The sequence below is a fragment of the Halostagnicola sp. A56 genome, assembly GCF_000691505.1.
In the GTDB taxonomy this organism is placed as follows: Archaea; Halobacteriota; Halobacteria; order Halobacteriales; family Natrialbaceae; genus Halostagnicola.
In genome coordinates, this window is the sequence record NZ_JMIP02000019.1 from 1 (window position 1) to 55,468 (window position 55,468).

The 55,468-nt window shown below is 62.0% G+C and carries 57 protein-coding genes, 1 tRNA gene and 3 pseudogenes (1 of these 61 cut by a window edge); 31 read left to right on the forward strand and 30 right to left on the reverse strand.

Annotated elements, in window-relative coordinates:
- Positions 1-121: pseudogene (locus tag EL22_RS17190) on the forward strand (shikimate kinase); the annotation flags it as partial.
- Positions 122-705: 584 nt separating this feature from the next.
- A complete protein-coding gene (locus EL22_RS18030) occupies positions 706-864 on the forward strand; it encodes a hypothetical protein (protein WP_197075886.1) in 159 nt (52 codons plus the stop codon).
- 44 nt (positions 865-908) lie between these two features.
- On the opposite strand, the gene EL22_RS09940 is transcribed toward EL22_RS18030, so the two are convergent.
- Positions 909-1,400: a hypothetical protein gene (locus tag EL22_RS09940; protein WP_050051359.1), complete on the reverse strand. Its 492-nt coding sequence runs from the start codon at positions 1,398-1,400 to the stop codon at positions 909-911.
- 151 nt (positions 1,401-1,551) lie between these two features.
- Here EL22_RS09940 and EL22_RS09945 point away from each other — a divergent pair, with 151 nt between their 5' ends.
- The 3 genes from EL22_RS09945 to EL22_RS09955 all read left to right on the forward strand — a co-directional run bounded on the left by EL22_RS09945 (position 1,552) and on the right by EL22_RS09955 (position 2,994).
- Positions 1,552-1,758: a cold-shock protein gene (locus tag EL22_RS09945; protein WP_008418277.1), complete on the forward strand. Its 207-nt coding sequence runs from the start codon at positions 1,552-1,554 to the stop codon at positions 1,756-1,758.
- A gap of 258 nt (positions 1,759-2,016) precedes the next feature.
- Entirely contained in the window at positions 2,017-2,544 is a 528-nt protein-coding gene (locus EL22_RS09950) for a sugar-specific transcriptional regulator TrmB (RefSeq protein WP_050051360.1), read from the forward strand.
- Positions 2,545-2,994 carry a hypothetical protein gene (locus tag EL22_RS09955; RefSeq protein WP_050051361.1) on the forward strand — a complete coding sequence of 150 codons (450 nt, stop codon included), beginning with the start codon at positions 2,545-2,547 and terminating at the stop codon, positions 2,992-2,994.
- Positions 2,995-3,149: 155 nt separating this feature from the next.
- Here the strand turns inward: EL22_RS09955 and psmB are convergent, their stop codons facing one another.
- Both psmB and EL22_RS18035 read right to left on the reverse strand, forming a co-directional pair.
- Positions 3,150-3,881, reverse strand: a complete 732-nt coding sequence (psmB, locus tag EL22_RS09960; protein WP_050051362.1) for an archaeal proteasome endopeptidase complex subunit beta — start codon at positions 3,879-3,881, stop codon at positions 3,150-3,152.
- 394 nt (positions 3,882-4,275) lie between these two features.
- The gene (locus tag EL22_RS18035; RefSeq protein WP_175507178.1) at positions 4,276-4,446 is read right to left on the reverse strand and encodes a hypothetical protein; all 171 of its coding nucleotides are present in this window, start codon (positions 4,444-4,446) and stop codon (positions 4,276-4,278) included.
- A 285-nt stretch (positions 4,447-4,731) separates the two neighbouring features.
- Between EL22_RS18035 and EL22_RS09965 the strand changes: the two genes are divergently transcribed.
- The 3 genes from EL22_RS09965 to tenA all read left to right on the forward strand — a co-directional run bounded on the left by EL22_RS09965 (position 4,732) and on the right by tenA (position 6,456).
- Positions 4,732-5,091, forward strand: coding sequence for a DUF555 domain-containing protein (locus EL22_RS09965; protein ID WP_050051363.1), 360 nt, complete (start codon positions 4,732-4,734; stop codon positions 5,089-5,091).
- Positions 5,092-5,150: 59 nt separating this feature from the next.
- Positions 5,151-5,690: a CBS domain-containing protein gene (locus EL22_RS09970; RefSeq protein WP_050051364.1), complete on the forward strand. Its 540-nt coding sequence runs from the start codon at positions 5,151-5,153 to the stop codon at positions 5,688-5,690.
- 106 nt (positions 5,691-5,796) lie between these two features.
- On the forward strand, positions 5,797-6,456 hold the full coding sequence (gene tenA / locus EL22_RS09975; RefSeq protein ID WP_050051365.1) for a thiaminase II: 660 nt from the start codon (positions 5,797-5,799) through the stop codon (positions 6,454-6,456).
- Between the two features lie 49 nt (positions 6,457-6,505).
- Here tenA and EL22_RS09980 read toward each other — a convergent pair whose 3' ends face one another.
- Genes EL22_RS09980 through EL22_RS10000 form a run of 5 tightly spaced genes read right to left on the reverse strand, consistent with a single transcriptional unit; the run spans position 6,506 to position 11,251 of the window.
- Complete coding sequence (locus EL22_RS09980) at positions 6,506-7,204, reverse strand: ABC transporter ATP-binding protein (protein WP_050051366.1); 699 nt, start codon at positions 7,202-7,204, stop codon at positions 6,506-6,508.
- Positions 7,204-7,983, reverse strand: a complete 780-nt coding sequence (locus EL22_RS09985; protein ID WP_050051367.1) for an ABC transporter ATP-binding protein — start codon at positions 7,981-7,983, stop codon at positions 7,204-7,206. Before EL22_RS09985 ends, EL22_RS09980 begins: the two co-directional genes overlap by 1 nt.
- Entirely contained in the window at positions 7,983-9,101 is a 1,119-nt protein-coding gene (locus EL22_RS09990) for an urea ABC transporter permease (protein WP_050051368.1), read from the reverse strand. Before EL22_RS09990 ends, EL22_RS09985 begins: the two co-directional genes overlap by 1 nt.
- On the reverse strand, positions 9,098-9,982 hold the full coding sequence (gene urtB, locus EL22_RS09995) for an urea ABC transporter, permease protein UrtB (protein ID WP_050051369.1): 885 nt from the start codon (positions 9,980-9,982) through the stop codon (positions 9,098-9,100). The genes EL22_RS09990 and urtB overlap by 4 nt, the downstream gene beginning before the upstream one ends.
- Positions 9,983-11,251: an urea ABC transporter substrate-binding protein gene (locus EL22_RS10000; RefSeq protein WP_050051370.1), complete on the reverse strand. Its 1,269-nt coding sequence runs from the start codon at positions 11,249-11,251 to the stop codon at positions 9,983-9,985.
- A 766-nt stretch (positions 11,252-12,017) separates the two neighbouring features.
- Here EL22_RS10000 and EL22_RS10005 point away from each other — a divergent pair.
- Complete coding sequence (locus EL22_RS10005; RefSeq protein ID WP_050051371.1) at positions 12,018-13,409, forward strand: signal recognition particle protein Srp54; 1,392 nt, start codon at positions 12,018-12,020, stop codon at positions 13,407-13,409.
- 23 nt (positions 13,410-13,432) lie between these two features.
- Entirely contained in the window at positions 13,433-14,473 is a 1,041-nt protein-coding gene (locus EL22_RS10010; protein ID WP_050051372.1) for a hypothetical protein, read from the forward strand.
- A gap of 30 nt (positions 14,474-14,503) precedes the next feature.
- On the opposite strand, the gene EL22_RS10015 is transcribed toward EL22_RS10010, so the two are convergent.
- Entirely contained in the window at positions 14,504-14,929 is a 426-nt protein-coding gene (locus EL22_RS10015) for an RNA-binding domain-containing protein (RefSeq protein WP_050051373.1), read from the reverse strand.
- A complete protein-coding gene (locus EL22_RS10020; protein WP_050051374.1) occupies positions 14,926-15,492 on the reverse strand; it encodes an AAA family ATPase in 567 nt (188 codons plus the stop codon). Before EL22_RS10020 ends, EL22_RS10015 begins: the two co-directional genes overlap by 4 nt.
- Positions 15,493-15,725: 233 nt before the next feature.
- Here EL22_RS10020 and EL22_RS10025 point away from each other — a divergent pair.
- The 3 genes from EL22_RS10025 to pdxS all read left to right on the forward strand — a co-directional run bounded on the left by EL22_RS10025 (position 15,726) and on the right by pdxS (position 18,684).
- Positions 15,726-15,800: transfer RNA gene (locus tag EL22_RS10025), tRNA-Arg, on the forward strand.
- 792 nt (positions 15,801-16,592) lie between these two features.
- Entirely contained in the window at positions 16,593-17,534 is a 942-nt protein-coding gene (locus EL22_RS10035; protein WP_156184098.1) for a hypothetical protein, read from the forward strand.
- 241 nt (positions 17,535-17,775) lie between these two features.
- The gene (pdxS, locus tag EL22_RS10040) at positions 17,776-18,684 is read left to right on the forward strand and encodes a pyridoxal 5'-phosphate synthase lyase subunit PdxS (protein ID WP_050051377.1); all 909 of its coding nucleotides are present in this window, start codon (positions 17,776-17,778) and stop codon (positions 18,682-18,684) included.
- Positions 18,685-19,191: 507 nt separating this feature from the next.
- On the opposite strand, the gene EL22_RS10045 is transcribed toward pdxS, so the two are convergent.
- The 4 genes from EL22_RS10045 to EL22_RS10060 form a co-directional block, all read right to left on the reverse strand.
- A complete protein-coding gene (locus EL22_RS10045) occupies positions 19,192-20,073 on the reverse strand; it encodes a homoserine kinase (RefSeq protein ID WP_050051378.1) in 882 nt (293 codons plus the stop codon).
- 153 nt (positions 20,074-20,226) lie between these two features.
- Positions 20,227-21,513, reverse strand: coding sequence for an MFS transporter (locus EL22_RS10050; protein ID WP_050051379.1), 1,287 nt, complete (start codon positions 21,511-21,513; stop codon positions 20,227-20,229).
- A gap of 168 nt (positions 21,514-21,681) precedes the next feature.
- Positions 21,682-22,929: a polysaccharide deacetylase family protein gene (locus tag EL22_RS10055; RefSeq protein ID WP_050051380.1), complete on the reverse strand. Its 1,248-nt coding sequence runs from the start codon at positions 22,927-22,929 to the stop codon at positions 21,682-21,684.
- Positions 22,930-23,203: 274 nt separating this feature from the next.
- Positions 23,204-23,899 carry a DUF6149 family protein gene (locus tag EL22_RS10060; protein ID WP_231587924.1) on the reverse strand — a complete coding sequence of 232 codons (696 nt, stop codon included), beginning with the start codon at positions 23,897-23,899 and terminating at the stop codon, positions 23,204-23,206.
- Between the two features lie 120 nt (positions 23,900-24,019).
- Between EL22_RS10060 and EL22_RS10065 the strand changes: the two genes are divergently transcribed.
- The 4 genes from EL22_RS10065 (at position 24,020) to EL22_RS10080 (ending at position 27,239) form a co-directional block, all read left to right on the forward strand.
- Entirely contained in the window at positions 24,020-25,258 is a 1,239-nt protein-coding gene (locus EL22_RS10065) for an NAD(P)/FAD-dependent oxidoreductase (RefSeq protein WP_050051381.1), read from the forward strand.
- 160 nt (positions 25,259-25,418) lie between these two features.
- Positions 25,419-25,640, forward strand: coding sequence for a hypothetical protein (locus tag EL22_RS10070; protein WP_231587925.1), 222 nt, complete (start codon positions 25,419-25,421; stop codon positions 25,638-25,640).
- 217 nt (positions 25,641-25,857) lie between these two features.
- Entirely contained in the window at positions 25,858-26,706 is an 849-nt protein-coding gene (gene minD / locus EL22_RS10075) for a MinD/ParA family protein (RefSeq protein WP_050051383.1), read from the forward strand.
- A gap of 203 nt (positions 26,707-26,909) precedes the next feature.
- Positions 26,910-27,239: a hypothetical protein gene (locus tag EL22_RS10080; protein WP_050051384.1), complete on the forward strand. Its 330-nt coding sequence runs from the start codon at positions 26,910-26,912 to the stop codon at positions 27,237-27,239.
- Here the strand turns inward: EL22_RS10080 and EL22_RS10085 are convergent.
- Positions 27,218-27,559 (reverse strand): hypothetical protein, encoded by a 342-nt coding sequence (locus EL22_RS10085; protein WP_050051385.1) that lies wholly within the window; start codon positions 27,557-27,559, stop codon positions 27,218-27,220. The genes EL22_RS10080 and EL22_RS10085 overlap by 22 nt on opposite strands.
- 113 nt (positions 27,560-27,672) lie before the next feature.
- On the opposite strand from EL22_RS10085, the pseudogene EL22_RS19300 reads away from it, so the two are divergent.
- The 5 genes and pseudogenes from EL22_RS19300 to EL22_RS10115 all read left to right on the forward strand — a co-directional run bounded on the left by EL22_RS19300 (position 27,673) and on the right by EL22_RS10115 (position 33,889).
- Positions 27,673-28,892: pseudogene (locus EL22_RS19300) on the forward strand (ISH3 family transposase).
- Positions 28,893-29,152: 260 nt separating this feature from the next.
- Positions 29,153-30,085, forward strand: a complete 933-nt coding sequence (locus EL22_RS10100) for a DUF1152 domain-containing protein (protein WP_050051387.1) — start codon at positions 29,153-29,155, stop codon at positions 30,083-30,085.
- Between the two features lie 482 nt (positions 30,086-30,567).
- Positions 30,568-32,124, forward strand: coding sequence for a methyl-accepting chemotaxis protein (locus EL22_RS10105; RefSeq protein ID WP_082146752.1), 1,557 nt, complete (start codon positions 30,568-30,570; stop codon positions 32,122-32,124).
- Between the two features lie 91 nt (positions 32,125-32,215).
- Positions 32,216-33,439 carry a hydroxymethylglutaryl-CoA reductase (NADPH) gene (gene hmgA / locus EL22_RS10110; RefSeq protein ID WP_050051389.1) on the forward strand — a complete coding sequence of 408 codons (1,224 nt, stop codon included), beginning with the start codon at positions 32,216-32,218 and terminating at the stop codon, positions 33,437-33,439.
- 201 nt (positions 33,440-33,640) lie between these two features.
- Positions 33,641-33,889, forward strand: a complete 249-nt coding sequence (locus EL22_RS10115) for a hypothetical protein (protein ID WP_156184099.1) — start codon at positions 33,641-33,643, stop codon at positions 33,887-33,889.
- On the opposite strand, the gene EL22_RS10120 is transcribed toward EL22_RS10115, so the two are convergent.
- The 3 genes from EL22_RS10120 to EL22_RS10125 form a co-directional block, all read right to left on the reverse strand.
- Complete coding sequence (locus EL22_RS10120) at positions 33,886-34,251, reverse strand: hypothetical protein (protein ID WP_050051391.1); 366 nt, start codon at positions 34,249-34,251, stop codon at positions 33,886-33,888. The genes EL22_RS10115 and EL22_RS10120 overlap by 4 nt on opposite strands.
- Positions 34,252-34,421: 170 nt before the next feature.
- Entirely contained in the window at positions 34,422-34,565 is a 144-nt protein-coding gene (locus tag EL22_RS18040; RefSeq protein ID WP_175507144.1) for a hypothetical protein, read from the reverse strand.
- A 59-nt stretch (positions 34,566-34,624) separates the two neighbouring features.
- Positions 34,625-35,149: a DUF5817 domain-containing protein gene (locus tag EL22_RS10125; protein WP_050051392.1), complete on the reverse strand. Its 525-nt coding sequence runs from the start codon at positions 35,147-35,149 to the stop codon at positions 34,625-34,627.
- Between the two features lie 166 nt (positions 35,150-35,315).
- Here EL22_RS10125 and EL22_RS10130 point away from each other — a divergent pair, with 166 nt between their 5' ends.
- Both EL22_RS10130 and EL22_RS10135 read left to right on the forward strand, forming a co-directional pair.
- The gene (locus tag EL22_RS10130; protein ID WP_050051393.1) at positions 35,316-35,654 is read left to right on the forward strand and encodes a cupin domain-containing protein; all 339 of its coding nucleotides are present in this window, start codon (positions 35,316-35,318) and stop codon (positions 35,652-35,654) included.
- 202 nt (positions 35,655-35,856) lie between these two features.
- Entirely contained in the window at positions 35,857-37,215 is a 1,359-nt protein-coding gene (locus EL22_RS10135; protein ID WP_050051394.1) for an NRAMP family divalent metal transporter, read from the forward strand.
- A gap of 20 nt (positions 37,216-37,235) precedes the next feature.
- Here EL22_RS10135 and EL22_RS10140 read toward each other — a convergent pair whose 3' ends face one another.
- The gene (locus tag EL22_RS10140; RefSeq protein WP_050051395.1) at positions 37,236-37,694 is read right to left on the reverse strand and encodes a GNAT family N-acetyltransferase; all 459 of its coding nucleotides are present in this window, start codon (positions 37,692-37,694) and stop codon (positions 37,236-37,238) included.
- A gap of 237 nt (positions 37,695-37,931) precedes the next feature.
- On the reverse strand, positions 37,932-39,194 hold the full coding sequence (gene icd / locus EL22_RS10145) for an isocitrate dehydrogenase (NADP(+)) (RefSeq protein ID WP_050051396.1): 1,263 nt from the start codon (positions 39,192-39,194) through the stop codon (positions 37,932-37,934).
- Positions 39,195-39,540: 346 nt separating this feature from the next.
- Here icd and map point away from each other — a divergent pair, with 346 nt between their 5' ends.
- Complete coding sequence (gene map, locus EL22_RS10150; protein WP_050051397.1) at positions 39,541-40,437, forward strand: type II methionyl aminopeptidase; 897 nt, start codon at positions 39,541-39,543, stop codon at positions 40,435-40,437.
- Between the two features lie 130 nt (positions 40,438-40,567).
- Here map and EL22_RS10155 read toward each other — a convergent pair whose 3' ends face one another.
- On the reverse strand, positions 40,568-40,768 hold the full coding sequence (locus EL22_RS10155; protein WP_050051398.1) for a hypothetical protein: 201 nt from the start codon (positions 40,766-40,768) through the stop codon (positions 40,568-40,570).
- A gap of 284 nt (positions 40,769-41,052) precedes the next feature.
- Between EL22_RS10155 and EL22_RS10160 the strand changes: the two genes are divergently transcribed.
- Positions 41,053-41,592, forward strand: coding sequence for an HIT domain-containing protein (locus tag EL22_RS10160; RefSeq protein WP_050051399.1), 540 nt, complete (start codon positions 41,053-41,055; stop codon positions 41,590-41,592).
- A gap of 10 nt (positions 41,593-41,602) precedes the next feature.
- Here EL22_RS10160 and EL22_RS10165 read toward each other — a convergent pair whose 3' ends face one another.
- From EL22_RS10165 to EL22_RS10175, 3 genes and pseudogenes are all read right to left on the reverse strand, one after another.
- Positions 41,603-41,839 (reverse strand): glutathione S-transferase N-terminal domain-containing protein, encoded by a 237-nt coding sequence (locus EL22_RS10165; protein ID WP_050051400.1) that lies wholly within the window; start codon positions 41,837-41,839, stop codon positions 41,603-41,605.
- Between the two features lie 119 nt (positions 41,840-41,958).
- Positions 41,959-43,211: pseudogene (locus tag EL22_RS10170) on the reverse strand (tRNA (N(6)-L-threonylcarbamoyladenosine(37)-C(2))-methylthiotransferase).
- Between the two features lie 61 nt (positions 43,212-43,272).
- The gene (locus EL22_RS10175; RefSeq protein WP_050051401.1) at positions 43,273-44,316 is read right to left on the reverse strand and encodes an AI-2E family transporter; all 1,044 of its coding nucleotides are present in this window, start codon (positions 44,314-44,316) and stop codon (positions 43,273-43,275) included.
- A 336-nt stretch (positions 44,317-44,652) separates the two neighbouring features.
- On the opposite strand from EL22_RS10175, the gene EL22_RS10180 reads away from it, so the two are divergent.
- Positions 44,653-45,381 (forward strand): DUF547 domain-containing protein, encoded by a 729-nt coding sequence (locus tag EL22_RS10180; protein WP_050051402.1) that lies wholly within the window; start codon positions 44,653-44,655, stop codon positions 45,379-45,381.
- 39 nt (positions 45,382-45,420) lie between these two features.
- Here the strand turns inward: EL22_RS10180 and EL22_RS10185 are convergent, their stop codons facing one another.
- On the reverse strand, positions 45,421-46,482 hold the full coding sequence (locus tag EL22_RS10185) for a TrmB family transcriptional regulator sugar-binding domain-containing protein (RefSeq protein WP_050051403.1): 1,062 nt from the start codon (positions 46,480-46,482) through the stop codon (positions 45,421-45,423).
- A 280-nt stretch (positions 46,483-46,762) separates the two neighbouring features.
- Here EL22_RS10185 and EL22_RS10190 point away from each other — a divergent pair, with 280 nt between their 5' ends.
- The 3 genes from EL22_RS10190 (at position 46,763) to EL22_RS10200 (ending at position 49,968) form a co-directional block, all read left to right on the forward strand.
- Positions 46,763-48,865, forward strand: a complete 2,103-nt coding sequence (locus EL22_RS10190) for a minichromosome maintenance protein MCM (RefSeq protein WP_050051404.1) — start codon at positions 46,763-46,765, stop codon at positions 48,863-48,865.
- Between the two features lie 78 nt (positions 48,866-48,943).
- Positions 48,944-49,303, forward strand: a complete 360-nt coding sequence (locus EL22_RS10195) for a hypothetical protein (protein ID WP_050051405.1) — start codon at positions 48,944-48,946, stop codon at positions 49,301-49,303.
- A complete protein-coding gene (locus tag EL22_RS10200) occupies positions 49,300-49,968 on the forward strand; it encodes an AAA family ATPase (protein WP_050051406.1) in 669 nt (222 codons plus the stop codon). The genes EL22_RS10195 and EL22_RS10200 overlap by 4 nt, the downstream gene beginning before the upstream one ends.
- A gap of 46 nt (positions 49,969-50,014) precedes the next feature.
- On the opposite strand, the gene EL22_RS10205 is transcribed toward EL22_RS10200, so the two are convergent.
- Complete coding sequence (locus EL22_RS10205) at positions 50,015-50,902, reverse strand: transcription initiation factor IIB family protein (RefSeq protein ID WP_050051407.1); 888 nt, start codon at positions 50,900-50,902, stop codon at positions 50,015-50,017.
- A gap of 68 nt (positions 50,903-50,970) precedes the next feature.
- Here EL22_RS10205 and EL22_RS17195 point away from each other — a divergent pair, with 68 nt between their 5' ends.
- Positions 50,971-51,249 carry a hypothetical protein gene (locus EL22_RS17195; RefSeq protein WP_156184100.1) on the forward strand — a complete coding sequence of 93 codons (279 nt, stop codon included), beginning with the start codon at positions 50,971-50,973 and terminating at the stop codon, positions 51,247-51,249.
- A 250-nt stretch (positions 51,250-51,499) separates the two neighbouring features.
- Here the strand turns inward: EL22_RS17195 and thrC are convergent, their stop codons facing one another.
- The 4 genes from thrC to EL22_RS10230 all read right to left on the reverse strand — a co-directional run.
- Positions 51,500-52,759 carry a threonine synthase gene (gene thrC / locus EL22_RS10215; RefSeq protein WP_050051409.1) on the reverse strand — a complete coding sequence of 420 codons (1,260 nt, stop codon included), beginning with the start codon at positions 52,757-52,759 and terminating at the stop codon, positions 51,500-51,502.
- Between the two features lie 69 nt (positions 52,760-52,828).
- A complete protein-coding gene (gene argF, locus EL22_RS10220; protein WP_050051410.1) occupies positions 52,829-53,752 on the reverse strand; it encodes an ornithine carbamoyltransferase in 924 nt (307 codons plus the stop codon).
- Positions 53,749-54,858: a [LysW]-lysine hydrolase gene (locus EL22_RS10225; RefSeq protein WP_050051411.1), complete on the reverse strand. Its 1,110-nt coding sequence runs from the start codon at positions 54,856-54,858 to the stop codon at positions 53,749-53,751. Before EL22_RS10225 ends, argF begins: the two co-directional genes overlap by 4 nt.
- An 8-nt stretch (positions 54,859-54,866) precedes the next feature.
- Positions 54,867-55,468 carry the 3' portion of an aspartate aminotransferase family protein gene (locus EL22_RS10230; protein ID WP_050051412.1) on the reverse strand. It continues 541 nt past the right edge of the window, so the window shows 602 of its 1,143 coding nt (coding positions 542-1,143); the start codon falls outside the window, past its right edge — the gene reads right to left on this strand; its stop codon occupies positions 54,867-54,869.

Here is a 55,468-nt window from a genome sequence, read left to right on the forward strand (position 1 = left end):
ACACGACCGACGAACTACTCGCTCACGAGGCGTCGACTGGCACGCGCTGGTCTACACGCCACCGGAGCAGGCGTTCAGCGCGGACGCGGACATCTCCGATTGCGAACGCATCGCGCCGATATGATCTCGTCTTCGTTTTCCACGAGATAATGGAACGTGAGCGGTTCCGCGGTCGCATTTCCAAACTCGATCCCCACCAGTACGACACCTACAGGATCGGTTTCAGACGTAGAACAACCACCAAGAGCAGTTAGAGAAACACTGCTCAGAGCCAAGAGTCGGCGTCGGCTGAGGGGCGTCATGTGAATGGTTTCATTTATTATAATTAATAAGTTCATCGCTCGAACCGCACGCGACTTTCAAACTCTTCGCACTCGAGCAGATGCGTCGAAATATGGCGGAAGATCCATTCAACGCGAAGTCAAAACCGATGTGGAGAACCGATCAGATCCGTTTCTGCCCGTCGGAATCCCAATAGTATAAGTGACTACCCGACAACAAACAAGATAGAAACCGCGCTTCAATCAGCCGCCAGGGGCATGCGCTGAAATGCCCCGGGTGATAGAGCACCCGAGGCGCGGTTTCTAACCCGATGAGGGTTGAAACCATGTTTGCGTTGATTCTACCGAGATATAAACGTCTCGCACGACAGCCGTACCGCTCTCAACTAGCCGGCACTCCCCGAAAACTGCGCTCGAGGTGCCTATGAGCGATCAGCCGCCGACCGAAGACGAACACGAACCGTCGTTTCTGCCGCGGTGTCCGCGGTGTGACACGCCGGTTACTCGAGTCACGAGCCGCGGGCCGATGGAACACATCTGCTCGCCGTGTGGCTGTGAGGTCGGCTCGCCTGATCTCAGCTAGTCCACTCGAGGGTCCGAACAAAGGGACAAAGGCCCCAACTCCCGCTACTCGTTCTCCTGTTCGTTGTTGAACGCTCGATCCGTTTCGAAGGGATAGTCCTGGAACGCCGTCTGTCGGGTCGTCGTATTCGTCACCCGGTAGTCGACTTCGTACGTGGACTCCTCGGACGCGGACAGTTCCGCGGAGTCGGTAACCCCGCCTCGACACTCGAGTTGGAGGTCGAACCCGTCCGTACTGGCGTTCGAAACCGAGAGCGAGGTGCAGTCGGCTATCACCTGTTCATCGGATTCGAAACTGTGGTCGTGGCTCGCGAGGAGGTCGTTATAGAAGAGTCGCTCCTCGTACGTCGCGGTGTAGTCCGCGACGTTCGAGGAATCGACCGGAGTCGGTTTTTCGGGGCCGACCGGATAGGACTCGATGTGCACCTGCTCCTCCGGCTCGTCTGAGAGGGGATGGAACGATGTGACGACCCCGATTCCAGCGACGAGCACCAGGACGATGACCCCGAGCGAAACGAGCGTCCGGTTCGAAACCATTATCTTAGAGTTAGATTCCTAATACAATATTCGTTTTGCACCATCGAACCGTACTCTCGAGCGGTCACGACACGTTCGAATGAGTGTGAGAGGTCGTGGTACCGTGACCCTCGGAAGGGTTATCCCTCATCCACCCCTCAGTTTGTTTGTAATGGCAAACGGTAAGGTTGATTTCTTCAACGACACTGGCGGCTACGGTTTCATTTCGACTGATGACGGCGACCTCGACGACGACGAAGACGTTTTCTTCCATATGGAGGATGTCGGCGGCGAGGACCTCACGGAAGGGACGGAGGTCGAGTTCGACATCGAGTCCTCGCCCAAGGGGCCTCGTGCAGCGAACGTCGTCCGACAGTAACACCGAGACACACCTGTCGTTCACAGCGACAGACAACGCTCTCGATTTTTCAGAAGGTCACACGTCTGAGCCGACGCTATCTGTATACTCTGTACGTATCGTTCGTCGAGTGATCGCGGAGGAGGTATGCGAACCGTTCTACGACACCCTCCAAAGTCGCTTGTACTCTTTTACCTGTACTTAACAGGCTGATTTCCACGCGCTTACAAATATCTGAAGGATCCGGAGATATATTGAGACTAGCCACCTATAGAGGGTATGACCGAGTTCGATCCGGTCCCCGAGTCCGAATCTGCCCGGCGACGGTGGCAAACGCAAACTGACACGTTTGGTCGCGTCTACGACGTCGTTCTGGGAATTACGTCTCCGACCGCGTACACCGACATCGCGGAACTTGCAAATTGTTCTCCGAACGCCGCGAAAAAGCACCTCGAGCGTTTAGCGGAGATGGGTATCGCTCGAGCCGATAGAGAAAGTCGCCCAGCAACGTACGAACGAAACGAGGGATACCTCGAGTGGCAGGATGCCAGTCGGATCGCAACGGAACTCTCCGTCGAAGAGATCATCGATCGCGTGAAGGCGCTCGAAACACAGCGCGGGGACTACGAAGCGCAGTTCGAGACGACGGATCCGGCAGACGTCTCCGTGGTCGAACGCGGGGATCACGAAACCGTCCACGAACGGATGGCCACAGTCAGCGAGTGGCACGGTGTGATTCGTGATATTCGGCTGTACGAACTCGCCCGCCAACTCTCACAGAACGACGGGCACCTAATTCCAGCGTAGATGAGTGAACCACCGGAGGATTCACCGCCGTACTCGACAGGACCACCGGATCGACAGACGTTACGCTTGCTGGAGCGACACCTCACATCGGATGCACTGGTCTCCGAAACTGTGTTCGACCCGGATTCGTACGAACCCTGGCTACTTCGTGGACGCCTCGAGGCGGAACGTTACCCGGACTCGGTAACAGCGGCCCGACTCGATGTCCGGTGGTTCACGACTGGCGATTTCTCGGTCCACTACGTCGAAGAACACGAGGATGGAGACCGCTGGGAGTGTCGCTGGGACCGGCATCTGAACACGCACAACGCCCGGTTGCACTTCCATAAACCTCCATCTGCCGCTGCAATCGCTGATCTCGAACTCCCCTCGCTTCATCCGCTCGAGGTGTACTCGACTGTTCTCACGGCGATCGCACAACGAATCGAGACACTATGGTCCGTAGAATGATTCCTGCGGGTAAGACACAGACAGGGGAATACTCGAGCGATCTCGCGTCTCGAATAGCGTACCGACAGGTTCGACCAAATACCGCATAGACCGTCCGACAGACGGTACTCTGCACATCAAACCTAACGAAAAGATCCGATTCGATCCGGGACGGCTTAGATGACTTCTTCGAAGTCGTTGTGGCCCTGAATGTCGACGCCGTCCTCGGTGATCTCACAGAGGAAGACACCGTTACCCGAGCCTGTGTCGCGCTCGGCCGCGGACTTGATTCCCTGTGCCGCGATGGTCGTCGCCTCGTCGTTCGAGAGCCCTTCCTCGTAGGTCTGCTCGAGATGACCGTAGGCGAGTTGCATTCCGCTTCCGGTGACGGTGTAGTCGTCCTCCATGACGCCGCCCGCCGGATCGATGCTGTAGACGTGGCTTCCTTCCTCGTCGACACCGCCCAGAATCGGGTGGATCGCGAAGAACGGCCCGCCTCGAGCGAAGTTGCCCGCGAGCGTTGCGAGCGCGTTGATGCTCATGCTCCCGTCGCGGCGGGTCTCGAAGAGGTTGACCTCCGCGCGGAGACTCGAGATGAACGACTGTGCGCCGCCGACGCTGCCGACCATCGTCAGCGCTGCGGTGGGGTGGATCTGTTCGACCTTCTGGACGTTTTTGTTCGAGACGAATCGACCGCCGAGGCTCGCGCGCATGTCCGTCGCGATGACGACGCCGTCGGCCGTCGTGATCCCGATGGTCGTCGTTCCCGTCTTGTTGACGTTGTCGAGGTCGGCGCTCGAGATGTCGTTCTGTGGCATCGCACCGAGTTCCGGGCCGTAGGGGTCCGGCTCGTCCGCCAACTGGTCGACCGTTCGAGAGAAGTCCGAGTCGTGGGTTGGTGTTCGCATTATCGGTATCTAACGACCGGGACGATATAAAACACCGGCGGTCACCGCTCTGGTTTCCGCTTCTCTGTCGGGACTGGATTTGCGATCGAAGCGACTGTAATACGCTGTCTGGCGTCGATTTACGACGCCAGACCGACGAGGGACGCGGACGACGGTGCGAACTCGAGCCGTCAGTGACCTCACCTCGAGTGAGTGTCGAGTCGGATCGGGTGGGCAGAGAGTCACCTCGAGGTGACACGGAGTCACTCGAGCGAGTGAGGAGTTGCTCGAGCGAGTGTGAGTCTTCTGGACAGTCTCGAGAAGGTCGATCGAGACGAACGGAACTTTGTCCGTCGGTTCGACGATGTCGAGAATTCGGTTCAGCGGGGTCCGGGTGTCGTGGGTGCTGTCGAGTTCACTTTTGGGCGTTTTCGTAGGCCTCGCCGACGTTGGCGATGACCCGGTGTACTGGGAGGGAGAGACCGATCTGGTTAGCAACGATTGCAAGCGGCATCGCCGCGATACCGACGACGATACACAGTTGGTACATTGCGAACAGCAGCGCGTTGTGTGCGCGGGATTTCATCAGCGTTCATCGTCGCTCAGTTCGAGGGAGTATATAAATATTCGTGTCTCTCGCCGCGCTCTCACGATCGTCTCGAGAACCGACCTCGACGCCGTACGTCGATTCAAGCTAGCTTTCACGAAGTCCAACTGAAAGCGGACTCGGTGACGAACTACGTCGATGATGACTGGAATCGATCCGGGCGATTCTCATAAGTTATGCCCATAATCCGGCTCTCGTGCGCGCTCGCCAACAAGGTGCGAGACGAACCGCAAGAGAAGAAACCCCCCACCACGTTGGACGTGTATGAGCAACTATCTCGTCGCGATGGAGGCCGCGTGGCTCGTTCGTGACGTCGACCAGATCGACGACGCAATCGGCGTCGCAGTAAGCGAAGCAGGAAAGCGACTCAACCAGGAGAACATGGAGTACGTCGAAGTCGAAGTCGGCGCGACGGGCTGTCCCGCTTGCGGCGAACCCTTCGACTCCGCGTTTATCGCGGCCGACACCGCGCTCGTCGGGCTCGCCCTCGAGATGGACGTCTTCAACGCGGACGGGGAGGAACACGCCTCTCGGATCGCAAAGAGCGAGGTTGGCGGCGCGCTGCGAGACGTTCCCCTCTCAGTCGTCGAAGTCTTCGAGACCGAGGCCGACGAGGACGAGTAACTACCGCCCAAAGTCGACACGACCCAAAGACTTTCTATAACCCGTGGTTATTCAAAACCATGGAGTTACCGACGCCCGCGGACCTCCGACAGCGCCGCACCGATCTCGGGCTGACCCAGAGCGAACTCGCCGAGAAGGCGAGCGTCTCCCAGCCGTTGATCGCCCGAATCGAGGGTGGCGACGTCGATCCGCGACTCTCGACGCTGCGTCGAATAGTGACGGCTCTCGAGGAGGCCGAAAGCGACGTCATCCGGGCCGAGGACCTGATGAACGAAGCGGTCGTCAGCGTCTCGCCCGATGAACCGATCAGCGAGGCCGCCCGCAAGATGGAGTCCGAAGCCTACTCGCAACTCGCTGTGATTCAGGACGGGATTCCGGTCGGCTCGATCAGTCAGAGCGATTTGGTCCACCTCGACTCGGAGTCTCGAGACGAGTCCATCGACAATCACATGAGCGAGAGTTTCCCGACGGTCTCGAAAGACGCCACGCTCGACGAGATCAGTAACCTCCTCGAGCATTACAAGGCGGTCATGATAACCGAAGCCGGGGAAACGATCGGGATCATCACCGAGGCGGACTTGACAGCCAGGCTTTCTTGAGCCGGCTGACAAGCGGCGGCGTCAACGGGCTGTCTTCGGTTCGACGCCGATATAACTCGATTGTAGTAGTCACCTATATTGTGCTGGACGGTCTTCCGTTCGGATAATGGCGTTCAGTGACCAATTACTCGAGGCCGGCGACCACATCTGGGAGGCACAGAAAGACCATCCCTTCGTTCGGGAACTCGCGACGGGCGAACTCGAGGAGGAAGCGTTTCTCACCTGGGTTCGGCAGGATTACCGCTACCTGCTTGATTACGCGCGTGTATTCGCCATCGCCGGGACGAAAGCCCGGGACGAAGAGACCATGACGCACCTGCTCGGAGTCGCACACACCGTCCTCGACTACGAGATGGACCTCCACCGCGAGTTCGCCGCCGATTACGGCATGGACCGGGCGGAACTCGAGTCGGTGCAGAAGTCGCCGACCTGCATCGCGTACACGAACTACCTCGTCCGAACGGCGCACGAGGGATCGCTGGCCGAAATCGCAGCGGCGATCTACCCCTGCGGACAGGGCTATCTCGACATCGCAGAACACATGGCCGAACTCGCCGACGACGACCACCGATACACGCCGTTCATCGAGAAGTACACGAGCGACGACTTCCGCGAGGCGGTCGACTGGATGCGAGAATTCGTCGACCGCTGTGGGCAACGGTACCCCGGCGAACACGAGGCGATGGAGGAGGCGTTCCTGACCTGCGCCCGGCTCGAGCACCAATTTTGGGAGATGGCCTACACTCGAGAGACGTGGGATCTGTAGCGCAGCAACTCGGTTTTCGTCGAACGGACCGGGAGCGTTTTCAGGCCGTTCAGACCGCGAGGTACTCGGTGACGGCGTCTCGAGATGCGAGCCGTTCAGATCCGAGTTCGTCGACGATCGTTCCTTTGTCGATGGCGTAACACCGTTCGGAGAGGTTCTGAACGACGTGGAGGTTCTGCTCGACGAAGAGGATCGTCGTCCCGAGTTCCTCGTTGACCTGTGTGAGGTCTCTCGTGAGATCCTGTACGATCGAGGGTTGGACGCCTTCCGAAGGCTCGTCGAGCAACAGCAGATCGGGATTGCCGATCAGCGCGCGACCGATCGCGAGCATCTGCTGTTGCCCGCCGCTCATCGTGCCCGCCTCCTGATCGGCCCGTTCCTCGAGGATCGGGAAGTAATCGTAGACTGCCTCGTACTGGAGGTCGCTACTCGCCTCGTTTATCGTTTCGCCCATTCGGAGGTTCTCCTCGACCGTCAACTCGGGAAAGACATCCCGTCCCTGCGGAATGTACCCGATCCCGCGGCGAGCACGAACGTCCGCGGATTCGTCCGTCACGTCCTCACCGTCGAAGGTGATCGTTCCGTCGTCGGCCTCGAGCAGTCCCATGACGGCTTTGACCAGTGTCGTCTTGCCGACGCCGTTCTTGCCCATGATGCCGACGATTTCGCCGTCGTCGACGGTGACATCGACGTCTCGAAGGATCGGCGTCCGTCCGTACGATGCGCGTAGGTTAATGAGTTCGAGCATTAGTGATCATCCCCGAGGTAAATTCGCTTGACTTCCGGGTCGGCCCTGATCTCCTCGATCGAACCCTCGCGAAAAATCGAGCCCTGATCGAGGACGGTCACTCGATCCGCGATCGATTCGACGAAGTCGATGTCGTGTTCGATGACGATCAGCGCGACGCCGTCGTCCGCTACGATTTCCTCGAGCAACTCGGCGATATCGGCCGTTTCCTCGACCGAGAGGCCGGCGACCGGTTCGTCGAGGAGCATGAGATTCGGTTCCATGGCCATCGCCATCCCGATCTCCAATCGCTGTTGTTGGCCGTGTGAGAGATCCGACGCGGTCGTCTCTCGCTCGCTGAGCAGATCGAACCGCTCCAAGATTTCACGCGTCCGCGACCCGTACTCGTCGCCGTCGACGACCTGCTGGAGCGGAATGCGAAGATTCTGAGCCACGGTAAACTCGTCGTAGATGCTGGGAACCTGGAACTTCATCGTGATCCCCCGATCGACGCGCTCGTGGGGCGACGTTCCCGTGATCTCGCGGCCGTCGTAGTAGATCGACCCCGAAGAGGCCTCGAGCTGGCCCGTAAGCAGGTTGAGAAACGTGCTCTTTCCGGCCCCGTTGGGCCCGATGAGACAGCGCAGTTCGCCCTCCTCGAGCGCGAAGTCGACCTCGTCGGTCGCAGTGAGCCCGCCGAAGTGCTTCGTGAGGCCTCTCGTCTGGAGAACGCGCGAGGAACCCTCGCCGGTTTCGTCGACCGCGGGTGTCGTTTTGACGGTCGGATCGCTGACGCCCATCAGTCGCTCACCTCCTCGGCGTTCGCGCCACCATCGCTCCCCGGCGACTCCGCCGACGTCGATCTGGATCGGCGGCTGACGACCAGATCGTGAAGGCCCGGTGCGATCCCTTCGGGGATCACGAGCACGACGAACACGAGCAGCGAGCCGATCACCACCAGCGCCCACTCGCTCCCGGAGATGGCGAGTCGGTAGTCGAGAAACTGGATCGCGAGGGCCGCACCCACGGTTCCGAGCAGTGACGTGCGCCCGCCGACGCTCGCCCAGACCACGGGGAGCGCGGCCGCGGTGATCCCGAAGACGCTCGGGTCGATGTAGTTGTTCTGGGTCGTGAACAACACGCCGCTCAACCCGGCGATAGCGCCGCCGATCGTGAAGACGGCGAACTTGATGAACGTCGTGTCGTAGCCGAACATCTCGGTCCGCGTTTCGTCTTCGCGGGTCGCGACGATCGCGTATCCGAATCGGCTGTTGAGCAACACTCGAAGGCCGAGGTAGGTCGCCACGACCGCGCCCAGGGTCACGTAGTAGTGAGCGGCGATGCCGAACTCGTAGCCGATCAATCCGACCCCGATTCCGAGGTCCGGCACGCCGTTCATCCCGTTGAATCCGCCGAGGCGAGCGTCGCCGACCGCCCACTCGCCGCCCGCGGTCTGGCCCATGAAGGTATGCAAGACGAGCGCGACGACGAGCGTGAGAATCGTGACGTAAACGTCGCGGACGCCGCCGTAGAACATGAAGTACCCCAGCATCGCGGCGAAGAGCGTCGAAACGACGAGCGCGGTGACTAGTCCGAGCGTCAGACCGCCCATCGTCGAGACGTTGATCGCGACGATTCCGAAGGCGTAGCCACCGATACCGAAGAACGCGACCTGGCCGAAACTCAGGATTCCACAGTACCCCCAGATGAACGCCAGACTCATGGCGAGCAACGCGTACGCGAGAAAGACCGACCCGATCTCCGCGGCGTAGTAGCCAAAGAGGACCGGCAACGCGGCGAGAAGCGCTACGGCAACCGCCAGTCCGGCCCAGAACGCGGGCGAGTTCCCCATCACGTTCGGGCCACCGAGGAGGCCAGTGACTCTGGCTTGAAGTTCGTCGCTCGTGCCGTGGCTCATCGGTTCTCACCCCACCGTTGGCGAACCGTCTCGAGAAAGCCGGTGATCCCGTCGGGCATTAGGCGAATCGTGACGATCGCGGCGAGCAACATCGCGACCAGTCCGATGAACGTGCTCTCGGTGACGTTCGTGAACACCGCGTTGACCGACCCGAGGAAGCCGCTGGCCAGCAACGTCCCGACGATGACCGACGACCCGCCGACGACGACGGCGACGAACGCCTCGACGAGGAATCCGGTCCCGTACTGGGGCGTGATCGTCATCACCGGCGCGTAGAGGGCTCCGGTAAAGCCCGCGAGCGCGGAGCCGATCGCGAACGTCGACATGTACATCCTATCAGTGTCGATACCCATGCTGCGTGCGGTTTCCGCGTCTTGCATCGTCGCGCGTGCGCGGACGCCGAAATCCGTCCACATGAACAGCGCGTAGAGCCCCCCGAGGACGCCGACGGCGAGCACGCCGAGCACGAGGTAGTAGGCTGGGCCGTCTACGACCGGCAGTTCGCCGAAGGGAATCCCGATCCCGGGAGCGGCGTTTCCGAACGCGATCCGAACGAGTTGGATCATCACGAGGCTGATCCCCCAGGTGACGACCATCGAGTCGAGCAATCGTCCGTACAGGTGTCGGATGATGAGTCGCTCGAGGACGAGCCCGAAGACCGCCGTCAGGACCACGCCGGTAAGCATCGCGAGCGGGAGCGGCAGGCCGGCGGCGAACGCGAACGTCGTCGCGTAGGCTCCCACGAGGATGAACTCGCCGTGGGCGAGATTGATGATTCCCATCATGCCGAAGATCACCGCGAGCCCGACCGTCGCGAGCACGATGAACGCGAAGATCTCGAGGAACTCGAACCCGAAGTTCAGGAGACCGACGCCCGCCATTTAGATCCCCTCGTAGTACGCGCCGGGTTCGTACTGGGTCTGTTCGGCCTCGCTGGTCAGGTCGCACCCGACCTCCTCTAAGAACGCGGGGCCGATCGTGCCCGCGTCCTCGAACGTGATTTCGTGGGTTTCGTCCGAATGTGCGACGTGCATGTTGTGTTCCATGTGGTGTGTCTCCGGATCGAGCGTAATGTCGCCTTCCGGTGCTTCGACCTCGATCCCGCTCTCGAGTTCCGCGATGACCGCGTCGGTTTCGAAGGTGCCGGCGCGTTCGACCGCCTCCTTGTAGAGGTAGATCGAGAAGTAGTTGTTCTGGGCTTCCTGGTTGATGTATTCGGCGTCGTCCCAACGATTGTAATAGCGCTCGACGAACGCCTCGTTGCGGTCGGTCGGGAGTTCCTGCATGTAGTTGACGCCGGCGTAGACGTCTTCGAGGGCGGGCGGGTCTATCCGCAGGTGTTCGTACTCCTGTGCCATGTTCGTCGACGTACCGATCGGGATGTCCGTCAGCCCGCTCGCCAGTCGCTGTTCGTAAAACGCGGAGTGGGTCTGGCCGACGAGCATCGACATCACGAAATCGGGGTCGGCCGATTGGATCCGATTGATCGTCGACCCGAACTGGGACTCGCTAAGCGGGATGTACTCCTCGTCGACGACCTCCCCGCCGTGTTCCTCGGCGATGATCTGCACCCAGTCGCCCGACAGCTGTCCGAAGTTGTAGTCGGCTGCGATCGTGTAGATCTCGCCGCCGTACTCCTCGATCATGTAGGGGACGACCGCGCCGAGTTGCTGGCGCGCCGTCGCCCCCATCGGAAAGACGGTTTTGTCGCACACGCCACCCTCGTACTGAGTCGTATAGAAGTACAGGAGCTCGTGTTCGTTGATGATCGGACGGATCGCCTCCCGCGTCGCGCTCGAGTAGCCCGCCCAGATCGCGTCGACGTCCTCCCGGTAGATCGCGTGGCGAGTCAGATCCTGATACAGCATGTTGTCCGACTGGGGATCGGGCGCGAAGATGTCGACCTCCTCGCCCAGAATCCCGCCGTCACGATTGATCTCCTCGATTGCGAGCATCGACGTCCGGTACTTCGGCGTTCCCGTCAACGCGAAGTCCTGGGACCGATCCTCAAGGACGGCAAGCGTCGGCCCGTCGGAGCCGGATTGCATGCTGAGCACGCCCGACTGGGTGACACAGCCTGCGAGTCCAGCCAGGCAGGAAACCGCACCGCTAGTAAGAACGTCCCGTCGAGAGATGCTGGAATCTCTCACCGTCCATCACCGACGGTCCGAGCGCCGTTTCGGGATGCGTGCGAACGCATCCAACTATCGTACCACATGTACCTGAAGTAATCCTGCACGTTCTAGCACCGTTATTGCTGGTCCGAGTATTGATTGTCCAATCATTCCACTGAGTCCTTGAAAATAACGACAATATAAAAGACTTATCTCGAGGAAGTACAATGGGTACCGAACTATATTGAAATGGATAAATAGAGGCAATTAGTTAGGATATATTACACTACTGTCTCGTATGGTCGTTGGAATCCCCGTATCATTCGTTGTACCATTCGTTTCACTTGCGATATTGTTTATCGTAATCGTCCTTGCGACATACCTCGGGTGTCGACTAGCACTGGAGGATCACTTCCCTGAAGACGTTACGGACGGGGTGAAAGACTGACTGATATATAGCTCAGCTGTTCGTATCGTTCCATTTCTCTCTCGAATCCGACGACAACGAATACACTACTCGCGCCGACAACACTGACTTCCACACCCTCCCCAACCGATTCACTCACTCACAGGTTCGTTCGTTCATCCACTGGAAGACGCTTCGCGACTTCCAAGCCATTCGGTCACTGCGTGACCGAAGACCTCGCGCATCGTCGGATCGCCCCTCGCGTTGCTCGGTGCGATCCAGCGCACGCCACCGCCGGCGGATCGTCGGTTAGCTGATCCGGTGGCAAGCTAATTCGATGGGAAACTGACCACCACAGAAAAAGGCTTTAACGCCGCCGTCTCGTACACCGAGCAAATGGTACTCGACGATCTCGGGAGTTCCCTTCGGGGCACCCTCGATACACTCCGCGGGAAGTCACGGATCAGCGAAGAGGACGTCGAGGAGATCGTCAAGGAGATCCAGCGATCACTGCTCTCCGCCGACGTCGACGTCTCGCTCGTCATGGAGCTTTCGGACAACATCGAACGGCGGGCGCTCGAGGAAGAGCCACCCGCCGGGACGCCGGCGCGCGATTTCGTCCTCCGCATCGTCTACGAAGAACTGGTCGACCTCATCGGCGAATCGACCGACCTCCCGCTCGAGGAACAGACGATCCTCCTCGCGGGCCTGCAGGGGTCGGGGAAGACGACCTCCGCGGCGAAGATGGCGTGGTGGTTCTCGACGAAGGGGCTTCGTCCGGCCGTCATCCAGACGGACACCTTCCGGCCCGGCGCGTACGAACAGGCCGAGCAGATGAGCGAGCGCGCGGAGGTCGAGTTCTACGGCGACCCCGACGGCGAGGATCCCGTCCAGATCGCCAGAGACGGGCTCGAGGCGACCAGCGACGCGGATGTCCACATCGTGGACACGGCGGGTCGCCACGCGCTCGAGGACGACCTGATCGCCGAGATCGAGCAGATCGAGGGCGTCGTCGAACCGGATCGATCCCTGCTCGTGCTGGACGCGGCGATCGGTCAGGGCGCGAAAGACCAGGCCCAGCAGTTCGACGAGTCGATCGGCATCGACGGCGTCGTCATCACGAAACTCGACGGGACGGCGAAAGGTGGCGGGGCGCTGACGGCGGTCGACCAGACCGATTCCTCGATCGCGTTCCTGGGCACCGGCGAGGAGGTACAGGATGTCGAACGGTTCGAACCCGACGGCTTCATCTCGCGACTGCTCGGGATGGGCGACCTCGGCCAGCTCGCCGAACGCGTCGAGCGCGCGATGGCCCAGACCGAAGACGAAGAGGAAGACTGGGATCCCGAGGACATGCTGCAGGGATCGTTCACCCTGAACGACATGCAAAAGCAGATGCAGGCGATGAACAACATGGGACCGCTGGATCAGGTCATGGACATGATCCCCGGCTTCGGCGGCGGGATCAAAGATCAGCTCCCCGACGACGCGATGGACGTCACCCAGGAGCGGATGCGGACCTTCGAGGTCATCATGGATTCGATGACCGACGCCGAAAAGGAGTACCCGAAGGCCATCGGCGCGAGTCAGGTACAGCGGATCGCCCGCGGCTCCGGGACGGACGAAGAGCAGGTTCGGGAACTGTTAGAGCAGTTCAAGATGATGGAGCGGACGATCAAGCAGTTCCAGGGCATGGGATCGGAAAAGGAGATGCAGCGGATGATGCAACAGATGCAACAGGGCGGTGGCGGCGGAGGCGGCGGCATGGGCGGTATGGGTCCGTTCTGATAAGCGCGAGTTGACTCCGGATATTGACTGAAACCGACAACGGAGCGCTCGAGTTGTTCGCCTGCAATCACGTCGGCCAGTACCTTCATGCCATCGTAGACGCGTGGGCCAGTATGAATCGTCGTCAGTATCTCTCGACCGCAAGCGGTCTCGTCGTCGTCTCTTCTCTCGCTGGCTGTCTCGGCGACGTCCTCGGCTCCGAGGATGGCGAACAGTTGCCGGAGGACCACCGCGACGAAGCACGCGCTATCAACCGCGCGGTCGGCAAGTTGAATAAGGCTGCGATCTCGATCGAAGGTACCGAAAGCGGCCTCGAGAACCCGACCAAAGCCGACTTCTCTGCCGATGAGCCGCAGTCGTTCGTCGACGCGGCTCGAAGCGAACTCGAGTCGGTCGCGGACTCGGCCATCGCCGCGGAACTGGCCAGCTACGCCGACGTCCTCGAGGCGATGATCGACGTCCTCGAGACGCTCACGGACGACTCACTCGCGACGGATGTCGAGGCGATCTCCGGCGAAATGGCGGGCGGCGACACGTCGACTGTCGAGGACACCCTCGCGACTCATCGCGAGTCGATCGACGGGGCTCGCGGGAGCTACGACGACGCGGTTGTGACTCTCGAGAACCTCGACCACGACCGACTCGAGGAACACTCGATCGTCGACCTCGACCGCGTCGAATCGGGAATCGAAACGCTCGGAGACGTGCTCGGATCCGTCGAGTCGATGCTGTCGGGATACGACTCGATGCTCGCCGGCCACGGATCGCTCGAGGAGGGCGAGGAACGCTTCGACGCGGGCGAGTACCAACGTGCGGCGACGACCTTCGAGGACGCGGCCAATTCGTTCGGCGACGCGACGGAGACCTTTGCCGACGAGAAATCGAGTGCCCCCGCCGGCTTCGTGGAGTACGCCGAGACCGCCCACTGTCAGAGCGGCCACCTCGAGACCGCCGCGACGGAGTTCGCCGAGGGTGCGACCGCTGCCGACGACGGCGACATCGTCGGCGCACAACAATCCCAAAGCGACGGCGAAGACGCCCTCGAGGCCGCCGAGAACTGTTAACGCCGCTGAACTAATAGTAGATTGTGACGATCAGCCGTCGACCGGCCGGCCGTCCTCGGTCGGCGGCGCGACGTGATCGACGTACTCCTCGAGCGTCGGTTCGTCGACGCGCACACGGACCGCGATCTCGCCGAGTTCGTCGGGTTCGCCGACGGAAAAGTTCACTCTGTTTTCGAACGCCGCCTGCTTTTTCAGCGCGAAGCTGAAGATCTGTCCCTCCCGATTCGAGAAGAACTCACCGCGGGCGGTGTCGAGGATCTCCTGTCGGTGCAGGAGCTCCGAAAACTGCTCCATCGAGTGTGCCTCGGCTCTGATCTCGCCGAGGCTCTCCTCTAAGTCGGCGTTCGGGAAGATATTCGTTACGGCGTCGGCGACTCGAGCGGTCACCTCGGTGTCGTAGACCGGTGCCGTGATCTCGATGTCCACACGGTAGATTTCGGTTCGATTCGCGCTCATGAGTTGTGCACCCGTTCTTTGCCGTCTCGAATAATCGCACGGATCCGGTCGTGAAACGCCTCGAGCGAGTCGGTGTTTTCGACGACCACGTCCGCTCGCTCCATCGCGTCGTCCATGCCGAAGCCGCGCTCGCGCTCGTCGCGCGCCGCGAGGCCTTCGCCGCCGTCGTCCTCGCTCGCATCGCGACCGCGCGTGTCGATCCGCTCCGCGCGGAGGTCGAAGGGGGCTTCGATACTGACGAGCGTGAAGTCCGCTCCAAAGCGCGCTTCGAACGCGTCGACCTCGACACCCGACCGGATGCCATCGACGAGGACGGCCTCGTGGTCCTCGAGGCGGTCCTCGATCATCGGCAGCGACCGCTCGGCGATCGCCGCCGGGCCATTTTCCTCACGAAGCGCTTGCGCGACGGTGCCGTGGTCTTTCGCGGGGTCGAGTCCGCGGTCGGCGGTCTCCTGACGGACGACGTCGCCCATCGTCACGACAGGAATTCCCTCTTCGCGTGCGACGGTGGCTGCCTCGCCCTTGCCGCTGCCGGGCAACCCCACCGTTCCGATGACGTGCATCGGGGAGAGATACAGGCGAAGGCCGCATAAGGGCTGTGTCTCGTCGGCCGAACCGCAACTGGGTCGACAAAGGCCCTCTCGACCGGTTCCTCCGTCCGTCTCGAGCATCCGTCTCTCGAAGGTTCCTGACAGAAAACGAGCCAAACGATGTCGTTCGACCCGTTGCGCGCTCGGTGCAACAGCTGAGGGAAATCCCAACTGCTTATGGCCTTTGGGGGGTGAACCGTACTCGAGGGCACGTAGCTCAGTCTGGATAGAGCGTCGGACTTCTAATCCGACGGTCGTGGGTTCGAATCCCATCGTGCCCGTACCGCAGTCGTCGGTTTTGAAGTCCTATCTATCATCCTCCGTAGAGGCCTCTATCCTCCAAATTTGGCGGACCGATGGCTTAATCATCATTCTGAGAATCTGGATTCCGTTAAGCCGCTTAACGCCCCCCTCCGCCTGCCGCCGGTTTTCATTGTTCTTATACATCTTTCCACCGCGCGGTCCCCTTCCTGTTGCGGTAGCGGACAAGCATCGATCGAGCGCCGCGAGTGCCGGATGGACGGTAGCCCGGAACCCGCAGCGCGAGCGAAGCGAGACGCGAGGGAAAGCCCGGAACGTAGGGAGCGCAGCGAAGCGAGCGACGGGCCTCGTTCCGGCGAGCGAGCGGCGGGAGTGAGTTCTACTGAAAATACTGTCTCCTCCTCCAAGCGCATCCTGACTGATGGTGGCCAAGTGGCTCAGGATTCGTCGGTTGTCTACCGACCTCCCCCGAAGCCTCCGTCTGTCTCTGAAACTGGTAGCGGCTATCAGTATGTCCGATGCCAGCGAGGAGGACATGACGATACGGTTTACATCCATCAGCTTTGCGCGATTGCGGCTGGTGCCGATCCTCACGACGTGTTTGGCGATCAGTACGATGTTCACCATATAGTCCCGCCAGAATGGCTCTCTCCGGACGCAAAGTCGGATAACGGAAAGCCGTATCTCAACACTCCGGAGACTGTCGTTCTCGTCCCTGTCTGGGCGCATCGTGTTGGCCACCTCGAGGAGGTCAACGAGAGGCGCGATGGTGAATGACCGCACGCGCTCCAGGTGTCCAGAGCAGGCGGTAGATGGCGGCACTCTCGGGCACGCAGCAGGGTTGTAACACATCGAGTGTCGTCGACTACCTTGCTGAACGCGGTTTGATGGCCTACGGGCAGCGAGACCCGGCGTCGCTGACCGACCGTAACAGCGACCGCGTTCGCGCTCTCAAGTTCCTTGCGCGCCATCCCGAAGGCGTGTCCCAGACTGCTCTCTGTCACTTCGTTCTCAAAGGCGTCGCTCCGAACGACTATACTGGGATGTACGATCTCTCCGGCGACGCGTTCGAGCGCCACGACGAAGCAGCCCAGTACATCTACACGAGCAGCGAGTGGGTCGCTCTCGACGGCTCGGACGACGACTACCAGTTTCTCAACCGCTTCATCAACGATCTGGATGCAGAGACGGATTTGATTCGCCTCGAGCACGTCGATCGCGACGACGAGCGCGGGCGCTGGGTCCATCCAACCCACCGCCTGCTTGACTTGATTTCAGCAGGCATAACTGAAACACCCACCCAATCGAACGATCTCGTCTACGACCGTGAGTTCTGCCAGAACATCCTGAAAACGACACGCTCAGATCTTCTCACACTTTCCGATCCACAGAAAGAGACTCTCGCTCGATCACTCCGTCGTTACATCCAACGCGTGCGAGACTACCGGCTCGCATTCGACGTCCACTTAGCGAACCGAACGGGTCACGAAACCCGTCGGATGGTCAAGCCGATGGCGACTCGGTTTAGCGATCGTGGGCGTGTCGACCGCACCTTTGCGATGCTCCAAGACTCCCTCGAATGGGGAGCCGAACACGCTGATACGGCCGTTTTCTGTACGCTCACCACTGATCCAAAGAAATTCGATAGCCTCTGGGATGCCATTATGGCTATCAACGAAAACTTCCACGCGCTGAATCAGTGGCTCAAATCCGATCCGTCGACGAGCCAATATCACGAAAGAGTTCGTTTGTAGCTCCAGACATGGTCTCGAGAGCAATTACAGCCAGCAAAAATGTGATGAGAGCGAGAAACCAATCCGTCCTATTCATACATTGGTTTTTAAATTGACAGTATACAAAAGCACCGCTTCGATAAGTCCACATCAGTAGTTACCGCCACACCACCGATAGGTACCACAAATAGATGACGTTCCCTGACTCGAGTCAGAACGGCCAAAGGACACGCGTAAGTACAGTGCGTTCGAACGCCTCGACATGACCGAGACGACCGATCTCGAGGAGCTCCGACGCGGAACGGACCTCGTCAAGCGCGGGTTCGCCCAGATGCAAAAAGGCGGCGTCATCATGGACGTCGTCAACCCCGAACAGGCTCGAGTCGCCGAAGACGCCGGTGCCGTCGCCGTCATGTCGCTCGAGGCAGTCCCCGCGGACATCCGAAAACGCGGGGGCGTCGCCCGGATGGCGGACCCCGCCGATGTCGAGGAAATCGTCGAGGAAGTCTCGATCCCCGTCATGGGGAAATCTCGAATCGGACACACGAAGGAAGCCCAGATTTTAGAGACCGTCGGCGTCGACATGATCGACGAGAGCGAGGTGCTCACCCCGGCGGACAACGACTACCACATCGACAAACGCGACTTTACCGCGCCCTTTGTCTGCGGAGCGCGCGACCTCGGCGAGGCCCTCCGCCGGATCGGCGAGGGCGCGGCGATGATCCGGACCAAAGGCGAGGCCGGCACCGGCGACGTCAACCAGGCGGTCTACCACCAGCGGACGATCAAAGGCGAGATCCGCAAGCTCGAGGGAATGTCCCACGAGGAGCGAGAGGCCTACGCTCGAGAGATCGAAGCGCCCGCGGAACTCGTCCACGAGACCGCCGAGATGGGTCGGCTTCCGGTCGTCAACTTCGCCGCGGGCGGCATCGCGACGCCCGCCGACGCCGCGCTCATGATGCACCACGAGTGCGACGGCATCTTCGTCGGCAGCGGGATCTTCGGCGCGGAGAACCCGCCGGAGATGGCCGAAGCGATCGTCGAGGCGACGAACAACTGGGACGATCCCGAAACGCTCGCCGAGATCTCGAAGAACCTCGGCAAGAGCATGAAAGGCGACGCGAACGTCGATCTGCCCGACGAGGAGCAGTTGCAGGGTCGGGGCGTCTGAGCGGTTCGGGGTGTCTGAGCGAATCGCTCGAGTCGGTCAGCACCAATATCGGCGCTGGCGGGCGCTCGAGCCGATCGAAGTGGCTGCACCGATCCGGTCGTTTTCAGGCCGTACTTCGCCCGATACTGACGAGTAGGAGAATCAGCAGATATGCCACCAACGCCCCGATACCGGCCGAGAGCACGCTCGAGGGGGCGAGGACGGCACCGATTCCGGCGATCCCGAGCGCCGCAGCGAGCGACGCCGGGCGGACTCCGCGGCTTCACCGCTCCGCCTCGAGGTCCGCAGGACCGCGCAACTCCAGATCGTTCCCAGTAATCTCGCACCGTTTCGGGGTCTCGAGTCGCCGCCAGTTCGAACGCGACCGTGGCGGCGCTTCCGAGGATGAAAAACGACGTCGAAACCGGAGCTTCGACGAGAACGAACGCGAGTCCGAAGGCTGCGAGCGAAATCACGGCGAGAAGGGCGTCGATTCGCGTCTGTGCCGGCGAACGCATTCGCAACCGGTCAATCGCGGTACAGCGTCGCGCCCGAACCGACTCGCGTCTGGTAGGCCCGGCTTTCGACGTCGTTGTCGTCGAACGCGTCGATCATCGCCCCGGCGACGGCGCGCCGACTCGAGCCGTCGCAGACGGCGAGGATCCCCGGCCCGGCACCGCTGACGGTGACGCCGGTCGCGCCCGCCTCGAGGGCGGCCTCGCGAACGTCGTCGTAGCCGTCGATGAGGGCAGTACGCTGGGGAGTGACGATGTCGTCGTCCATCCCGCGACCGACGAGTTCGGGGTCGTTGCGCGTCATCCCGACCGCGAGCGTGGCCGCGTTCCCGACCGACGAGACCACGTCCTCGAGAGCGGCCTGATCGGGAACGACTTCGCGGGCGTCTCGAGTCGAGACAACGGTTTCCGGGAGGCAGGCGACCAGCGGGACCGACGTATCGACCTGCGTGACGCCGTGGTCGGTCACGATGGTAAAGCCGCCGAGCAGGGAGGGGGCGACGTTGTCCGAGTGGGCTTCGCCCGAAACCAGCGCCTCGCCCTCGGCGGCGATCGGGACGAGTTCCTCGCGCGAGTAGCCACAGTCGTAGAGTTCGTTCAACGCGACGGCCGCCGCAGCGGCGCTCGAGGCCGACGAGCCGAGCCCCGATGCCGGGCGGACCCCCTTGTCGATCTCGATAAGGGCCGGCGCGTCGAGAGCTTTGGCGACCGCACCGACGGTGTTTTCGGCCGGATCCTCTGGGATGAACTCGCTGCCAGCGCCCGTCACCGAAATGGTGGTTTCTCGCGCCCGTTCGACCCGGACGACGTCGGCGGGCGTCTCGAGCGCGACGCCGAAGACATCGAAGCCACTCCCGAGGTTCGCGCTCGTCGCAGGTGCCCGCACGGTGAGCATGTCGATTCATTCCCAGAGTGCAGGCAAAAAGGTAGCGAACGAAGGCCGCCGACATCGAGCGGGGCCCCACTCGGTGCGTTCGAAGCGACCGTCGTCGGCAGATCGACGCGCGCTCGTTGCGATCCGACACGGCTGCTCTCGAGATCGTCGAACTCAGTCGTCCATCGCCTGACCGGCCGCCGTCGGTTCGCCGGTGTAGAGTCGATCGAGACCGAAAAGCAGCGCCGCCGAGAGGGCCGCCCCGAGAATCGAAAACACTGCGATCGTCGCGAAGAACCAGGTCTCGGAGATGCCGAGGACGAAGCCGCCGACCGCGATGCTCGTCGCGCCGATGCCGAACTCGCCGAGGTAGGTGTAGCCGTAGGAGAGGCCGCGGCTATCGGCACCCGTGTAGACGGCGACCGCGTTCTGGTAAAACGGCTGGATCGCAAAGAGGAAGAATCCGAACACGCCACAGAGGACGAGTATCGGTCCCAACCCCATCCCCGTCACCGGGACGAACGCGAGCGCGAGCGCGGTCAGGATCGCGAAACTGGCAGCCAGCCCGCGGGCCGGCGCGACGCGATCGACGAGTTTGCCCGCGGCGTACTGGCCGCCCATCCCGACCACCAGCAGGCCGACGTAGATGTAAAACGCCGGATCGATGTCGTAGCGCTCGAGTGCCGGGGCGATTTCGATACCCTGGATCGCCCCCAGGCCGTCGAGGATCTCGGGCAGGTACGTGAGCATCCCGCGGTAGTACAGCCCTTCGAAGGCGACGATGACGAAGATGATCGCGAATGCGCTGGCAAAGAGCGTGCGCGTACTCGAGAGCAGTTCCGGGAGCGAGAGCGCCTCGTCGGGGCTGGCGTCGACGTCGTCTGCGACGGTAGCGACCGGATCGAAGTTCGCCTGCAAGCCGTACAGCGTGGCGACGAGCCCGGGGACGGCCAGAAGCGCGGCGACGACGTGCCACTCGAGGACGATAAGCAGCGTGGCGGCGACGAACGGGCCGAGCGCGATGCCGACGTTGCCGGCGATGCCATGCCAGGCGAAGACGGTGCCGCGGTCATCGACGCCGGTGCTGATGAGCGCCAGTCCGGCGGGGTGGTAGACGCTCGCGGTGATACCCCACAGAATCAGGCCGATCGCGACCGCGTAGATCGAATCGACGAGCGACGCCCCGGCGAGCGCGACGAACGAGAGACTCATGCCGAGGAGACACCCGAGAATCAGCCGCTTCGGACCGTACCTGTCCGCGAGAATCCCGCCCGGCAGCGCGCCGATGCCGAACGGGGCGTAGCCGAGCGTGACGACGAATCCGACCAGCGCGACGCTGATGTCGAACTCGGCGAGCCAGACCACGAGAAAGATCGGGATCGACGTCTCGAACCAGTGGACCAGCGCGTGGGCGGCCATCGTGAAGGTCGCGATGGAGCGATCGTTCGCGTTCAGAGCCATGGGACGGTAGTGAGTACCAATACCGCGTCGCTCGGCGCACTTAGCCCCTTGGAAACGCGAACGGTCGCCCGGTTCGTACGCCGCCGATTTCGGATGTCCGCTTGCCGATTCGGATCGCCGTACGCTGATTCGGATGTCCCCTTGCAGCTTCGGATGCTCGCTTCCCCCTCAGAAGAGGAACTCCTGTTCGACGTCTGGCGGGAGAATCACGTCGATCTCACCGGCGGACTCGTACTCGTGGAGGACCTCGAGCATGTCTTCGAAGTCGGTTCGGAACTCGCCCTCGAGTTCGTGGTAGAACACGCTCGTGATCCCGGGCATGCGGGCGGTTCGCTCGAACGCGACTTGCGCCTGTTCCCTGTCGGGTTCGCTGATTCGGGAGGCGAGTGCGGTATTCGAGGTGTACCCCTGTACGGGATACCCACCTGCGTAGCCGATTTCGTGGTATTCGTCCACGAGTTCGACCGTCGTCGCGTCGAAGTTTCCAAAGGGGTACGCGAAGTATTTCGCCCCCTCCTCGTAGCCGCGTTCCTCGAGCCAGGCTTTCCCCCTGCGAAGCTCCCGTTCTTGGGCGTCCCGCTCGAGCGTCGGCATGTCCGCGTGCGTGTCGGTGTGGTTGCTCAGACACCACCCCGCATCGTGGAGGTCCGCGAGCTGTGACTCGCTGAGACGCTCGAAGCCGGCAACGTCCTTGCCGACGTAGTTGGGATTGACGAACGTCACCGCCCCGTAGCCGTACTCGGAGAGCAAGGGCATCGCCTCGGTGTGGTCGGTGACGTGCGTGTCGTCGAACTGGATCATCACTTTCCCCGTCTCCGGCCGCGGGACGAAATGAAGGTCGTCGAACCAGATTGTCCGCTCGGTTCCCCTTTCCGCCCAGAGCTGGAGGTGTACCTCTGTCACGGCCGTCTCGTCGAACGAGTCGTCGAGCACGTCGATCCCGAAATTATAGCGCATAAACGGGAGCCCGCCGGTCACCGTTCGCCGGTAGTCGATTCGGTTTCCGTTCGCGTCGAGCAGTCGGAGCCAGGGCGAGACGACCGTCTCGGCGGTGATCGCGACGCCCGGAACGACGTTCGACACGTCGACCGGTTCGTCGAACGTCTTGGAGATGCGGCCGGTCGTCGCGGACGACCCGATCGTGAGCCGTGCGCTCTGGCTCCCGACGAACGCGCGGTCCGGATCGACCGAGAGCGATCCGGCGTCTGCGGTCCACCTCGAGAGGTCCTCGAAGTCGTCCTCGGAACCGGGTTCGACGACCCCCGAAGCGGGGGTCACCGGTCCCTCGCGATCTGACCGTCCGTCGTCGGTACTGTCCGCGTTACTCGAGTCGAGCGGTTCCGTTCCTGCACAGCCCGCGAGACAGAGCGAACTCGCCGCGGACGCTGTCATCGCCAGATACGCACGCCTGTTCATACACCGCGAAGATATCAATAGCGACCATTGTTATGGCCGGATTAGCCTCACCAGTTCCGACAGTAATCGCCCACCAATCGCGGGAAGGAAACGGCTTCGTACGAGTTCGCTGACCGGTTCGAACTGGCTCGAGCGAGCAGCACCGGCTGATTCGAGTATACAGTTCCAGACGGACTCGAGCAAGCAGCGCCGGACTGACTCGGTCGAACAGCACCGGATGGACCGATCGTGCAGTTCCGTAGTCTCGAGTAGGATGCCGATACCGTCGGTCGGGTTAGCGGTCTCGGTTCTCGGCGGTGTCGTCCGGAGTCGTCTCGTCGGCGGCATCGTCAATCACCGCTTCGTCGGCCTCGACGGCATCGTCTGTCACCGTCTCGTCGGCCCCGACCTCGTCGACGCCGACCGCACTCGTGAGATCGACGTCCGCCGCGTCGGGGTCGTCCTGTCCGCCGACGATCAGGTCTCCGTCGTCCGTTTCGACGTACACGTCGTCTGCGAAGCCGCCCTCGGCGTGGGGGTGGTCGGGATTCTCGAGTCGCTCCGGCGTCGAAGGGGCGTCTGGCAATCCGTCCGGCGGCGCGAACTCGCCGAGCGGATCGTCGATGGTGATCCCCCAGGTCTCAAAAAAGTCCGCGTAGCGCTCGTAGTGGTCCTCGAGTTCGTCGCCGGGGAACTCCATCATCTCGGTCCAGCCGTGGTTGTAGAAGTCAAAGTTCGACTGGATGTGAGTGATTTCGCGCGCCTCGGCCTCCGAATACCCGTTCTGTAGCGCGGCCAGATACGCGTCCATGGTGGCGTCGAAGAAGGCGTCCAGTCGCGGCTTTCGCTCCGCCGCGTGTGTGGGATCGGCTTTGCCGGTGAAGATCTTCGTGTGCATTCGAACGAGGCCCGACTTGGCGACCGATCGGACGACGGGCGTCTCGAGGGCCTTTCTCGAGGCGAAGTGACGAGCGTTCTGGCGGATCTTCATACTGATACGTGTGAACCCGAGGATAAAGAGGCGTTTGGATCGCCAAAAAGTGACTGATCGGACACGGAAACATCGCCGAGATAGCAATCCACTTTAACCCTCGTTACGAACGATCCGAATATGACCGAGTACGTGATCATCGGTGACGGAATCTCGGGCAGTTCGGCCGCTGAGACCCTCCGGGAGGAAGACCCGGACTCCGACATTACCGTCATCACCGATGAGGGAGAGTCGCTGTATAATCGCATTCTGATCAAAGAACACGCGAAAGGGAAGCTACCGGAGGCTCCCATCTCGATTCACGATGAGGACTGGTACGACGAACGGGACATCGACCTCTCGCTCAACACCCACGTCACGACCATCGACCCCGACGAGAAGACCGTTCACGTCCATCAGGACGAGAACATCTCCTACGACAAACTCCTGATCGCGACGGGCGGGACACCGACACAGCTCCCGGTTCCGAACAGCGACGCAGCGGGCGTCCACCACTTCTGGACGTTTCAGGACGCGCGCAAGATCAAAGAGAGCGCAGAGAGCGCGGACGACGCGGTCGTCGTCGGTGCGGGACTGCTCGGTATCGACTTTGCAGCCGTCTGTGGTGCACAGGGCGTCTCCGGCAAATACCTGATGCGCGGCGACCGCTGGTGGCGCTACGCGCTTTCGGCCGACGGCGCGGAGATCATGCACGACGGAATGCGCGACGTCGGCGTCGAGCCGGTGTTCGACAGCGGCGTCGACCGCTTCGAAACGGACGACAACGGTCAGGTGACCGCCGCGGTCGACCCCAACGGCGAGCGCTACGAGTGTGACTTCGCCGGCGTCGCGATTGGCCTGACGTTCAACACCGAATTCCTCTACGAGACCGACCTCGAGATGGAAAACGGCATCGTCGTCGACGAGTACATGGAGACGAACCTCGAGGACGTCTACGCCGCGGGAGACATAACCCGATTCTACGACGTCCTGCTCGGCGAGCAGGCCCAGAACGGCTCCTGGGGGTCGGCCAAAGAACAGGGACGCGTCGCCGCGATCAACATGGCCGCAGACGAGCGATCCGAGGAGTTCCAGTGGGTCTCGTCGTACTCGATCACGCACTTTGACTTCCCGTTTCTCTCCTTCGGGCACCCGACGCTCGGGGACGATCACGCCGAACGACGCTACAGCGATACCGAGTGGCGCCGCGTTGCGTTCAAAGACGGTAAAATCGTCGGCGGCGTCCTGATCGGCGATCTCTCCCCGCAGAGTACGTTTAAACAGCTCATGCGCGAACAGCGCGAGGTCGCAGACCAGGCAGACGTCCTCTTAGAGCAGTCCGTCGACATCGACAAACTCGCGCCGGCCCAGGAACAGTAACACGGATCGAACTGCCTCTTCTGATCACCGTACTCAAAATCGACGAGTAACGGGACCGTCTCGCCTCGAGGGTCGCGAGAAACGCGACGGTTCGATCGCGCTCGAGATGCGTGCCGAGGCAAACGTTTATATTCTAACATGGCAATTGGTACCAACACACATGGCTACCAGCGAAACCGTCGACCGATCACCGGCGCTTCGTCGCGTCGAGTCAATCCCCGCGGACGCGACCGTACGGCACGTCGACCAGCTCGAGCCGTCGACGTTGACGTGGTTTCTAGAGGCGATCGAGGCCGGCCCGACGGCAGCACTCGAGGCGGCCGACCTCGAAGACGGCGACGTGATCGTGTTCACGGCGTGCTATCGGATCGATCGTTCCTGACGCTGGTTGATCGACCGACGCATGATTCGTGTGACTGCCGCGAGCGATGCCTCTAGCACCTCCGTTCTGCGGACTCGAGCAGACGGCGAGGTGAACCCAGACCACGGCACACGCCGAGTACGTCGAAACGCCGCTGCTCGGTATATTTCGAGCCGGTCTGGGCGGATCTATGTCACTATTTAAGGTGTTCCCGCTACACTATGGCGATATAATCAGTATGTCCGACAAGACGGTATTTGCCATCGGGAGTGGAAAGGGCGGTGTCGGGAAGACGACGACGACGGTCAACCTCGGAACTGCACTGGCACAGACGGGCGAGCGGGTCGCGATCGTCGACACCGACCTCGGGATGGCGAACCTCGCAGGGTTCGTGAGTTTGAGCACCGACTCGACCACCCTGCACGACGTCCTCGCCGGAAACGCCTCCATCTCGGAGGCGACGTATCCGCTGACGGACAATATCGTGGCCGTCCCCAGCGGTACCGGCCTCGAGGCCTACGCCGAAACGTCGCCAGAAGGACTTCGAGACGTCGTCGACGAACTGCGAGACGAGTTCAGCTATGTCTTTCTCGACGTCGGTGCGGGCGTCAGCCACGAAACCGTCCTCCCGCTCGGACTCGCGGACGCGGTCTTGCTCGTCTCGACGCCCGAACCCGCCGCCGTCCACGACACGAAAAAGACCCTCGAGCTGACCGACCACGCGAAGGGAACCCCCGGCGGGTTGATTATCACTCGCACCCGCGCGGAAAGTAACGTTTCCCCCGAGGATATCGCCTCGCGCCTCGAGCTCCCGCTCGTCGGCTCGATTCCCGACGACCCCGCCGTTCGCGACAGCGTCTACGCGGGAACGCCGCTTGTCGTCTACGACGCCCAGCGACCCGCGGCGATCGCGTACAAGCGACTCGCGTCGGAGTTTTCCGACGTCGTATCGAAGATCGAAGCTGAAGGCTCGGCCACCGATTCTCGGGGCGAACCGGCGGTTACCGGGGCGGTCTCCGACGGCGACGGATCGACTCCGATCGGCGGTTCCTCGAAAAGCGAGCCCAGCGCCGAACCCGATTCCTGATCGCCGCCGACCGCTTCGTCGCCGCTCCCAACTGCGCAACTGTTTTCCTGGACGATCACGCTGGTGGCGTTACCGGTAGTGATACCCTTATCGGCGAACTAACCGGCCCCTACCGGCGCTATACCAGTTGCATTTCCGGATGTCAATCCATTCCAGAAAGAATGAGATGATTACTAATCAGGGGTGGGCTGGAGTGGGGGCATATGGAGCGAAGAAAAATCCTCCTCGGCAGTGGCGCCGTGTTCGCAACCGCGCTCGCGGGTTGTTCAGAGAATACCAGCGAAGAAAACGACGACGGTGGCGACGATGGAGACGACAACAGTCTCGACGACGGCACCGACGACTCGAACGATACCGACTCGAGTGACGACGACTCGGGCGAAGACGACGGACCGGACGAGATCCCCGGCTTCGACAAAGACAAACTCGACCTCGAACACAGCGAGGTAACGATCGAGCACGTCAAACGCGACGGCCTGAATAAAGAAATCGTGCTACTATCTACGCTAAGTCACTCCGCTGAATCGTTTTGAGTGGTTCTCTTGTAGCTTATTTCTGCTGTAGCTGTGACGCGATCAATAAATTTAGTAATATAAGCCGTACCAGCCTCAGCCTCGGCCTCTTTATCATGATTTGAATGAAGTGGCAGATCGTAGACTGTGATTTTGACACGGGTGAGACTTGTGAGTGATGCGTCATCGCTCTCGAGATTGAGAATCCCGCCAGTGAAAATCACGAGAGCACGCCGATCGTTGATATCCAGATACTGGACACCCATCGCTTCCAAGGTTGACAAGAGATCAATAGCGTTCGTCAGTACGTAGCAGCAAGAGATATCTGCTGGTTCACTCATTGTATGGTATTCTATCGGCATTCATGTAGTACCTTTCTACACGTCGGTCAGAACTGGTAACCAAAATTCAGTCGATCATATCGGGTTAGAGTGAGTGTCTGCTTGGATGCCGTGTGAAACCTACCCAATCAGACAACGAGTTAGAGGAAGAGCACCTGCTTAATTTTGTCGTCAACAGCCTTGGCGACGAACTTCCGATCGACCTCGGTGAAAACGTGGAGGTCACCACTGATGAGTTGTACGAGGTCCTCGCCGACGCCAGCGCCGACGGGACCTCAATCAATTACGTCTGTGAGACAACCGGCGACTCGCCCTACGCCAATACCGTCCGTGGACATCTTACCGATCAGTTCGATCTTAACACCGTTGAGGCGGTGGGGAACACGCTCCTTCAACGGAACGTCCTTGAGACGCTTCCGGATCGACCGGTGGAGGTCGTCTAATGGCTCAGAGAAGGTTTGAAAGCTAATTCGATTATGAGATTTAATGTCCTTGGATAGGGTTAAATCGTGTTTAAGACGATATGAGGGTTCCTCAGTCAGACACCATAATTTTTCGAACTTCATCCGATCGACGCATTGTATGATGAAAATAGGCTGTACATACTCTGTAACTGGCGTTTTGCCACCCAACATATAAATCCAGAATCACGGTTGACAAGTGGTTTGAGATTTAACCGTAGAGGGCTTCTACGACAAAAATTCTGACCTAATGTTCAAAGCCCGTCTGAATCATTAGTGTCAAGGCCGTCTACCTCGACCACGGATTCTACAACAGCACCTGTCTCGAACTGCTGTACGCGCACAACTACGCCTACGTCATGCCACTCGTCAAGTGGAGTGAAACGATTCAAGACAAACTCAGCAAAGGCTGGAGTCGCGTGATCGAACACGAACTTGCTGGGCGGGTAACATTCCCCGTGTTCATCGACTGTGTCTACCAGCGAGGTCGATACGACGAATACGGGGTGGCGCGTCAGCGGCGTAGCCGTGACGCGCCGTTCATCGACACACCACGGGACGCACGAGAACACTATCGCAAGCGCTTCGGAATCGAGTCAAGCTACCGGTTAGCCAACCAAAGCCTCGCTCTCACCAGTTCTCGAGACGCCGGGCTTCGGTTGTTGCTGTTCGTCGTGAGTCTGTTGCTGCAGAACGTCTGGCGATACCTTCACTGGATGTACGTGGTGGCGCCCCGCCGTGGGGGGCGCCGCCTCTGGGAGTGGTAGTTCACGGAGTTCTGTGAGATGGTGGTTCGTACTGCCTGGACAGCCCTCGGTGTGCGCAGAGCTGTTCCAGCAAATCAACCACTCGATGACCGGTTCTTCCGATAGCTGTCCCTGAATCGGAGCGGCGGTCGTGAGTGGCGACGGGACCGGCCGACGCCAGATCTCACTGTCACCATCGTTCCGAGGATTGTCCGGGCATCGTATATACAGATTTAGTGCCTACTGGACGGGATCACGAGCCCATCGATGTGATCGACTGGTTTTTGAACGGTGCGATGAGGAACAAAACTGCTTATCGCTGGTGCCACGTCATCTGTGGACCGAACAGAAAACATATACAAGGAACCATCGACAAGCGGGATACGATGCAGACGCTTGAAGATATTTTCAATTGCGATCGTGCTCTCGTATTCGGTGTCGGGGGCAGCGGGGACGTCGTCGGAAGCATCCCGACGGCACGACTATTAGAGACGCACGGTATCGAGACCATCCTCGGTGGCGTGACGTGGGAGCCGGTGCCGTACGATTCGAAACCAGGCCCTCGATCGTTCGACGAAATCGAAAACATCGACCGTGTCAGCGAGACAGTTGGGTTAGTAACCGAGCAAACCGCGACAAAGGACGCGTTGGAGTTCACCGAAACGCGGGTTGCTCGTCACTACGACGAACCGGTGGCGCTACTCTCGATGGAAGCCGGAACAACCGGAATGACGCGAGGTATCGACGCCGCTTGCGACGAACTCGACATCGACCTCGTCATCGGCGTGGACGCCGGCGGTGACGCGCTGGCGGCGGGCCACGAATCGGGGCTTCGAAGTCCGGTAACGGACGGGTTCGGGCTGGCCGCGCTCAAATCGATAGCCGTCGATTCGTGTCTCGGAGTGATCGGATACGGGAGCGACGGCGAGCTCACGATCGCCGAATTCGAAGCGGCAATCGCGCGGGCGGCGAAGCGAGACGGACTCCTCGGCTCGTGGGGAATCACACCTCGCGTTCGCAATGAACTCGAGGACCTCCTTTCGGACGTCGATACCGAAGCGAGTCGACTCCCAGTTGAGGCGGCAAACGGCAATTTCGGGAGTCGACCGATTCGTGGAGGAGAACTTACTGTCGACGTACGAGCGCCGAGCACCGTGACGTTCTACTTCGATCCCGATGCAGTGGCTGCGTCGTCGAATCTATCGGAGTTAGTCGAAGGGACGGATTCGCTTGCGGCGGCGGTGAAGAGAGTGAACGAGGCCGGATACAAGACCGAGTTTGACCGCGAACAAGAGCGACTCGATACTGCGATCGAGTAACAGCCGCTACGGGTCAATGACGGCCAATCGTCAATTCATCGGTCGATAAATCAGACGATAAATGCGCTCGCGACATTACTTGAGTAACGGTCGGAACGACGAACAGGGGATTAGATGGCGACCGAAACGACGGATAAGTGGCGGAATATGAGGATGACAATTAGATCCCGTGATATTATTAACCATTTGTAATTTTTCTTTAATGATATGATAACGATACGATCCACTGTAACCTCGGGACCATTTTTCCAGGTATGTGCGACTTTCGCAAAACATTCCGAATAGTTCGAGCGAGAAACTATTATCGATATTATGTCGATCCCTCGAGCCACTATTCGATAATGAAATACAATTATATTCTGTCAATTTCACTATGGACTAACGCGGAAAACACCTGAGTTCGACGCCGAGCGCTCATCTCGGTCTGCCACAAAGAATAAGAAGGCACCAGTCCGTTCTCTTTACGGACACATTTGGAAACGATGACAGGAAACCGTTCTTCACTTACCGAGGGGGAACCGTCGGATGCGGCACCTGCGGACGGAGCTTCGCCCGCGGAGACAGGGCGAACAGAGCAGTCCGACGGAGCGACAGCGACTGCTCAGGGGACCTTGGCTCGAGTCGGCTACACGCAACTTTTCAACGGCATCGAGACGCCGACGTTCGTCCTCGACACCGACGGCGTGATCGTCGAGTGGAGCCAGACGCTCGCCGAGCTAACGGGCGCGAGCCGCGAGGAGGCCGTCGGTCACGACCGGGCCTCGGAGATGTTCTATCCCGACGGCCGCCGGGCGAAGACGCTCGCCGACAAGGTCCTCGAGGCGCCGGAACGTGCGCACAAAGAGCACGATGTCGAACTCCGCGATCCGTCGGTCAATCGCGTCGGCGATACGAGTACGATGATCGACCAGCACGGTGACGAACGCCACATCGACTTCTCCGCGACGCCACTTTACGACGGCGACGAACTGATCGGCGTCGTCGAAGTCGTCATCGACCGGACGGAGACGATCAACGAACGGGACGCGACGACGGCGTTGATCTCGGAGGTTCAGCAGACGACGAACTCGATCAAGCGGGGGAACCTGTCGGCTCGAGCCGAGCGCAAGTCGGCGTTTTCCTCGCTCGACCCCGAACTCGTCGAGGTGATCGACTCGATAAACGAGATGGCCCAGAACCTCGCGGATCTCACCGGACAGGTCAACGAGCACGCAGCGCAGATGGAAGTGGCGACCGACGAGGCCAACGAGGCGGCGACCGAAATCGCCACGAACGTCTCACAGCAGAACGATCTGATCGAGGACGCGACGACCGAGATCCAGTCGTTCGCGGCCGAAATCGAGGAGGTCGCCGCCGAGGCAAACGAGGTGAGCGCGGCCGCCGAAACGTCCCTCGAGACCGCGGAGGACGGACTCGAGGCTGGCGAGACGACTCGCGAGGCGACCGAGGAGGTCGTCGAAATCGGGAACGAACTCTCCGAGAGTGTCCGGGAGCTGTCCGAGCAGATCCGGGACATCGACGAGGTGATCGAGGTGATCTCGGACATCGCCGACGAGACGAACCTGCTCGCGATCAACGCGACCATCGAGGCCGCAGGCTCCGATCAGGGCGGCGAGCGCTTCGCCGTCGTCGCCGACCACGTCAAGGAACTCGCCGACGAGACCAACGAGCACGCAGACGAGATCACGCGAAGTATCTCGGAGTTACAGGCCCAATCCGAGAAAACCGCGTCGGCCGTCGAGCGCTCGCAGGATCGAATCCAACACGCGGACGACCAAATCGAGCAGATGCACAACTCGCTCGAGGAGATAAGCGAGTCGGTCGAGGAGGCGGCCCACGGCATTTCCGAAGTCGCCCGCGTCACCGACGAGCAGGCCTCGTCGGTCGAGGGACTGACCGAAACCCTCCAGACGGTCAGGGACCGCTCCGACCGCTCGGAGGAGGCGACCCAGCAAATCGTCGAGACCACCACCGAACAGGAACAGATCATGACGACGCTCATCGACCGCGTCGACGAGTTGACGGAAGCGGATCGCTGACGGCTCGTATCCATCGAAGTTTTCGTCCCTCGAGCGCTCCCAGCAGCGGGAATCAACAACTGTTAGGTCCGCCGCCCGAGACTGGTGAGCCATGACAGACGCATCCTCTCTCGCACGAGGCGTCCGCGAGGGCGACCTCCGCCTGCACGAACTCGAAGACCACGCGGATCACGATACCGCCGCGACCGCGCGGCGACTGGTGCTCGAGGCCGAGACCGACGCGGATCTCGAGGCGATCGGCTCCTACGGCTTCGAGGCCGAGGCGGCCGAGTCGGCCATCGAGAACATGCTCGGAGCGGCCCAGATTCCGATGGGAGTCGCCGGTCCGGTTTCTGTCGACGGCGGCGCGGCCTCGGGCGAATACTACCTCCCGCTCGCGACCACCGAAGGGGCGCTGCTCGCCTCAGTCAATCGGGGTCTCTCGGTGCTCGAGGGCGCCGGCGGCGTCGACGCCCGGGTAACCAAACACGGGATGACCCGCGCCCCGGTCTTTCGGGTCTCGGGCGTCGTCGAGGCGGCTGAGACGGTCGAGTGGGTCGAAGAAAACGAAGCGCGACTCAGCGAGGCGGCCGAGGAAACGACGAACCACGGCGAACTGATCGGCCTCGAGCCCTACGTCGTCGGCGACTCGGTGTTCCTGCGATTCGCCTACGACACGAAAGACGCGATGGGGATGAACATGGCGACGATCGCGACCGAAGCCGCCTGCGAGGTCGTCGAAGCGGAGACGCCCGCCTCGCTCGTGGCACTCTCGGGGAACCTCTGTTCCGATAAGAAACCCGCCGCGATCAACGCGATCGAGGGGCGCGGGCGCTCGGTCACCGCGGACGTCGTCGTTCCGGGGGAACTGCTCGAGGACCGCCTCCATACCACCGCGTCGGCGATCGTCGAAGCGAACACGCGAAAGAACCTGGTCGGCAGCGCGAAAGCCGGGAGCCTCGGGTTCAACGCCCACGCGGCGAACGTCGTCGCCGCAGCCTTCCTCGCGACCGGACAGGACGAGGCCCAGGTTGTCGAGGCGGCCAACGCCATCACGACGATGGAGACCCGCGAACGAGCCGACACCACCGACCTGTACGCGAGCGTCTCGCTCGCCTCCCTCGAGGTCGGCACCGTTGGCGGCGGGACGAAACTCCCGACGCAAGCCGAAGCGCTCGACATCGTCGGCGTCCGCGGCGGCGGCGACCCCGCGGGATCGAACGCCGACGCGCTCGCGGAAGTGATCGCCGCCGGCGCGCTGGCCGGCGAACTCTCCTTACTCGCCGCGCTCGCCTCGAATCATCTCGCGAGCGCACACGAGGATCTCGGACGGTAGCTGCCTCGCTCATCGGTCGGTGCCGGGAACGCCCTTCCTCGTGTAACATTGCCAGTCAAGTCGCCGGATGAGCGATACTTTCAGTTCGCTCGCAAAGAACGGTTTCCGCGTTTTCGACCGATACTGGGGTGAGCACACGAGTACTGGTATCTCTCGGTCACTTTCACTTTCACCATGCGCTGTTGGCGTTGGTATTTTTCGATGGCCTCCGAAGGTGTTGACGCGTCCGTTCGGCGAGCACCGGCGGGCGCTCCACAGACACCCATGCGTTGTGACTGCCCCCACGCGGATTCGAAGTCGGAGCCTGAGGCGGAATCCGAACCGGCTTCGAACGCCGCTCAGCCGCCGCTCGAGTCGAATCGCACGCACCACCTGCTGACGGTGGTCGAATTGGTACTCTCGGTCGCGACGTTTACGCTCTCGCTATCGGTCGCGTTGGGGTGGCTCTAAACCCCTGAACCGTTCGTTTCGGAGCGTAATCGGCGAGAAACGAGGACGATGTACGCCCCAGAGAGACCGAGCAAGAGGAGTCCGATCCCGACCCGTACCCCAGAGGTTCCCAGAATGACGAATAGCCATCCCACGGCAGCGCCGCCGTAGCCCCACGCGAGAGACGCGTATCCGTAGGCCGCGTGGAGCGTGCCGACGGCGAGAAACGTCCCGGCGAACACCCACATCGCGATGGTCGTCGCCTCGATGCCGACGATGGTCCGACTCACGACCGTGCCGTAGCCCAGACAGGCCATCGCGATCACGGTTCCGACGCCGATCGCGGTTCCCTGGACGTCGACCGTTTCGATCGTCTCTGCCATAGCCCCCGTTTCGACCCCGCGGAAATAGCGGTGACGGTTCGACGGGACTGGATGGCATCTACCAACTGCACCGAAAGATATCGGAACAGCAGTTCGGTATTCACATAATTCAAGGTGGAGCAGCCGACCTCAAGGTCCGAGGCGTGGATGCGCTGAGAGAGTAGGGTAGTTTACGTGAACAGGTTCTGGAAGACGTCCCCGAACAGGATCAGGAGTATACCGCCGAGGATGACGAGGCCCAGGAAAGTAAAGAAGATGATCGCCGCCTGTCGCCCGGTGAGTGCATCCCCCGAAAGGAACTCGTCTAAAGCCATACGCGATCGTTCACCGCCCTCTCGCTTAAATCGAGGGTGTCGTTCTCACGGAGGGGATTTCAGAGCGTCCGATACCGTCCGCGACGTTCGCTGACCTCGCCGTGTCGCGTGAGCTTTTCGAGAGCTTTCCGGACGTACTCCGCCGAGACGCCCCGGTTGCCGGCGTACGTGACGACCTCGGCTTCGGTCGGCTCCTCGAGTTCCTCGAGCGCGCGGGTGACGACGTCTTTCTTGGATCCGCGCCGATTCGGCCCGCGAGGGTCGCGCTCGCCGGCGGCGTCGATTTTCTCGGCGTCGAGTCCAGAGGACTCGAGATACGCCGTCTCGTCGATGACGCCGCCGTCGACTCTGGTCTCGAGAGTCGCGTAGGACTCGAGTTCGGCGAAGGCCTCGCCTTCTCCCTGCCGGTTCGCGAGCATCGACGCGCGAACGTCGCGGGCGTGATCGGCGTCCTCGGTTTCGACGAACTTCTTGCGTTTCTCGTAGGCCCGGCGCGACCCACAGCGGGGACACTGGGTCGTCTCCGAGCGCCCCTCGAGCAACCAGAGATGCGAGCACTCGCTACAGCCGACGACGGCGTACATGCCCGCACCTGGGTTCCGGGCGTAGTTTAACGTTCGGCAAGCGGAGCGAAAGTGAACGCGTGCCCGCGATCGCCCGACTCGAGCGCTGTCCACGATTCTAGTGACGATACGTTCGGACGACACTTCGATGGCATCAGTAAAGGCATCCCGCGTCGAACGCGGGCGTATGGAACGCGTTTCGCTTTCGGACAGTAACGCCACGGAAGCCGCAGACGGCGTGTCGCTCGCGCTGCTGGCCGGCTCCGATTCGATGAACGTCCAGCACTTCGAGATCGACCCCGGCGCTACAGTCGAGGAACACAGTCATCCGCACGAACAGACCGGCTTCATCTACGAGGGCGAACTCACCTTCCGCGTCGACGGCGAGGAGATCGTCTGCGGTCCCGGGGACTCCTACGCGATTCCGGGCGAGCAGCCCCACGCCGCGACCAACCGCGGCGACGATCCGGTTCGGGGCGTCGACATTTTCAGCCCGCCGCGGGAGAATCCGAGCTGGCAGGACTGAGTCTCGATGCGTCGTTTCGGTGGTCGAACCGTATTCCCGTTCGAGTAGCCAGTTTTTCCGCCGCACCTCGGGTCGACTGACGTCGAACCGTACCGACTCGAGATCGCACCGCGCCGACTCGAGCACCCATCGGTGGATACCGTCTCGAGAGACCACAGGAAGATACCACGGAGTTATATCCTTCCTTCGTCAAGGGTTCCCGATGGCAACGGAGTCGGAGGCAGTGCACGGGGGTCGTATCGAGACGTATATCAGCCGGTTGGGGCCGACGTGGCTCGCCGGTGCGATCGCGGCGGGGCCGGCGACGATGGCGAGTCTACTTACGGCGGGGGCTAGTTTCGGCTACGCGCTCCTGTGGGTCGTGATCGTCTCCGCCGTGCTGGGAACGATCGGACAGTACCTCGCGATGCGACTCGGATTGCTTACCGAACGGGGCATCGTCGCGGTCGTCGAAGACCGTCTGGGGGAATTCTGGGCGTGGGTGCTCCTCGTCGATGCGGTGCTGGCCGCGGGGCTCGCCCAACTGGTGATCATGAAGACGCTCGCCGACGTCAGCGCGACGATGGCTGGAACCGTCGGCTTCGACGCGGCAGCCGACCCGCGCGTTTGGGGACTCGTCTGGGCGCTCTTTCTCGCACTCACGCTGGCCGGTGGCGGCTACCGGTTTGCGGAACTCGGCGCGAAGGTCCTCGTTTCGCTCGTCGTCCTCGCGTTCGTCGCTGCGGCGTTCGTCGTCCCCATCGATCCGGCGAGTGCAGTTTCGGGTCTTCGGCCAGCGATTCCGGCTGGCGTCGATGGCGCGCTCGTCGCGGCGGGCATCCTCGGCGGCGCGGTCCACATCACGCTCCTGACGATGCAGAGCTACACGATGCGGGCCCGCGGCTGGACTCGAGCCGACGAATCGATCGCGCGATTTGATGTCCTCAGTTCGATGCTGGTCGCGTTCGGCGTCTTCAGCCTCGCGATTTTCCTCGTCGCCGCGAGCGTCTTGCCCGAGTCCGGGCTGAATCCGTCGACGATCACGGAGATCCAGGCCGCGCAGGCGCTCGGCCCCGTCGCGGGCGAACACGCCGTCTGGCTGTTCCTGCTCGGTCTCTGGGGGGCCGCGATGTCGACGCTCGGGGGCAACACGATCGTGGCCCCGTACCTCCTCGCCGACAAATTCGGCTGGGAGCGGTCGGTCGAGGACTCGCGATTCCGCGCGACTATCGTTGTCGTGGCGCTCGTTTCGGCACTCGGGGCGTTCCTCGGTGGAACCTTCTTCCAACTACTCGTCCTCGTTCTCGCGTTCGGACTCGTCGGGACGCCGTTCGCACTCGTCGTGATCCTCTTCTTGCTGAACGACCCCGACGCGGTTCCCGAGACGAACTCGCCCCTCGAGAACGCCGGCGGGATCGCCCTCCTGTTGGTCGCTACCGTGCTCGCTGCGGAATTCGTTCGCGGCGAATTCGCGACGGTGACCGAGCCGGCCTCGGCGTTCGTGGTCGCGTTCGCCGTCGCGATGTCTATCGCGGTGCTCGGGATCTGTGGGCGGTATCTGCGTGACAACGTTTTGCGGTAATCGTCGGCAGCGAGCGGCCGCTACTTGGATGTCCGATCTCCTTCGAGGGACTTTTTCATCGCGACGTGGGTGATTCCCGCTTCCTCGAACGTCTCGCCGTAGCGCTCGTATTCGAGCCCGCGGTAGAAGCCGGCAGCTCGAGTCTGTGCGTGTAATTTCAGCGTCTCGAGGCCCGTCGACGCGGCTTTCGATTCCAGGGCGTCCATCAGCGCTCGCCCGACGCCGGTACCGCGATATGACTCGAGCACCGCGACGCGTTCGACTTTCCCGACGCCGTCCGCTGGTTCTCGAAGTCGGGCGGCACCGATCGGCTGTCCGTCGTCGGAACCGTCCTCGTAGACGACGAAGTGGACGGCCTCGTCTTCGTGCTCGTCGTACTCTAGCTCCTCGTCGACGCCCTGTTCCTCGACGAAGACCCGCTGGCGAACACTGAAGGCCTCCTCGAGTCGGTCGTCGTCGGCGACGCGGACGGCTGTCATTGAGTCGATGTACGGGCTCGAGGCCGACAACGTTGTGGATTCGACGTGACGTGTGAGTTCTGTGCCCACCGGATCGGTCTCGACACGCGGGGACGGCTCGAGCGCGGGTGCTCGCCGGATAGCTCAAAAGAAAAACGCAGATTCGCTGGCGTCGATCGCAGATAGAGCGCAAACCGCTTACGCGAGTCTCTCGAGAGCGTCAGGCCGCTTCGCGGCCCGACTACCCGAACAGCTGGCTCACGCCAGCTTTTCGATGTTCTCGACGACTTCCTCGGCGTACTCGCTCGTTGCGAGCTTCTCGGCGTCCTCGAGCTGGCGCTCGAGATCGTAGGTGACCTTTCCGGACGAGATCGTCTCTTCGACGGCGTCGCGAACGAGGTCGGCGGCGTCGTTCCAGCCCATGTACTCGAGCATCATGCGGCCCGAGAGGATAATCGCGGTCGGGTTGACCTTGTCCTGACCCTCGTATTTCGGCGCGGAGCCGTGGACGGGCTCGGCGAGCATTCGACCCTCGCCGAAGTTCCCGCCGGGGGCGATGCCGAGGCCACCGATCTGCGCGCCGGCGGCGTCGGACATGTAGTCGCCGTTCAGGTTCATCGTCGCGATGACGTCGTAGTTGTCGGTTCGGGTCAACAGCTGCTGGAGCATGTTGTCGGCGATGCGGTCGTTGACGACGAGCGTGTCGTCGTCGACTTCGCCGTCCTGTTCCTCCCAGAGGGTGTCCTCGGTGATGACTTCCTCGCCGTACTCCTCCTCTGCGACCTCGTAGCCCCAGTCGCGGAACTGGCCCTCGGTGAACTTCATGATGTTCCCCTTGTGGACCAGCGTAACGGAGTCCCGATCGTTCTCGAGGGCGTAGTCGATCGCCTCGCGGACGAGTCGCTTCGTTCCGAACTCGGTGATCGGCTTGATGCCGATACCGACGGGACCGTCGTGGATGACGTCATCTGCGCCCATCTCCTCTTCGACGAACTCTTTGACCTGCTCGACTTCGTCGGTGCCGGCCTCCCACTCGATGCCGGCGTAGACGTCCTCGGTGTTCTCTCGGAAGGTAACCATGTCCATCTGCTCCGGTTCGGAGACCGGAGACGGGACGCCCTCGAGGTGGTAGGTCGGTCGAACGTTCGCGTACAGGTCGAGGAGCTTTCGCAGTCCGACGTTCAGCGATCGGAACCCAGCACCGACGGGCGTCGTAAGCGGGCCCTTGATCGCGACGCGGTGTTCCTTGATGGCCTCGACGGTCTCGTCCGGGAGGTTCTCGTCGTACATCTCGCGGGCGGACTCGCCGGCGTAGACGCGCATCCAGTTGATCTCGCGGCCGGTCGCCTCGGCGGCGGCCTCGAGCACTTTCTGTGCGGCGGGGCCGACGTCGCTGCCCACACCGTCACCGTAGATGATAGGGATGATCGGGTTGTCGGGAACCTCGAGTTCGTCCTCGGAACCGTCCTTCAGCGTGATCTTTTCCCCCTGTTCGGGGACCTCGATCTTGTCGTAGCTCATTTCGTCTAAACGGTTCTTCGAAGGGGGTAAAAGGTCTCTCATTTCCACGTTAAATCGACGATCGTCGTAGCACATGTTTATTATCGTCGATGAAAACAACTCGAGTATGCTCCGTCCGCCACAGCACGCGCCCAAGCGCTGTCCGCTTTGTCGATCGACGCTCTCGAACGTCCAGGGCCTCTCTGCTTGCCCCGATTGCGAGTGGACCGGGCGCTAACTTCGTTTTTCGCCACCTTCGACGCCCTCGTTTCGAAGGCTTTCCGCGTCGTCTCGAGCGTCAATTCGATCTCCGGATCGTGATTCGCCAGGCGGAACCTCTTTTTGCCGACCGGTCCAACCCCAGAGCATGAGCGAAACGGAAGTCGATCTCGAGGCCGAGATGTACGAAAAGCACCGCGAAGCCGGCGAAATCCTCGCACAGGTACGCGAGGAAGCCGCAGATCGCGTCGAGGTCGGTGCGAGCCACCTCGAGGTCGCCGAGTACGCCGAGGACAGGATCCGAGAACTGGGCGGGAAGCCGGCGTTTCCGGTGAACATCTCGATCGACGAGGAAGCGGCCCACGCGACGCCGAGCATCGGCGACGAGTCGACCTTCGGCGAGGAGATGGTCAACCTCGACATCGGCGTCCACGTCGACGGCTGGTTGGCGGATACCGCAATTACCGTCGACCTCTCGGGTAACCCGGAGCTCGCCGAGGCGTCCGAACAGGCCCTCGAGGCGGCACTCGATGTGATCGAACCGGGCGTGAACACGGGCGATATCGGGGCCGAAATCGAGGACGTGATCGACGGCTACGGCTTCAATCCCGTCGTCAACCTCACGGGCCACGGCCTCGGTCACTGGGAACAACATACCAGCCCGAACATCCCGAACCGTGCCGTCTCGCAGGGAACGACGCTCGAGACGGGCGACGTCGTCGCCATCGAACCGTTCGCGACCGACGGCGGCGGCAAGGTGACCGAGGGCTCGAGCGAGGAGATCTTCTCGCTCGAGCGCGAGGGTTCGGTCCGAAACCGGCAGGCACGGGAGGCGCTCGAACAGATCACCGACGAGTTCCGGACGCTCCCATTCGCGACGCGCTGGCTCGAGACGGACCGACCGGAAGTCGCGTTGCGTCGACTCAAACGCAACGACATCGTTCACGGCTACCCGGTTCTCAAGGAGGACGACGGCTTCCTGGTGAGCCAGAAAGAGCACACGGTCATTATTACCGACGACGGCTGTGAGGTAACGACCCGGTAGCTTCCTTCTCCAACCGGTATCGCCACTCACAGCGTATCGCTCCAAAAAACGGCCGTTAGTGTGCCCACCAGTTGTCGTCCGCCCCAGCGCAACTGTTTCGGTTTCTGGGACGTTCCACTTCGACGCCGATTCAGGCGTTGTTCATGCGCTGACTCGATCGGTTCCCACAGCGCTGGCACTCGGCCACGCGATACGGTTCGCGAGAGAACTGCGCGTTTTCCTGTTTGAGACTCTCGGTTCGAATCTGCACATTCACTTCGTGAAGCGTGTCGAGTTCGCATTCGTCACAGTGTTCGGTTATGCCGTTGAATGAGTTGTCTGTTGTTGCCATTGAAACTCCGTAAGATTAGGGGTATCATAAAGCCGCGTTCCATTACGGGTATTGAGTCGAGAAAATCGCAAGACGGGAGCGGGGTATTCGAAACGGGGCGACGAGAGCGCTCGAGATTGTTTAGAACCGGATTTAATAACCTGTTAACTGGATTCGAGCCGAATATGTGGGTTTCTTAATATTGCCTTAATTCGTCTAAGAGACTCTCTCACACGGGTTTGTGTATCAGCGGACACGACACCCGTGTATGAAACCCTTTAGGGGTCGCTCGAGTGGGCACACGTATGGATCAGCTGTTCGCCCCCTGGCGGATCGAGTGGATCAAACGTGACGAGAAGAATTCCGACGTCGACGGCTGCGTCTTCTGTGCGTTTCCCGAACGCGAGGACGACCGCGAAAACCTGCTCGTCGCCCGGAGCGACCACGCGTTCGTCCTGTTGAACAACTACCCGTACAGTCCCGGCCACGTTATGGTCATTCCGCGGGCTCATACCGGCGAGTACGCCGATCTCACGGACGATCAGTTGCTCGACCACGCGCGGCTCAAACAGCGGACCTTCGAGGCCGCCGAAACGGCTCTCGAGCCGGACGGCTTCAACGCCGGTCTGAACCTCGGGGAGGGCGCTGGCGGCTCGATCGGCGATCACCTACACACGCACATCGTCCCGCGCTGGCAGGGGGATACGAACTTCATGCCGGTGATCGGAGATAGCTCGGTCATCGTGCAAGCGCTCGAGGAGACGTACGACCAGCTCCACGAGGCCTTCGCCGCCCAGGAGGGTGCGACGGTACCCGGAGCGGGCCGCGCCGTCGTCTTCGAGTGAGTTCGCAGGGTTAGGCGTACGTCCGCTCGAGATACGAGAGAATGTTTTCCGATTCGGCCATCGTCACGCCGTACTCCTCGTCGACGAGCAGCGGAACCTGTCGCTGGCCGGAAACGCGTTTGACTTCGTCTCGCTTCGAGTGGAGTCCGTCGACCCAGACGCTCTCGTAAGGGATCTCGAGCGAGGTAAGTTTCTCGTCGACGGTCTCGCAGTACGGACACCCCTCGAGTTGGTACAGCGTGATCATACGCGGCGTTTCGGTTCGACTCTGCAAAAACGTGGCGTCCGATCTCCGAGTCCTCCCCTTTCGGCGTTTCCCGGATATAGTTGCCGCTGTTTCAGAATCTCACGAACTGAGAATGGAAGCTACAGGGGCTCTCCAAACGCATAGACCGTGTTCTGGCCGGTGATCTCGAGATCGACGAAATCGCCGATTTCGATGCCGTGGTCGTCGGCGTTCTGGACGATGATCTGTCGGTACGCGCCGTCCCGACACTTCACGGAGTCGGCGGTTCCGTCCTCGACGACGAGGACGTCCTCCCGGACTTCGCCGACCATCTCCTCGTAGGCCTCGCCGACGATATCTAGTTTGAGGTCGCTCATCGCTTTCGAACGCTCCTTCTTGATCGTGCCGCCGAGGCCCTTCATCTCGGCTGCGTCCGTCCCCGGCCGCTTCGAAAAACGCGTCACGTTGAGCTTTTCGGGGCGCGTCTCGCGAAGCAGCGCCATCGACTGTGCGTGGTCGCGCTCGGTTTCGGTCGGGAAGCCGACGATGAAGTCGGTCGAGAGCGTCCAGTACTCGAGGGCCGAATCGAACGTTTCGACGACCTCCACGTACTCTTCGACCTGGTGCTGGCGGCGCATATCGCCGAGCACGTCGTCCGAACCCGATTGTACCGGGGCGTGAAGGAAGTTGTAGAGCTTCTCGTTGTCGGCGAAGACCTCGGCCAGTTCCTCGCGGATGCCGTGGACACCTTCGGGTTGGCCATCCCCACGCGGACGCGGAAGTCGCCGTCGATGGCACAGATTCGCTCGAGCAGCGTATGTAGCGCCCGTTCGCCCGTGTCCCAGCCGTAGACGCCCGTGTCCTGGCCGGTGATGCGGATCTCCTTCGCGCCGGCGTGGACGAGCGCGCGGGCTTTCTCGACGTTCTCCTCGATTGGCGGGGAGTCGATCTTCCCGGTCGCCTGCTTGGTGATGCAGTACGAGCAATCTGACATACAGCCGCGAGCGATCGGCAAAATACCGATCACGCCCTCGAGGATCGGCTCCGCGTCGGGCGTCGTCGTCGGACACTCCCCGTTCGTGACCGCGTCGGGGACCTCGTCCCAGTGGAGCACTTCGCCGTCGATTCCCGCATCTGCGAACGCCTCGCCCTGCGCGAGGGCCATACAGCCCGTGACGTAGAGGTCGGCGGTTTCGTCGGCGAGTTCTTCCGCGCGCCGGAGCATGTTGCGTTCTGTCTTCTCGACGACCGTACAGGTGTTGAGGATCGCGACGTCGGCCTGTTCGGGACCGTCGACCTGATGGTGGCCCGCGTCGCGGAGTCGCCGCTCGATCTCGCGGCTCTCCCCGCGGTTCGACGTACAGCCGTACGTCTCGATGTGGTACCGGGCCATTCGCGTACGAATGGGTCCGCACTCGTCGGCCAAAAGCGCGACGGATTCGGCGTTCGGTTCCTCACTCTTCTGTGGTCTCCGGGTCCGATCGCCGTTCGGGGGTCCGCTCGAGTCGGTCGTAGTTCTCGTCGATGACGTGGACGACGGCGATAAACGCCCCCAGCGCGACCGGGCCGAAGAAAAGCCCCATGATGCCGAACGCGTAGGCACCGCCGAGGACGCCGACGATGATCACGGCCGGGTTGATGTCCGCGTAGCGGTCGACGACGATCGGCCGGAGGTAATCGTCGGAGACGGCGACGATCGTCGCGCTGTAGACGAACAGCGCGACGGCCAAAAGCGGCTCGTTAGTGAGCAGGAGGTAGACGACCGCCGGCCCCCACACGAGGAAGGCCCCGACCAGCGGAACGAGCGCGAGGACGATCATCACCACCGTCCAGAGTGCGGCGTTCGGGACGCCGGTCGCCAACAGCCCGACTCCGGCGATGGTCCCCTGTACGATCGCGATCAACACGTGTCCGAGGAGGACGGCCCGCATGACCTGATTCAGCTCCGTATAGAGGTCGTCCTGCACGTCGTCCGGGAGCGGCGTCATCTCGCGAATCCAGCTGTAGAGCCGACTGCCGTCCCGGAGCAAGTAGTAGATGAGAAAGAGCGCGAGACCCAGGCCGATCAACGCGTGGGTGATCGTGCTCACCCAGGCCGTCGACTGCTCGAGCGCGACCGTCCCGAGTTGTTGGCCCGAGTCCGCCACCGTCGATGCGATATCGACTTCGAGGCCGAACTCCGTCTCGAGCACCCGCTCGATATCCGCGACCTGAAACCGCTCCGCGTCCACGTTCTCCGCGATTCTGGCCGCGTCTTCCGCGATCGCGACCACGACGAACAGGAACGGGAGGAAGAAAGCGACGACTGCGAGGACGACGAGCGAAAACGCGGCGACCGGCGCGGAGACCCGCTGCTCGAGGCGACGCTGCAGGGGTGCGAGGACGTACGCGATCAAGATCGCGACGAGAACGTACTGTGCGAACGGGAGCAGCAGCCGGAGCGACAGGTAACCGAAGGCGAGCAACAGCGCGAGGAGGTACCCCTTGCGACGGTTCACAGTGGTCTCACAACGGACGCCCAATTAAAGCTGCCAGCAGCTTCGGCCAACTGAGAATCGGGAACGCGGACGAACGAACGCGTCTCGAACCCGAGTACCGCGGGTTCCGTCTCGTGGCGCTCCGATCGCGGGCGTTCGCGGCTGTTCGGTTACGGGACGAGGTGTACGGACACTCGCGGGACGGATTATGGACGACCACTCACAGGACGGCCTACGGACCGCCACCCACGTGGCGGACTCCGGACGACCGCTCGCCAGCCGAACCTGTTCGTCCAGACGACAGTCGTGGGTACCAATCACATACCTCAAGAAACTTCCACGCCTAGTGGCGTTCGAATGTCGACACAGCTCGACCCGCTTTCCCTGTCGGCCGATCTGTTGTACGCGGTCAAGACGGACGGCGATTCGCGGGACTTCGAACGCCGCCTCGCCGCGTTCGACCGATCCCGACTGCGGCGAGCGCTCCGCGGGCGAGCGCGCCGACTCGCTTTCTGGCTCAACTGCTACAACGCATACCTCCGGTTGCGGTGTGCGGACGATCGGTCGGTTTTCGATGGCGGTTCGCTCGAGCGCTGGAAGTTCTACGCCCGCGACCGAATCCCGATCGCGGGCGTCCGGCTCAGCCTCGCAGACATCGAGCACGGCCTGTTGCGCGGTTCGAAACACCCGTGGGGGTTCGGCTACCTCCCCCGGCCGTTTCCCTCGTCGTTCGAACGCGAGTTTCGACTCGAGGCCGTCGATCCGCGGATCCACTTCGCGCTGAGTAAGGTCCGCGAACGAGGCCCGCCCTCGACCGTGTTTTCGCCGGCGGACATCGACCAGGAACTCGAGTTGACGACCGAATGGTATCTCGAGGACACCGTCGTCCACGAGGCGAGTTCGAACATCGTTCGGGTTCCGTTCGTCTTCCTCTGGTATCGCGGCGACTTCGGCGGTCGAGCAGGCGTCTACGAGTTCCTGCGGGAGTACGACGTACTTCCGGAACGAACGCCGCGACTCGAGTACGTGAGTGCCTATCGCGAGGACTGGTCGGTCGATATCAAGTCGAACGACGACCGGGAGTAGGCCGCCCTGATTTACTGAAAACTGCTGCTGGCGTACCGATCACTCCTCGGGATACTCGAGGGTGACCGACTCGGCCTCGAAGTCCTCGAGGAACGCGCCGCTGCCGCCGATTCTGTACCGTTCGCCGTCGACGTCGATCTCGAAGGAGTTCTCGACGGGAATCGTCGAGGTAACCGGCCGGACGAGACTCTGCTGGACGGAGACGACGGTTCCCGAGAGTTCCGCGGGGAGCGACCGATCGCCGACGGGCGACCCCGTAACCGTCGCCCGGAGCGTGGTGTTTGCGGCCTCGTGGAGCGCGACCTGAAACACCGCGTTCCGAAAGCCGTCGTAGGTCTGCGGGAGCGTCGCCGGTGTGGTTACGTAGCACTCGTCCGCGGTCGGCCAGTAGTTCGCCAGAAACGACCCGACGAAGACCGGCACGAGCTGTTCCTGACGCAGGGCGATCGCCTTCGTCTCGCTCGTCGAACTCGTCAGCAACTGACTCGGCGCGAGCAGCCCGTGGCGCTGGTCCGCCGTCATCATCGTCGGAACCAGCGCGTCCCAGGTTCGAACCGTACTCGCCGTCCCGGTCAGCGTCGCGATGTCCGGTTCGTTTCGCTCGGTCGCACCGAGCAAGAGCAAGACGAGGACGCCCCGATCGACGGTCTCCTCTAACGTCGACCGAACCTGGGGCAGTACTTCGGCCGGCAGGGAGAGGGTGACTTCCGTTTCGGCGTTCGAGAGCAGCGCCTCGATCCGCTTTAACACCGTCTGCCGGGATTTGATCACCTCAAACTGTTCGCCGGTCCGCTCGGTCGCGGTGTACCGCGAGCGGATCCCCGGCTCGATCGCCTCGACGCTCTCGGTGAGGCGATCAACGACCTCGTCCGGCGGAACGGGCCTGATGACCGTCGGCACCGCGTGGTCGTCGACCTCCACGAATCCCCGTTCCTCGAGCGCTTCGCTGATGCTGTAGACGTACCGTTTGGAGACGTCTGCGGCGTCCGAGATCGTACTCGCCTTCGACTCGCCGTGTTCGAGGATCGCGAGGTACGTGTCGATCTCCTTCTCGGAGAGTCCGAACCGCTCGAGCAGGTCGGTGAGCCCGTCTTGATCCATGTATAACCAGTACGTCACAGATCGGATCGATGCCTGAAAAAGATTCGTTGTGCGGTGGGGATTCCACATCGATCGTCTAGGTCGTCTCGATGCTGCTGCGTCGATGCGTATCCTTGGAGTTGCCGTCCACCACTGTCGCACTCGCGGCTATCGAACCACTATCGCCGTGGAGAAAAGTGAGAATAAATTTTACAACAAACTTTAATTCGTGCGGACCGTACCGGCGATTTCACTGTCGTTTGCGACCATTTATACGCGATGGTGACCGAACAAGAGATCAATGGCGCAAGCGGGAAACTCCGAACTCGTCGACGCGTTCGAGCAGTTCTTTCGGAACTACTGCGACAACGAGGTGAAACAGCTTGCCCAGCAGTATCCAAACGAGCAGCGCTCGCTGTTTATCGACTGGCAAGATCTCTACCGGTACGACCCCGACCTCGCGGACGACTATCTCAACCAGCCCGAGCAACTCCAGCGCTACGCGGAGGAAGCGCTTCGGCTGTACGACCTCCCCATCGACGTCAGCCTCGGCCAGGCACACGTTCGTATACGAAATTTACCCGACACCGAGTCACCGGAAATTCGGGATATCCGCGCCCAGAACATGAACAAACTCGTTCAGGTTCGAGGCATCGTCCGCAAGGCGACCGATGTCCGCCCGAAAATCGAAGAGGCGGCCTTCGAGTGTCAGCTCTGTGGGACCCTCAACCGAATTCCACAGTCCACCGGCGACTTTCAGGAACCACACGAGTGTCAGGGCTGTGAACGGCAGGGACCGTTTCAGGTGAACTTCGACCAGTCCGAGTTCGTCGACGCCCAGAAGCTCAGAATTCAGGAAAGCCCCGAAGGCCTACGCGGCGGCGAGACGCCCCAAGCGCTCGACATCCACGTCGAAGACGACATCACGGGAGAGGTGACGCCCGGTGATCACGTTTCCGCCGTCGGCGTCCTTCGCCTCGAGCAACAGGGCAACCAGCAGGAAAAGTCCCCAATTTTCGATTTCTACATGGAGGGGATCTCCGTCGATATCGACGAAGAGCAGTTCGAGGACATGGACATCACCGAGGAGGACAAAAAGGAGATCGTCCGCCTCTCGACCGAAGACGGCATCTACGAGAAGATGGTGGCCTCGATCGCGCCGTCAATCTACGGCTACGAGCAGGAGAAACTCGCGATGATGCTCCAACTCTTTTCGGGCGTCACCAAGCAGTTACCCGACGGCTCGAGGATCCGCGGCGACCTGCACATGCTGCTGATAGGGGATCCCGGTACGGGTAAATCTCAGATGCTAGGGTATATCAGAAATATTGCACCAAGATCCGTCTACACCTCCGGAAAGGGTTCGTCCTCGGCGGGTCTGACCGCCGCTGCCGTCCGCGACGATTTCGGCGACGGACAGCAGTGGACGCTCGAGGCCGGCGCGCTGGTTCTCGCCGATCAGGGAATCGCAGCGGTCGACGAGTTAGATAAGATGCGTTCGGAGGACCGCAGTGCCATGCACGAGGCTCTCGAGCAGCAGAAGATTTCGGTCTCGAAGGCGGGGATCAACGCGACGCTCAAATCGCGGTGCTCGCTGCTGGGCGCGGCAAACCCCAAGTACGGTCGCTTCGACCAGTACGAGCCAATCGCCGAACAGATCGACCTCGAGCCGGCGCTGATCTCCCGGTTCGATCTGATCTTTACAGTCACGGACAATCCGGATGAGGAGAAAGACCGGAACCTCGCAGAGCACATCCTGACGACGAACTACGCCGGGGAGTTGACGACCCAACAGGAGGAGATGACCTCCCTCGAGGTAACGACCGACGAGATCGAGGAGATGACCGATCAGGTCGACCCCGAGATCGACGCCGAACTCCTGCGCAAGTACATCGCGTACGCAAAGCAGAACTGTCACCCACGGATGACCGAGGAGGCCAGAGAGACGATCCGCGATTTCTACGTCGATCTCCGGCTGAAGGGGACCGACGAAGACGCGCCCATTCCCGTCACGGCACGAAAGTTAGAGGCGCTCGTTCGCCTCGCGGAAGCGAGCGCGCGGATCCGTCTCTCGGATACCGTCGAGGCCGGCGACGCCGAACGGGTCGTCGAGATCGTCCGCTCGACGCTACAGGACATCGGCGTCGACCCCGAGACCGGCGAGTTCGACGCGGACATTGTCGAGGCCGGGACCACGAAGTCCCAGCGCGACCGGATCAAGAACATCAAACAGCTGATCAGCGACATCGAAGCGGAGTACGACGACGGCGCGCCGATGGATATCGTCCTCGAACGGGCCGACGAGATCGGGATGGACCAGTCGAAAGCCGAACACGAGATCGACAAGCTCAAACAGAAAGGCGAGGTCTACGAGCCGAGTACGGACAATCTCCGGACGACGTGATCCGCCACGCGTTGGCCGAGGCGGTATCGTAAACGAATCGCCCGCGATTTTAAATGCGGTAACGGAGCCAATGGCGGCATGGTCCAAATCGCTGCGAGTACCGAACGTTGCAACGGCGTGACGTTCGTCAGCGCTATTCTCACGAACGATCGGACGACTCCACAGCGGGTTCGTCTCGAGAGCACGCTCGAGCCGGTCTGGCCACCGCGGCGAAACGGCGTCGTCGTTCCCGAGTGGGACGGCGAGCGCTGGCAGGGACGACTCGAGCCAGACAGCCGGCGAGGGATCGGATTCGCGAGTCCGGCGGCAACGATAAACGAACCGCTCAGGTTCGTCGGTGCGGAACGAGCACCGGATCGGGCGAAAATCAACACCCGAACGATCCGCTCGAGTCTCGAGCGATGGGAGCCGCCGGCGGGAGTTGACGGTCGACGATGATCGTCGCCGTTGCCGGCGGGAAAGGTGGCGTCGGAAAGTCCACGATCGCGTTGAACCTCGGAGCGGAACTGGATGCACTCGTCGTCGACGGAGACCTCGCAATGGCGGATCTTCCCCGCGGACGGGGTCCCGACCTCCACGACGTGCTCGCTGGACGGGCGGACCCGCTCGAGGGAGTCCGACGTGTCGGGGCTACGCACCTGCTCCCGTGCGGACGATCGTTGGCAGGCGCTCGAGCGGCGGATCTAGGACGGTTCGAGACGGTCATCGAGAGCGTCGAACGAGAGTTCGGACGCGTCGTCATCGACTGTCCTGCGGGGCTCGCGAGCGACGTCGGCACGCAGCTGTACGTCGCGGATGCAGTCGTCCTCGTTACGACAGACACAGCGGAAGCGATCGCCGATGGGCTCAGAACGAAACGATTCGCACTCGAGGCAGCGACGCCGATCGGAGCGGTCGTACTGAATCGAGCGTCCGTCAGTGCCGAGCGCAAGCGGACGATCGAACGCACGCTCGGCGCGTCCGTCGTCACCGTCCCGAGTTCGGATGAAGTTCACGATGCGCGTACGAAGGGGCGTCCCGTTCGAGAGTGTGCTCCCGACGCCGTCGTGACGACGCGAATCGAGACGCTCGCAGAAACCATCGCGCGGTGCGAGCGGCAGTAACAACCGGTTGTATGTGCTATCCGCGTGAGGAGGTCCGTATCGGCGACTAACACTCCTCGAGAAGACGGATCGTCGAGCGAATCGTGACCGGGTTGACGTCGGCGACCGCTCCAGCAGACGCCTGCGTAATCCCGTTACAATCGGGGCAATCGTTCGCCGCGACGTACAGACACGCTGCTGCGACGCCGCCCGGGTGTCGACCTCCGATCACGCGGTTTTCGAGGAGCGTTTCGACGTGCTCACGAGCGCACCGTTCGATGGTCGTATCGAGGTCGAGTTTGGATGCGAATCGGGGGAGATACTGCGTCGGATCGATCGGTCCGGTTCGGAGCCCCAATTCCTCGTTGAGCGCGTCGTAGGCGGATTTGAGTTCGGACTCGTCGGCACGGGCGACGTCGATGACTTCCGAGAGCGTACGGGCCATCGATACCGTTCGACAGACCGCATACACCGCCGCTGCTGCGAACCCCTCGAGCGACCGGCCGCGAAGGAGATCCTCGGACTGAGCGGATTTGAAGAGCGAGCAAGCCTGCTCGCGGGTCGAGTCTGGGAGCGACAGTTCGGTTGTCAATCGCTTGATCTCGGTGAATCCGTACACCTGATTTCGCTCTGCCTTCGTGGAGATCCGGGCCCGGTTGTGCTCTCTGCGCATCCGGGCGAGTTGGCGGCGTTTGCGTCCAGTCAGTCTGGATCCAGAGCCGGAGCCGTATCCGATTTCCGTTGACAGGCCCCGATCGTGTCGAGAGCGAGTCAGGGGAGCCCCAGTCCGACGCCGATCGGTATCGTCGTCCTCGAACGAGCGCCACTCGGGTCCGTGATCGATGGCGTTCTCGTCGGTGACGAGCCCACACTCCTCACAGACGATCTCGGTGCCGGCGGTTCGAAGTTGTCCATCGCATTCTGTACAGTTCAGGTTTGTATTGCCGTCGTCCATTCGCCTCTCGTGATAATATACTAATACCAATGGTATTTAAAATATACTAATTGGTTGGGGTTCCAACATTGTTCCGGAGTACACATAATTCGGATTCGGGAGATGAAAAGACGCTCGAGGCGAGCACAACGCAGGAGGGAAACGGTGACCGAAATCGGGGGTTAGCCGAGAAGTCGACGGACGAATCCGCGTTCGTCAGCCCTCGAGTCCGCCGAACCGGCGTCTCGATCTTCGAGGACGAGTTCGTACTGATCGATGAGTTTCTGTCGTTCGGCCTCTTTGGCCTCGAGTTCTCGCTCGAGGGCGGCGATCCGAAGGCGGAGACGCGTCCGTTCGATCCTGGCTGAGAGGGGGTCTCGCGTTCGAGGCGTTGGTTCGGTGTGTTCGGCAGGCGCGCGATTCTGCCGAGTGGTACTGTCATTGGCGGTTCGCTGGACGCAGTGGGTGGGGGTCTCGGGAGGCCGATACTCGACGGACATCGATCGCATATAGGTTTTCTGGCCGCAAAAGGTTCAGTCAGTCGGCCGTCAGACGCGTCAGACAGAGCGCATGCGGACGAACGACAGGTGACAGTGCAGTTTGACTATCTTCCCGACCTCACTCGCGAAGGTGCTCGAGAACGCCCTCGGTGTCGTTCGGGACCGGTTGTGGCTCGCTCCCGGCGGCGGCCGCCGCGTCGGGGTCTTTGAGCAGGTGGCCCGTCGTGAGACAGGCGACGCGTTCGTCGTCGGTAACGACGCCCTCGGCGCGGAGTTTCCGGAGGCCGGCGACCGAAGCGGCGGAGGCGGGTTCGACACCGATCCCTTCCGCCGCGAGGTCTCGCTGTGCGTCGGTGATCTCGTCGTCCGAGACGGCGACTGCGGTGCCGTCGGTCTCACGGATGCCGGGCAGCGCCTTCGGCGCGTTCACCGGGTTGCCGATCCGGATCGCCGTCGCGCGCGTCTCGACGTCGTCCCAGCGTCGAACCTCGTCGGCGTCGTTCTCGATCGCCTCGACCATCGGCGCGGCACCCTCCGCCTGCACGCCGGTGAGCTTTGGTACGTCCTCGAGCGGCAGGTCTCCGACCTGGACCAGTTCGCGAAACGCCTTGTACAGCGCCGAGGTGTTGCCGGCGTTGCCAACCGGGAGTACGATCCGATCCGGGAACGCGCCGTAATCGTCGCGGAAGGCCTCGAGAATCTCGAGGCCAATGGTCTTCTGGCCCTCGAGTCGGAACGGGTTCAGCGAATTCAGGAGGTAGGCCTCGCCGCGGGCGGCCAGCTCCTGGACGATGTCGAGACAGGAGTCGAAGTTGCCGTCGACCTCGAGGATCCGCGCGCCGTGGAGGCTCGCCTGTGCGATCTTGCCGGCTGCGACTTTCCCGGCGGGGAGCAGAACGAGCGTTTCCATCCCGCCGCGCGAGCCGTAGGCCGCGAGCGCGGCGCTCGTGTTCCCGGTCGAGGCGCAGGCGAGTCGGTCGACGCCGAGTTCCTTCGCGACCGCGACGCCGACGGTCATGCCCCGATCTTTGAACGAGCCGGTCGGATTCATTCCCTCGTGTTTGATTCGCAGGGCCTCGACGCCGACATCGTCCTGGAGACGCGGTACCTCGTACAGCGGCGTCGCGCCCTCCTGGGTCGTCACGCCCGACTCGAGCGGGAGCGCGTCGGCGTACCGCCAGACGCCCTGGCCCTCGAACTCATCGAGCGAGGGGAGGTCGGTGTAGCGGACCTCGAGCAGTCCGTCGCACTCGTCGCAGGTGTAGCGAATATCGGCGAACGGCGCGAACGTTTCACCGCACTCGATGCACTCGAGCCAGGCACCGTCTTCGGCGTCGACGGGAGGTTCTGGCTGTTCCGCGGCAAGACTCAGACTCATTATCGGCGAGAAGAGCGGGATGGGCAAAAAGTGAGTGGGTTCGTCCTGTACGATACCGCCTGGACCGCCCTACTCGAGGAGCCAACTCAGCAGCGCCTTCTGTGCGTGCAACCGGTTTTCCGCCTGATCGAAGACGATCGAGCGGTCGCTCTCGATGACGCCGTCGGAGATTTCCTCGCCGCGGTGGGCGGGCAAACAGTGCATCACCGAGGCCTCTGGCGCGTGCTCGAGTAGGTCTGCGTTGACCTGAAAGCCCTCGAAGTTGTCCATGCGAACGTCGCGTTCGTCCTCCTGGCCCATGCTGATCCAGACGTCGGTGTAGACGACGTCGGTATCCGCGACGGCCTCGACGGGGTCGGTCGTGGTCGTAAGCTTCCCGCCCAGATCGGCCACCCGGTCGACGACCTCGTCGTCGATCCCGTAACCGGCGGGCGTTGCGACGGTCAGATCGATCCCCGCGAGCGCGGCACCGATCGCGAACGACTGGGCGACGTTGTTGCCGTCGCCGACCCAGGCTGCCGAGACGCCGTCGAACGCGTCGCTCGAGGAACCGCCCTGTTGCTCGCGGATCGTCAGCAGATCGGCGAGCGTCTGGCAGGGGTGGGCGTCGTCGGTGAGGCCGTTGACGATCGGCACCGAGGAGTACTCCGCGAGGACTTCGATGTTCTCGTGTTTAAAGACGCGAGCCATGACCGCGTCGACGTATCGCGAGAGCGTTCGCGCGGTGTCTTTGAGCGGTTCGCCGCGACCGAGTTGAATGTCGTCCGCGCCGAGGAACACGGCGTGGCCGCCGAGTTGGGTCATCCCCGTCTCGAAGGAGACGCGAGTCCGCGTACTCGGCTTCTGGAAGATCATTCCGAGCGTCTGGCCCGGGAGGTCCTCGTGGTTTTCCCCCTGTTGCTGTGCTCGTTTGTACCGCTCCGCGCGCTCGAGGATCGTCTCGAGTTCCGGAGCCGAGAGGTCGTCGATGTCCAGTAAGTGTCGTGTCGTCATTGGGTATCACCGCGGAGGTCGGCCGCGACCGACTCGAGGACCGAAACGGAACGATCGAACTCCGACAGCGACAGGCGTTCGTTCGGCGCGTGATCGAGATCCGAGTTGCCGGGGCCGTAGGTCGCCATCGGACAGTCCCAGGTACCGGCGTAGAGGTTCATGTCGCTGGTGCCGGTCTTGCGTAGCAGTCTGGGGTCTGCGTCTTGGTCGCGGATCGCCGCACGAAACGCCCGCGCGACTTCGGTCCGCGGGCTCTCCATGACAGGCGGGATCGGCTCCGCCCAGGAGACGGTACCGATCTCGAGTTCGGCTTCGGCGGTCTCGCGAACGGCATCGGCGGTCAGCGTCGGCGGGATGCGCAGTTGTACCTCGAGCGTCGTCTCGACCGACAGACCGTCCGCGCTCGAGCCGCCGTCGACATCGACGGGTTTGGCCGTCACGCGCTCGAATACGGGGTGGTACTCGTCGTCCGCGAAGGCGTCCTCGACGGCCGTCCACCAGTCGATCGCGTGCTGGATCGCGTTTGGTTCCGGCCGGGAGGTGTGTCCGGACTCGCTGGTCGCGACGTAGGTGCCCGCGAGAAAGCCTCGATAGCCGAGGGTGATCCCGGTCGCGCCGCTTGGCTCGCCGTTGACGACGGCGTCGGGTTCCTCGCGGTCGACGACCAGATGGCGCGCGCCGCGGGAGTTGGTCTCCTCGCCGACGACGCCGACGAAGGAGACGCCCGTTCGAACGGCGGCGACGGCCATCGCGGCGAGCGGGCCGGTCGCGTCGACGCTGCCCCGACCCCAGAGGACGTCCTCGCCCTCCTCGCTTGCGACCTCGGCCTCGAGGTCGTCCGCGTCGGCCGGACGAACGTCGACAGGAATCTCGCCGGGAACCGTGTCGACGTGTGAGGTCAGCAAAACCGCATCGTCGGCCGGCGCGCGAACGTTTCCGACATCGTCGGTCCAGGCCTCGCGGCCGTTTGCGGTGAAGAACTCGACGAGGCGTTCGGCCGCCTCGCGTTCCTCGCCGCTGGGCGAGGGAATCGAGACGAGATCGATCAGCAGGTTCCGCGCGTTCTCGGGCGTGACGTCGGTCGGTTCGGGTTTGCTCGCGTTCATACGTGTACTCAGGAGTCGGATGCGACGACCGCTGTCAGCGCGTCCACGAGTTGATCCGCGTCGTCCTCGTCGATCACCAGCGGCGGCAGCAAGCGCAGGACGGTCCGCCCCGCGGGCAGCGCCAGAACTTGTTCGTTCATCGCCAGGTTGCGCGCGGCGCGGTTCGCGCCACGTTTCAGCTCGATACCGATGAGCAGGCCCTCACCGCGGATCTCCCGTACCTCGTCGCCGATGGCGGCCTCGAGTTCCGTCGTGAGGTACTCGCCCATCTTGGCGGCGTGGGCGGGCCACTCCTCCTCGACCAGCGTCGAGACGGTCGCGTGAACCGCCGCGGTGACGACGGGGCCGCCGCTGAAGGTGGCGTTGTGCGAGGCCGCGCCGTCGGCGATCCAGTCGTCGACCGCGATCGCGCCGACGGGCAGGCCGTTACCCAGGCCCTTCGCCGTCGTCAGGATGTCGGGCGTGACGCCCGCGTTCTGACAGGCCCACATCGATCCCGTCCGACCCATGCCGGTCTGGACCTCGTCGAAGACGAGCGCCGCGCCGGCGTCATCGGTGAGTTCGCGGGCGGTCTCGAGGTAGCCCGCCGGCGGGACGTTGATCCCGCCCT

Coding starts and splice junctions, on each gene's coding strand:
- urtB (WP_050051369.1), bottom strand. CDS start 9,982: ATGGCGGGCGTCGGTCTCCTGAACTTCGGGTTCGAGTTCCTCGAGATC.
- EL22_RS10020 (WP_050051374.1), bottom strand. CDS start 15,492: ATGCACGTCATCGGAACGGTGGGGTTGCCCGGCAGCGGCAAGGGCGAG.
- EL22_RS10140 (WP_050051395.1), bottom strand. CDS start 37,694: ATGACAGCCGTCCGCGTCGCCGACGACGACCGACTCGAGGAGGCCTTC.
- EL22_RS09950 (WP_050051360.1), top strand. CDS start 2,017: ATGACCGAGTTCGATCCGGTCCCCGAGTCCGAATCTGCCCGGCGACGG.
- EL22_RS10190 (WP_050051404.1), top strand. CDS start 46,763: ATGGCGCAAGCGGGAAACTCCGAACTCGTCGACGCGTTCGAGCAGTTC.
- EL22_RS18040 (WP_175507144.1), bottom strand. CDS start 34,565: ATGGCTTTAGACGAGTTCCTTTCGGGGGATGCACTCACCGGGCGACAG.
- EL22_RS09940 (WP_050051359.1), bottom strand. CDS start 1,400: ATGGTTTCGAACCGGACGCTCGTTTCGCTCGGGGTCATCGTCCTGGTG.
- EL22_RS10100 (WP_050051387.1), top strand. CDS start 29,153: ATGCAGACGCTTGAAGATATTTTCAATTGCGATCGTGCTCTCGTATTC.
- EL22_RS09945 (WP_008418277.1), top strand. CDS start 1,552: ATGGCAAACGGTAAGGTTGATTTCTTCAACGACACTGGCGGCTACGGT.
- EL22_RS10035 (WP_156184098.1), top strand. CDS start 16,593: ATGGCGGCACTCTCGGGCACGCAGCAGGGTTGTAACACATCGAGTGTC.
- EL22_RS10115 (WP_156184099.1), top strand. CDS start 33,641: ATGGCCTCCGAAGGTGTTGACGCGTCCGTTCGGCGAGCACCGGCGGGC.
- EL22_RS10070 (WP_231587925.1), top strand. CDS start 25,419: ATGGCTACCAGCGAAACCGTCGACCGATCACCGGCGCTTCGTCGCGTC.
- EL22_RS10160 (WP_050051399.1), top strand. CDS start 41,053: ATGGATCAGCTGTTCGCCCCCTGGCGGATCGAGTGGATCAAACGTGAC.
- EL22_RS10135 (WP_050051394.1), top strand. CDS start 35,857: ATGGCAACGGAGTCGGAGGCAGTGCACGGGGGTCGTATCGAGACGTAT.
- EL22_RS10060 (WP_231587924.1), bottom strand. CDS start 23,899: ATGAAGATCCGCCAGAACGCTCGTCACTTCGCCTCGAGAAAGGCCCTC.
- EL22_RS10105 (WP_082146752.1), top strand. CDS start 30,568: ATGACAGGAAACCGTTCTTCACTTACCGAGGGGGAACCGTCGGATGCG.
- EL22_RS10050 (WP_050051379.1), bottom strand. CDS start 21,513: ATGGCTCTGAACGCGAACGATCGCTCCATCGCGACCTTCACGATGGCC.
- EL22_RS09955 (WP_050051361.1), top strand. CDS start 2,545: ATGAGTGAACCACCGGAGGATTCACCGCCGTACTCGACAGGACCACCG.
- EL22_RS10185 (WP_050051403.1), bottom strand. CDS start 46,482: ATGGATCAAGACGGGCTCACCGACCTGCTCGAGCGGTTCGGACTCTCC.
- EL22_RS09980 (WP_050051366.1), bottom strand. CDS start 7,204: ATGCTCGAACTCATTAACCTACGCGCATCGTACGGACGGACGCCGATC.
- EL22_RS10225 (WP_050051411.1), bottom strand. CDS start 54,858: ATGAACGCGAGCAAACCCGAACCGACCGACGTCACGCCCGAGAACGCG.
- EL22_RS10080 (WP_050051384.1), top strand. CDS start 26,910: ATGGAGCGAAGAAAAATCCTCCTCGGCAGTGGCGCCGTGTTCGCAACC.
- EL22_RS18035 (WP_175507178.1), bottom strand. CDS start 4,446: ATGAAATCCCGCGCACACAACGCGCTGCTGTTCGCAATGTACCAACTG.
- EL22_RS10180 (WP_050051402.1), top strand. CDS start 44,653: ATGTCGACACAGCTCGACCCGCTTTCCCTGTCGGCCGATCTGTTGTAC.
- EL22_RS18030 (WP_197075886.1), top strand. CDS start 706: ATGAGCGATCAGCCGCCGACCGAAGACGAACACGAACCGTCGTTTCTG.
- icd (WP_050051396.1), bottom strand. CDS start 39,194: ATGAGCTACGACAAGATCGAGGTCCCCGAACAGGGGGAAAAGATCACG.
- EL22_RS10205 (WP_050051407.1), bottom strand. CDS start 50,902: ATGGACGACGGCAATACAAACCTGAACTGTACAGAATGCGATGGACAA.
- thrC (WP_050051409.1), bottom strand. CDS start 52,759: ATGAGTCTGAGTCTTGCCGCGGAACAGCCAGAACCTCCCGTCGACGCC.
- EL22_RS10165 (WP_050051400.1), bottom strand. CDS start 41,839: ATGATCACGCTGTACCAACTCGAGGGGTGTCCGTACTGCGAGACCGTC.
- EL22_RS10125 (WP_050051392.1), bottom strand. CDS start 35,149: ATGTACGCCGTCGTCGGCTGTAGCGAGTGCTCGCATCTCTGGTTGCTC.
- EL22_RS10195 (WP_050051405.1), top strand. CDS start 48,944: ATGGTCCAAATCGCTGCGAGTACCGAACGTTGCAACGGCGTGACGTTC.
- hmgA (WP_050051389.1), top strand. CDS start 32,216: ATGACAGACGCATCCTCTCTCGCACGAGGCGTCCGCGAGGGCGACCTC.
- pdxS (WP_050051377.1), top strand. CDS start 17,776: ATGACCGAGACGACCGATCTCGAGGAGCTCCGACGCGGAACGGACCTC.
- EL22_RS10045 (WP_050051378.1), bottom strand. CDS start 20,073: ATGCTCACCGTGCGGGCACCTGCGACGAGCGCGAACCTCGGGAGTGGC.
- EL22_RS10005 (WP_050051371.1), top strand. CDS start 12,018: ATGGTACTCGACGATCTCGGGAGTTCCCTTCGGGGCACCCTCGATACA.
- minD (WP_050051383.1), top strand. CDS start 25,858: ATGTCCGACAAGACGGTATTTGCCATCGGGAGTGGAAAGGGCGGTGTC.
- EL22_RS09985 (WP_050051367.1), bottom strand. CDS start 7,983: ATGGGCGTCAGCGATCCGACCGTCAAAACGACACCCGCGGTCGACGAA.
- EL22_RS09990 (WP_050051368.1), bottom strand. CDS start 9,101: ATGAGCCACGGCACGAGCGACGAACTTCAAGCCAGAGTCACTGGCCTC.
- EL22_RS10015 (WP_050051373.1), bottom strand. CDS start 14,929: ATGAGCGCGAATCGAACCGAAATCTACCGTGTGGACATCGAGATCACG.
- EL22_RS10065 (WP_050051381.1), top strand. CDS start 24,020: ATGACCGAGTACGTGATCATCGGTGACGGAATCTCGGGCAGTTCGGCC.
- EL22_RS09970 (WP_050051364.1), top strand. CDS start 5,151: ATGGAGTTACCGACGCCCGCGGACCTCCGACAGCGCCGCACCGATCTC.
- EL22_RS10085 (WP_050051385.1), bottom strand. CDS start 27,559: ATGAGTGAACCAGCAGATATCTCTTGCTGCTACGTACTGACGAACGCT.
- EL22_RS10130 (WP_050051393.1), top strand. CDS start 35,316: ATGGAACGCGTTTCGCTTTCGGACAGTAACGCCACGGAAGCCGCAGAC.
- EL22_RS10200 (WP_050051406.1), top strand. CDS start 49,300: ATGATCGTCGCCGTTGCCGGCGGGAAAGGTGGCGTCGGAAAGTCCACG.
- EL22_RS10055 (WP_050051380.1), bottom strand. CDS start 22,929: ATGAACAGGCGTGCGTATCTGGCGATGACAGCGTCCGCGGCGAGTTCG.
- psmB (WP_050051362.1), bottom strand. CDS start 3,881: ATGCGAACACCAACCCACGACTCGGACTTCTCTCGAACGGTCGACCAG.
- EL22_RS10120 (WP_050051391.1), bottom strand. CDS start 34,251: ATGGCAGAGACGATCGAAACGGTCGACGTCCAGGGAACCGCGATCGGC.
- EL22_RS09965 (WP_050051363.1), top strand. CDS start 4,732: ATGAGCAACTATCTCGTCGCGATGGAGGCCGCGTGGCTCGTTCGTGAC.
- tenA (WP_050051365.1), top strand. CDS start 5,797: ATGGCGTTCAGTGACCAATTACTCGAGGCCGGCGACCACATCTGGGAG.
- argF (WP_050051410.1), bottom strand. CDS start 53,752: ATGACGACACGACACTTACTGGACATCGACGACCTCTCGGCTCCGGAA.
- EL22_RS10155 (WP_050051398.1), bottom strand. CDS start 40,768: ATGGCAACAACAGACAACTCATTCAACGGCATAACCGAACACTGTGAC.
- map (WP_050051397.1), top strand. CDS start 39,541: ATGAGCGAAACGGAAGTCGATCTCGAGGCCGAGATGTACGAAAAGCAC.